The organism is Nonomuraea sp. ZG12 (genome assembly GCF_052068115.1).
Taxonomy (GTDB): Bacteria; Actinomycetota; Actinomycetes; order Streptosporangiales; family Streptosporangiaceae; genus Nonomuraea.
In genome coordinates, this window is sequence record NZ_JBQHCW010000014.1 from 110340 (window position 1) to 164306 (window position 53967).

Annotated in this window: 61 protein-coding genes (1 of these 61 cut by a window edge); 33 read left to right on the forward strand and 28 right to left on the reverse strand. The window is 67.6% G+C overall.

What is annotated here, in order from left to right:
• Positions 1 to 166: 166 nt before the first annotated feature.
• A complete protein-coding gene (locus ACTMTF_RS31260) occupies positions 167 to 1534 on the reverse strand; it encodes an FAD-dependent oxidoreductase (RefSeq protein ID WP_441113883.1) in 1368 nt (455 codons plus the stop codon).
• A 64-nt stretch (positions 1535 to 1598) separates the two neighbouring features.
• On the opposite strand from ACTMTF_RS31260, the gene ACTMTF_RS31265 reads away from it, so the two are divergent.
• From ACTMTF_RS31265 to ACTMTF_RS31275, 3 genes are all read left to right on the forward strand, one after another.
• Positions 1599 to 2201 (forward strand): TetR/AcrR family transcriptional regulator, encoded by a 603-nt coding sequence (locus ACTMTF_RS31265; protein ID WP_441113884.1) that lies wholly within the window; start codon positions 1599 to 1601, stop codon positions 2199 to 2201.
• Positions 2202 to 2237: 36 nt separating this feature from the next.
• Entirely contained in the window at positions 2238 to 3269 is a 1032-nt protein-coding gene (locus ACTMTF_RS31270) for an NAD-dependent epimerase/dehydratase family protein (protein ID WP_441113885.1), read from the forward strand.
• A 99-nt stretch (positions 3270 to 3368) separates the two neighbouring features.
• The gene (locus ACTMTF_RS31275; protein WP_441113886.1) at positions 3369 to 4034 is read left to right on the forward strand and encodes a glycosyltransferase family 2 protein; all 666 of its coding nucleotides are present in this window, start codon (positions 3369 to 3371) and stop codon (positions 4032 to 4034) included.
• Between the two features lie 112 nt (positions 4035 to 4146).
• Here the strand turns inward: ACTMTF_RS31275 and ACTMTF_RS31280 are convergent, their stop codons facing one another.
• The 8 genes from ACTMTF_RS31280 to ACTMTF_RS31315 all read right to left on the reverse strand — a co-directional run bounded on the left by ACTMTF_RS31280 (position 4147) and on the right by ACTMTF_RS31315 (position 8679).
• Complete coding sequence (locus ACTMTF_RS31280) at positions 4147 to 4359, reverse strand: hypothetical protein (protein WP_441113887.1); 213 nt, start codon at positions 4357 to 4359, stop codon at positions 4147 to 4149.
• 33 nt (positions 4360 to 4392) lie between these two features.
• A complete protein-coding gene (locus tag ACTMTF_RS31285) occupies positions 4393 to 4743 on the reverse strand; it encodes a nuclear transport factor 2 family protein (RefSeq protein ID WP_441113888.1) in 351 nt (116 codons plus the stop codon).
• A 4-nt stretch (positions 4744 to 4747) separates the two neighbouring features.
• Positions 4748 to 5041, reverse strand: coding sequence for a DUF3140 domain-containing protein (locus ACTMTF_RS31290; protein WP_397014524.1), 294 nt, complete (start codon positions 5039 to 5041; stop codon positions 4748 to 4750).
• A 53-nt stretch (positions 5042 to 5094) separates the two neighbouring features.
• The gene (locus ACTMTF_RS31295; protein ID WP_441113889.1) at positions 5095 to 5778 is read right to left on the reverse strand and encodes a response regulator; all 684 of its coding nucleotides are present in this window, start codon (positions 5776 to 5778) and stop codon (positions 5095 to 5097) included.
• Positions 5775 to 6935, reverse strand: a complete 1161-nt coding sequence (locus ACTMTF_RS31300; protein ID WP_441113890.1) for a sensor histidine kinase — start codon at positions 6933 to 6935, stop codon at positions 5775 to 5777. Before ACTMTF_RS31300 ends, ACTMTF_RS31295 begins: the two co-directional genes overlap by 4 nt.
• A 28-nt stretch (positions 6936 to 6963) precedes the next feature.
• Positions 6964 to 7539: a hypothetical protein gene (locus tag ACTMTF_RS31305; RefSeq protein ID WP_441113891.1), complete on the reverse strand. Its 576-nt coding sequence runs from the start codon at positions 7537 to 7539 to the stop codon at positions 6964 to 6966.
• 205 nt (positions 7540 to 7744) lie between these two features.
• Complete coding sequence (locus ACTMTF_RS31310) at positions 7745 to 7870, reverse strand: hypothetical protein (RefSeq protein WP_441113892.1); 126 nt, start codon at positions 7868 to 7870, stop codon at positions 7745 to 7747.
• Positions 7867 to 8679 (reverse strand): alpha/beta fold hydrolase, encoded by an 813-nt coding sequence (locus ACTMTF_RS31315; protein ID WP_441113893.1) that lies wholly within the window; start codon positions 8677 to 8679, stop codon positions 7867 to 7869. The genes ACTMTF_RS31310 and ACTMTF_RS31315 overlap by 4 nt, the downstream gene beginning before the upstream one ends.
• Before the next feature lie 119 nt (positions 8680 to 8798).
• On the opposite strand from ACTMTF_RS31315, the gene ACTMTF_RS31320 reads away from it, so the two are divergent.
• On the forward strand, positions 8799 to 9212 hold the full coding sequence (locus tag ACTMTF_RS31320) for a nuclear transport factor 2 family protein (RefSeq protein WP_397014512.1): 414 nt from the start codon (positions 8799 to 8801) through the stop codon (positions 9210 to 9212).
• 41 nt (positions 9213 to 9253) lie between these two features.
• On the opposite strand, the gene ACTMTF_RS31325 is transcribed toward ACTMTF_RS31320, so the two are convergent.
• On the reverse strand, positions 9254 to 9778 hold the full coding sequence (locus tag ACTMTF_RS31325) for a DUF488 domain-containing protein (protein ID WP_441113894.1): 525 nt from the start codon (positions 9776 to 9778) through the stop codon (positions 9254 to 9256).
• Positions 9779 to 9782: 4 nt separating this feature from the next.
• Positions 9783 to 10115 carry a cupin domain-containing protein gene (locus ACTMTF_RS31330; protein ID WP_441113895.1) on the reverse strand — a complete coding sequence of 111 codons (333 nt, stop codon included), beginning with the start codon at positions 10113 to 10115 and terminating at the stop codon, positions 9783 to 9785.
• A gap of 121 nt (positions 10116 to 10236) precedes the next feature.
• Here ACTMTF_RS31330 and ACTMTF_RS31335 point away from each other — a divergent pair, with 121 nt between their 5' ends.
• The 3 genes from ACTMTF_RS31335 (at position 10237) to ACTMTF_RS31345 (ending at position 14141) form a co-directional block, all read left to right on the forward strand.
• A complete protein-coding gene (locus ACTMTF_RS31335) occupies positions 10237 to 12381 on the forward strand; it encodes a sensor histidine kinase (protein WP_441113896.1) in 2145 nt (714 codons plus the stop codon).
• Between the two features lie 60 nt (positions 12382 to 12441).
• Positions 12442 to 13299 carry a helix-turn-helix transcriptional regulator gene (locus tag ACTMTF_RS31340; protein ID WP_441113897.1) on the forward strand — a complete coding sequence of 286 codons (858 nt, stop codon included), beginning with the start codon at positions 12442 to 12444 and terminating at the stop codon, positions 13297 to 13299.
• Positions 13300 to 13412: 113 nt separating this feature from the next.
• Positions 13413 to 14141, forward strand: coding sequence for an SDR family oxidoreductase (locus ACTMTF_RS31345; protein WP_441113898.1), 729 nt, complete (start codon positions 13413 to 13415; stop codon positions 14139 to 14141).
• Here ACTMTF_RS31345 and ACTMTF_RS31350 read toward each other — a convergent pair.
• The gene (locus tag ACTMTF_RS31350; protein ID WP_441113899.1) at positions 14138 to 14671 is read right to left on the reverse strand and encodes a hypothetical protein; all 534 of its coding nucleotides are present in this window, start codon (positions 14669 to 14671) and stop codon (positions 14138 to 14140) included. The genes ACTMTF_RS31345 and ACTMTF_RS31350 overlap by 4 nt on opposite strands.
• A 115-nt stretch (positions 14672 to 14786) precedes the next feature.
• Between ACTMTF_RS31350 and lnt the strand changes: the two genes are divergently transcribed.
• A complete protein-coding gene (gene lnt, locus ACTMTF_RS31355; protein WP_441113900.1) occupies positions 14787 to 16277 on the forward strand; it encodes an apolipoprotein N-acyltransferase in 1491 nt (496 codons plus the stop codon).
• Here the strand turns inward: lnt and ACTMTF_RS31360 are convergent.
• Both ACTMTF_RS31360 and ACTMTF_RS31365 read right to left on the reverse strand, forming a co-directional pair.
• Positions 16258 to 17034, reverse strand: coding sequence for a hypothetical protein (locus ACTMTF_RS31360; protein ID WP_441113901.1), 777 nt, complete (start codon positions 17032 to 17034; stop codon positions 16258 to 16260). The two genes, lnt and ACTMTF_RS31360, sit on opposite strands and share 20 nt — an antisense overlap.
• Before the next feature lie 3 nt (positions 17035 to 17037).
• Complete coding sequence (locus ACTMTF_RS31365; RefSeq protein WP_441113902.1) at positions 17038 to 17376, reverse strand: hypothetical protein; 339 nt, start codon at positions 17374 to 17376, stop codon at positions 17038 to 17040.
• A 110-nt stretch (positions 17377 to 17486) separates the two neighbouring features.
• Between ACTMTF_RS31365 and ACTMTF_RS31370 the strand changes: the two genes are divergently transcribed.
• The 4 genes from ACTMTF_RS31370 to ACTMTF_RS31385 all read left to right on the forward strand — a co-directional run bounded on the left by ACTMTF_RS31370 (position 17487) and on the right by ACTMTF_RS31385 (position 22046).
• Positions 17487 to 17828, forward strand: coding sequence for a CHAT domain-containing protein (locus tag ACTMTF_RS31370; RefSeq protein WP_441113992.1), 342 nt, complete (start codon positions 17487 to 17489; stop codon positions 17826 to 17828).
• Positions 17723 to 19534 carry an ABC transporter ATP-binding protein gene (locus ACTMTF_RS31375; protein WP_441113903.1) on the forward strand — a complete coding sequence of 604 codons (1812 nt, stop codon included), beginning with the start codon at positions 17723 to 17725 and terminating at the stop codon, positions 19532 to 19534. The genes ACTMTF_RS31370 and ACTMTF_RS31375 overlap by 106 nt, the downstream gene beginning before the upstream one ends.
• A complete protein-coding gene (locus ACTMTF_RS31380; RefSeq protein ID WP_441113904.1) occupies positions 19534 to 20460 on the forward strand; it encodes an ABC transporter transmembrane domain-containing protein in 927 nt (308 codons plus the stop codon). The genes ACTMTF_RS31375 and ACTMTF_RS31380 overlap by 1 nt, the downstream gene beginning before the upstream one ends.
• Positions 20461 to 20717: 257 nt before the next feature.
• Positions 20718 to 22046: an MFS transporter gene (locus tag ACTMTF_RS31385; protein ID WP_441113905.1), complete on the forward strand. Its 1329-nt coding sequence runs from the start codon at positions 20718 to 20720 to the stop codon at positions 22044 to 22046.
• A gap of 121 nt (positions 22047 to 22167) precedes the next feature.
• Here the strand turns inward: ACTMTF_RS31385 and ACTMTF_RS31390 are convergent, their stop codons facing one another.
• Both ACTMTF_RS31390 and ACTMTF_RS31395 read right to left on the reverse strand, forming a co-directional pair.
• On the reverse strand, positions 22168 to 22623 hold the full coding sequence (locus ACTMTF_RS31390; RefSeq protein WP_441113906.1) for a hypothetical protein: 456 nt from the start codon (positions 22621 to 22623) through the stop codon (positions 22168 to 22170).
• Positions 22624 to 22750: 127 nt separating this feature from the next.
• Entirely contained in the window at positions 22751 to 23059 is a 309-nt protein-coding gene (locus ACTMTF_RS31395) for a MiAMP1 family antimicrobial peptide (RefSeq protein ID WP_441113907.1), read from the reverse strand.
• A 429-nt stretch (positions 23060 to 23488) separates the two neighbouring features.
• Between ACTMTF_RS31395 and ACTMTF_RS31400 the strand changes: the two genes are divergently transcribed.
• Together ACTMTF_RS31400 and ACTMTF_RS31405 are read left to right on the forward strand one after the other, a co-directional pair.
• Positions 23489 to 25249 (forward strand): hypothetical protein, encoded by a 1761-nt coding sequence (locus tag ACTMTF_RS31400; RefSeq protein ID WP_441113908.1) that lies wholly within the window; start codon positions 23489 to 23491, stop codon positions 25247 to 25249.
• A gap of 8 nt (positions 25250 to 25257) precedes the next feature.
• A complete protein-coding gene (locus ACTMTF_RS31405) occupies positions 25258 to 25551 on the forward strand; it encodes a hypothetical protein (protein ID WP_441113909.1) in 294 nt (97 codons plus the stop codon).
• A gap of 14 nt (positions 25552 to 25565) precedes the next feature.
• Here ACTMTF_RS31405 and ACTMTF_RS31410 read toward each other — a convergent pair whose 3' ends face one another.
• The 3 genes from ACTMTF_RS31410 to ACTMTF_RS31420 all read right to left on the reverse strand — a co-directional run bounded on the left by ACTMTF_RS31410 (position 25566) and on the right by ACTMTF_RS31420 (position 27274).
• Positions 25566 to 26060 (reverse strand): hypothetical protein, encoded by a 495-nt coding sequence (locus ACTMTF_RS31410; protein ID WP_441113910.1) that lies wholly within the window; start codon positions 26058 to 26060, stop codon positions 25566 to 25568.
• A 65-nt stretch (positions 26061 to 26125) separates the two neighbouring features.
• The gene (locus tag ACTMTF_RS31415) at positions 26126 to 26875 is read right to left on the reverse strand and encodes a phosphotransferase (RefSeq protein WP_441113911.1); all 750 of its coding nucleotides are present in this window, start codon (positions 26873 to 26875) and stop codon (positions 26126 to 26128) included.
• Between the two features lie 30 nt (positions 26876 to 26905).
• Positions 26906 to 27274, reverse strand: coding sequence for a hypothetical protein (locus ACTMTF_RS31420; RefSeq protein ID WP_441113912.1), 369 nt, complete (start codon positions 27272 to 27274; stop codon positions 26906 to 26908).
• Between the two features lie 136 nt (positions 27275 to 27410).
• Here ACTMTF_RS31420 and ACTMTF_RS31425 point away from each other — a divergent pair, with 136 nt between their 5' ends.
• The 3 genes from ACTMTF_RS31425 (at position 27411) to ACTMTF_RS31435 (ending at position 29966) form a co-directional block, all read left to right on the forward strand.
• Positions 27411 to 28733 (forward strand): pentapeptide repeat-containing protein, encoded by a 1323-nt coding sequence (locus tag ACTMTF_RS31425; protein WP_441113913.1) that lies wholly within the window; start codon positions 27411 to 27413, stop codon positions 28731 to 28733.
• A 104-nt stretch (positions 28734 to 28837) separates the two neighbouring features.
• The gene (locus ACTMTF_RS31430) at positions 28838 to 29428 is read left to right on the forward strand and encodes a CGNR zinc finger domain-containing protein (protein ID WP_441113914.1); all 591 of its coding nucleotides are present in this window, start codon (positions 28838 to 28840) and stop codon (positions 29426 to 29428) included.
• A gap of 19 nt (positions 29429 to 29447) precedes the next feature.
• Positions 29448 to 29966 carry a phosphatase domain-containing protein gene (locus tag ACTMTF_RS31435; RefSeq protein WP_441113915.1) on the forward strand — a complete coding sequence of 173 codons (519 nt, stop codon included), beginning with the start codon at positions 29448 to 29450 and terminating at the stop codon, positions 29964 to 29966.
• Between the two features lie 67 nt (positions 29967 to 30033).
• On the opposite strand, the gene ACTMTF_RS31440 is transcribed toward ACTMTF_RS31435, so the two are convergent.
• Together ACTMTF_RS31440 and ACTMTF_RS31445 are read right to left on the reverse strand one after the other, a co-directional pair.
• The gene (locus ACTMTF_RS31440; protein ID WP_441113916.1) at positions 30034 to 30546 is read right to left on the reverse strand and encodes an SRPBCC family protein; all 513 of its coding nucleotides are present in this window, start codon (positions 30544 to 30546) and stop codon (positions 30034 to 30036) included.
• A gap of 108 nt (positions 30547 to 30654) precedes the next feature.
• Entirely contained in the window at positions 30655 to 31140 is a 486-nt protein-coding gene (locus tag ACTMTF_RS31445; RefSeq protein ID WP_441113917.1) for a MarR family winged helix-turn-helix transcriptional regulator, read from the reverse strand.
• A gap of 183 nt (positions 31141 to 31323) precedes the next feature.
• Here ACTMTF_RS31445 and ACTMTF_RS31450 point away from each other — a divergent pair, with 183 nt between their 5' ends.
• On the forward strand, positions 31324 to 32793 hold the full coding sequence (locus ACTMTF_RS31450) for an FAD-dependent oxidoreductase (protein ID WP_441113918.1): 1470 nt from the start codon (positions 31324 to 31326) through the stop codon (positions 32791 to 32793).
• A gap of 16 nt (positions 32794 to 32809) precedes the next feature.
• Positions 32810 to 34150, forward strand: coding sequence for an MFS transporter (locus ACTMTF_RS31455; protein WP_441113919.1), 1341 nt, complete (start codon positions 32810 to 32812; stop codon positions 34148 to 34150).
• Here the strand turns inward: ACTMTF_RS31455 and ACTMTF_RS31460 are convergent.
• Complete coding sequence (locus tag ACTMTF_RS31460; protein ID WP_441113920.1) at positions 34068 to 34433, reverse strand: MerR family transcriptional regulator; 366 nt, start codon at positions 34431 to 34433, stop codon at positions 34068 to 34070. The two genes, ACTMTF_RS31455 and ACTMTF_RS31460, sit on opposite strands and share 83 nt — an antisense overlap.
• A 78-nt stretch (positions 34434 to 34511) precedes the next feature.
• Here ACTMTF_RS31460 and ACTMTF_RS31465 point away from each other — a divergent pair, with 78 nt between their 5' ends.
• Positions 34512 to 35165 (forward strand): SDR family NAD(P)-dependent oxidoreductase, encoded by a 654-nt coding sequence (locus ACTMTF_RS31465; protein ID WP_441113921.1) that lies wholly within the window; start codon positions 34512 to 34514, stop codon positions 35163 to 35165.
• 31 nt (positions 35166 to 35196) lie between these two features.
• Here ACTMTF_RS31465 and ACTMTF_RS31470 read toward each other — a convergent pair whose 3' ends face one another.
• Positions 35197 to 35409: a hypothetical protein gene (locus tag ACTMTF_RS31470; RefSeq protein ID WP_441113922.1), complete on the reverse strand. Its 213-nt coding sequence runs from the start codon at positions 35407 to 35409 to the stop codon at positions 35197 to 35199.
• Between the two features lie 230 nt (positions 35410 to 35639).
• On the opposite strand from ACTMTF_RS31470, the gene ACTMTF_RS31475 reads away from it, so the two are divergent.
• On the forward strand, positions 35640 to 36335 hold the full coding sequence (locus ACTMTF_RS31475) for a cytidylate kinase family protein (RefSeq protein WP_441113923.1): 696 nt from the start codon (positions 35640 to 35642) through the stop codon (positions 36333 to 36335).
• Between the two features lie 51 nt (positions 36336 to 36386).
• Here the strand turns inward: ACTMTF_RS31475 and ACTMTF_RS31480 are convergent, their stop codons facing one another.
• Complete coding sequence (locus ACTMTF_RS31480) at positions 36387 to 37202, reverse strand: helix-turn-helix domain-containing protein (protein WP_441113924.1); 816 nt, start codon at positions 37200 to 37202, stop codon at positions 36387 to 36389.
• 181 nt (positions 37203 to 37383) lie between these two features.
• Here ACTMTF_RS31480 and ACTMTF_RS31485 point away from each other — a divergent pair, with 181 nt between their 5' ends.
• Entirely contained in the window at positions 37384 to 37986 is a 603-nt protein-coding gene (locus ACTMTF_RS31485) for a hypothetical protein (RefSeq protein WP_441113925.1), read from the forward strand.
• A gap of 114 nt (positions 37987 to 38100) precedes the next feature.
• On the opposite strand, the gene ACTMTF_RS31490 is transcribed toward ACTMTF_RS31485, so the two are convergent.
• Complete coding sequence (locus ACTMTF_RS31490; RefSeq protein ID WP_441113926.1) at positions 38101 to 39519, reverse strand: hypothetical protein; 1419 nt, start codon at positions 39517 to 39519, stop codon at positions 38101 to 38103.
• Between the two features lie 267 nt (positions 39520 to 39786).
• Between ACTMTF_RS31490 and ACTMTF_RS31495 the strand changes: the two genes are divergently transcribed.
• Positions 39787 to 40263 (forward strand): hypothetical protein, encoded by a 477-nt coding sequence (locus ACTMTF_RS31495; RefSeq protein ID WP_441113927.1) that lies wholly within the window; start codon positions 39787 to 39789, stop codon positions 40261 to 40263.
• Between the two features lie 61 nt (positions 40264 to 40324).
• On the opposite strand, the gene ACTMTF_RS31500 is transcribed toward ACTMTF_RS31495, so the two are convergent.
• Complete coding sequence (locus ACTMTF_RS31500) at positions 40325 to 40510, reverse strand: DUF397 domain-containing protein (RefSeq protein WP_358468154.1); 186 nt, start codon at positions 40508 to 40510, stop codon at positions 40325 to 40327.
• Positions 40511 to 40512: 2 nt separating this feature from the next.
• Positions 40513 to 41334: a helix-turn-helix domain-containing protein gene (locus ACTMTF_RS31505; protein ID WP_441113928.1), complete on the reverse strand. Its 822-nt coding sequence runs from the start codon at positions 41332 to 41334 to the stop codon at positions 40513 to 40515.
• A gap of 296 nt (positions 41335 to 41630) precedes the next feature.
• Between ACTMTF_RS31505 and ACTMTF_RS31510 the strand changes: the two genes are divergently transcribed.
• The 9 genes from ACTMTF_RS31510 to ACTMTF_RS31550 all read left to right on the forward strand — a co-directional run bounded on the left by ACTMTF_RS31510 (position 41631) and on the right by ACTMTF_RS31550 (position 51738).
• Positions 41631 to 41906: a hypothetical protein gene (locus ACTMTF_RS31510; protein WP_441113929.1), complete on the forward strand. Its 276-nt coding sequence runs from the start codon at positions 41631 to 41633 to the stop codon at positions 41904 to 41906.
• Positions 41903 to 42346 (forward strand): ATP-binding protein, encoded by a 444-nt coding sequence (locus ACTMTF_RS31515; RefSeq protein WP_441113930.1) that lies wholly within the window; start codon positions 41903 to 41905, stop codon positions 42344 to 42346. Before ACTMTF_RS31510 ends, ACTMTF_RS31515 begins: the two co-directional genes overlap by 4 nt.
• 351 nt (positions 42347 to 42697) lie before the next feature.
• The gene (locus ACTMTF_RS31520; protein WP_441113931.1) at positions 42698 to 43075 is read left to right on the forward strand and encodes a DUF6578 domain-containing protein; all 378 of its coding nucleotides are present in this window, start codon (positions 42698 to 42700) and stop codon (positions 43073 to 43075) included.
• Positions 43076 to 43274: 199 nt separating this feature from the next.
• Complete coding sequence (locus tag ACTMTF_RS31525; protein ID WP_441113932.1) at positions 43275 to 43703, forward strand: very short patch repair endonuclease; 429 nt, start codon at positions 43275 to 43277, stop codon at positions 43701 to 43703.
• Between the two features lie 620 nt (positions 43704 to 44323).
• Positions 44324 to 46891 (forward strand): Z1 domain-containing protein, encoded by a 2568-nt coding sequence (locus tag ACTMTF_RS31530; RefSeq protein ID WP_441113933.1) that lies wholly within the window; start codon positions 44324 to 44326, stop codon positions 46889 to 46891.
• Positions 46888 to 47904, forward strand: a complete 1017-nt coding sequence (locus ACTMTF_RS31535) for a PD-(D/E)XK motif protein (RefSeq protein ID WP_441113934.1) — start codon at positions 46888 to 46890, stop codon at positions 47902 to 47904. The genes ACTMTF_RS31530 and ACTMTF_RS31535 overlap by 4 nt, the downstream gene beginning before the upstream one ends.
• Positions 47901 to 49949 carry a hypothetical protein gene (locus ACTMTF_RS31540; RefSeq protein ID WP_441113935.1) on the forward strand — a complete coding sequence of 683 codons (2049 nt, stop codon included), beginning with the start codon at positions 47901 to 47903 and terminating at the stop codon, positions 49947 to 49949. The genes ACTMTF_RS31535 and ACTMTF_RS31540 overlap by 4 nt, the downstream gene beginning before the upstream one ends.
• The gene (locus ACTMTF_RS31545) at positions 49946 to 50842 is read left to right on the forward strand and encodes a hypothetical protein (RefSeq protein ID WP_441113936.1); all 897 of its coding nucleotides are present in this window, start codon (positions 49946 to 49948) and stop codon (positions 50840 to 50842) included. Before ACTMTF_RS31540 ends, ACTMTF_RS31545 begins: the two co-directional genes overlap by 4 nt.
• Entirely contained in the window at positions 50842 to 51738 is an 897-nt protein-coding gene (locus ACTMTF_RS31550) for a DUF6339 family protein (protein WP_441113937.1), read from the forward strand. The genes ACTMTF_RS31545 and ACTMTF_RS31550 overlap by 1 nt, the downstream gene beginning before the upstream one ends.
• Before the next feature lie 278 nt (positions 51739 to 52016).
• On the opposite strand, the gene ACTMTF_RS31555 is transcribed toward ACTMTF_RS31550, so the two are convergent.
• Positions 52017 to 53276, reverse strand: a complete 1260-nt coding sequence (locus ACTMTF_RS31555) for a DNA cytosine methyltransferase (RefSeq protein WP_441113938.1) — start codon at positions 53274 to 53276, stop codon at positions 52017 to 52019.
• A gap of 208 nt (positions 53277 to 53484) precedes the next feature.
• Here ACTMTF_RS31555 and ACTMTF_RS31560 point away from each other — a divergent pair, with 208 nt between their 5' ends.
• Positions 53485 to 53967, forward strand: partial view of a DNA cytosine methyltransferase gene (locus ACTMTF_RS31560; protein ID WP_441113939.1) — the beginning only. Its footprint extends 630 nt past the window's final position; only the first 483 of its 1113 coding nucleotides appear in the window; its start codon is at positions 53485 to 53487; its stop codon lies beyond the right edge, outside the window.

Here is a 53967-nt window from a genome sequence, read left to right on the forward strand (position 1 = left end):
AGATCGAACCTGGCGCACTCCATGTGTAGCAGCGGCTGGCATGCGTTGCCGCACTGCTTCTACCACAGTACGCAGCCCTTAGACCGCCTGGACCTCGTGAAGGCTTACCAGATGCTTAAAGCCTGGTTATGGCGAGGATGTCACCCGAACTCGCTCGCAGGTGGCCCTATTCGCCGGCGAACACCCTGGCCTTGAAAGCGGGGAAGCGCTGGGCCGTGCGGAGGAACGCCTTGAAGCCGGCCCGTGCCATCCGGTTGCCGCCGACGAACTGCTCGACCGCGCGCATCGAGTCCCGTACGGCCGCGAAACCGTACTCCCGCATCCGGGCCTCGTAGCCGGCGATGGCCTGGAGCGGGTCCTGGCCGTGGGCGAGGGCGCTGGTGAGGGCTTGGGTGAGGAGACGGGCGTCGCGGAGCGCGGTGTTGGCGCCGATGCCGCGCATCGGGGTCATGCTGTGGATGGCGTCGCCGAGCAGGGTGATGTTCGTGGTCTGCCAGGGCTCGACGGGGATCGAGGTACGGATCGGCAGCAGGGAGACCGTGCCCGGGTCGGAGTCGTCGACGAGTCTGCGCAGGTCGGGGTGCCAGGACTGGATCATGAGGGACACCGTGGCCTTGAGCTGCTCGCCCGACATTTCCGAAATGTCGGGCGGGAAGTGGTGGCCGGCCGCGCCGAGGGCCCACAGGACGTAGCTGCTGGTGTTGTCCATCAGCGCGCCCTCCTGCTCGGTCGCCCCGATACCGCCGAGCCCGGCAGCGGCCCCGACGCCGCAGGCGCCGGAGCCTGTGGCGGCTCCGAGGCTGCCGACGCCGCCTGTGGTGGGGCCGATGTCGCGGATGTTCGCGGTGCCCGTGGACTCACTCAGGTCGTGCGGGGCGCAGAAGAGGCCGAGGCCGCTGGGCGGGATGACCGTGTTGGGGCCGTCGACCAGCCGGGGCGACAGGAGCCCCCTGGTCTCCTCCGTGAGCGGGAACTTGCCCGCCACCGTCGTGATGCCGGTGTCGACCCGTCGGGCGTGCGGCAGATACTGCCCGCGCACCCGTGAGTTCCCGCCGTCGGCCGCGACCACGATGCCCGCCGTCTCGCTGCCGCCGTCGGCGAAGTGCAGCCTGACGCGCCCGTCCGGCAGTCGCTCGTAGCGCTCGTACGTCCTGCCGAACCGCACCACCTCGTCGAGCCCGGACAGCAGCACCTGCCTGAGCGTGATGCGGCTGGCCGAGTGGTGGCCGTCGGCCGGATCGGCGACCTCGGCGGTCTCCAGCAGCGCCAGCAGGCGCATCTTCTCGCTGAGGAAGCCGAAGTCCTGACCGCCTTGTCCGGTGGTGTCCAGGAACGCCTGCCACAGGTGTGGAGGCAGGCAGTCGTGCAGCGCCCGCGCGCCGTGGGGGTCGATGTGCACGCGGTAGCCCTGCAGCCGGTCGGCGGGGGTGCGGTCGCGCTCGTAGACGGTGACCGGAAGGCCCGCCTTGCGCAGCCCCTGAGCCAGGCAGAGACCGCCGATGCCGCCGCCGATGATCGCAATGTCGTTCGTCATGTCTTCGACTATCAACCAAACGGATGAAACTGTCAACCAAACGGATGGATGATAAAGTCCCGGCATGAGACGAGCGCCAGAGGAGAAGCAGCGCGACCCCGAGCGCACCAAGGCCCGCATCGTGCAGGCGGCGCTGGAGGAGTTCGCGGCCAAGGGCTTCGCCGGAGCCCGGGTCGGCGAGATCGCCGCCAGAGCCGGCGTCAACAAACAGCTGATCTCCTACTACTTCGGCGGCAAGGAGGGCCTCTACCAGGCGATCAACACCCGATGGCAGGGCGAGGAGAGCGCCTTCGCCGACCACGGCGCGACACTGGCGGAGCTCGTCGCCGGCTACGTACGAGCCAACTCCGAGCGCCGCGACTTCGGCAAGCTGATGCTCTGGCAGGGGCTGACCGACGACGGCCCACCGGACGAGAGCTTCGCCGAGGACATGCGCCGCGACGTCGAACAGCTCCGCCGCCGCCAGGAGGCCGGCGAGTTCCCGGCGGACCTCGACCCTGCGGCGGTGCTCGTGGCCCTGTTCGCGATGACCGCGGCCGGCATCTCCTTCCCCCAGCTCGTCAGGGCCGTCTGCGAGCGGGACCCCGCCTCACCGGAGTTCGGCGCCTACTACGCCGAGCAGGTCCAGCGGCTGGTGGCGCACCTGGGCGACGTTCCCGCTTCGTAAGATCGGCACGCGCCGGGCGGGTGTTGGATCGGCGGCATGCGTGTACTGCTCACCGGCTCAGCGGGTTTCATCGGCAGCCACATCGCCGAGGCGCTCTCCGGCACTGAGGTGCTCTCCGGCACTGAGGTGCTCTCCGATCCACCGGGCGCCGGGGCGTCCCCCGACTACGAGGTGCTCGCCGCAGACCTGGTCAGCGGCGTGGACGTACGCGACGCCGACGCCCTCGACCGGCTGCTGCCCGGCGTCGACGCCGTCGTGCACCAGGCCGCCAAGGTCGGGCTCGGCGTCGACGTGGCCGACCTGCCCGACTACACCTCCGTCAACGCCTACGGCACCGCCGTCCTGCTCGCCGCCATGGCCAGGCACCGCGTGCCCAGGCTGGTGCTCGCCTCCTCGATGGTGGTCTACGGCGAGGGCGCGTACGACTGCCTCACCCACGGGCGGGTACGGCCGGGCCCTCGGCAGGCGGACGACCTGGCCCAGGGCCTGTTCGACCCCCGCTGCCCCGCCTGCGGCAGCGTGCTGGCCCCGGCCGTCATCGCCGAGGACGCCCCCCTCGACCCCCGCAACGCCTACGCCACCACCAAGCTCGCCCAGGAACACCTGGCCGCCAACTGGGCCCGCGAGACCGGCGGCACCGCCGTGGCCCTGCGCTACCACAACGTCTACGGCCCACGCATGCCCAGGGACACGCCGTACGCCGGAGTCGCTGCGATCTTCCTGTCGGCGCTGCTGGCCGGGCGGGCGCCACGGGTCTTCGAGGACGGCGGCCAGCGCCGCGACTTCGTACACGTCCGAGACGTGGCCCACGCCAACGTCCTGGCCCTGCGGGCAGGCGTCCCCGGCGCCCTGACCCCGTACAACATCGCCAGCGGCACCCCGCACACGGTCGGCGAGCTGGCGACGGCCCTCTCCCACCAGACCGGCGGCCCCCACCCCGTCACAACGGGCGCCTACCGCCTGGGAGACGTCCGCCACATCGTCGCCTCCCCGGCCCGAGCCACCAGAGACCTGGGGTTCCGCGCCCAGATCTCCTTCACCGACGGCCTCAAGGAATTCACCGCCTAGGCGACCGCCGGCCCTCTGGAGACCGGCTCCGAGGACACGCGTCGGGCCGTCATGACTTCGTAAGACCGCTGCCAGGCGGTGGGGCCTAGCGTCTGTCGCATGATCGATGTCGTGCTGCCCTGTCTGAACGAGGCCGCCGCGCTCCCGTGGGTGCTCGAACGCATCCCGTACGGATACCGCCCCATCGTGGTCGACAACGGCTCCACCGACGGCTCGCCGGATATCGCGGCCGCGTACGGCGCGCTGGTCGTCCAGGAGCCGCAGCGTGGCTTCGGCGCGGCCTGCCACGCGGGCCTGCTGGCGGCGACGGCCGACCTCGTCTGCTTCATGGACGCCGACGCCTCCCTCGACCCCCGCCAACTGCCCCTCGTCACCGCCCCGGTCCTGGCGGGCGAGAGCGAGCTGGTCCTCGGCCGCCGTAGGGAGCTGGGCGATGGAGGCGACAGGGCGTGGCCGGTGCATGCCAGGCTGGGGAACGCGGTTCTGGCCTGGAGGCTGCGGCGGGGGGCCGGGATCCCGCTGCATGATCTGGGGCCGATGCGGGCCTGTCGCAGGGAAGCGCTGGTCGGGCTCGGGCTGGCCGACCGCCGCTTCGGGTACCCGCTGGAGATGGTGCTGCGCGCCGCCGCCGTCGGCTGGCGGGTCACCGAGGTGGAGGTGGACTACCTGCCGCGCGCCGGACGCTCCAAGGTCACCGGCACCGTCCGGGGCACCCTGCGGGCCATCTCCGACATGCGCTCCGTGCTGGCCGAACATCGGGCCTAGAACCCCGGCCTAGAACCCGGCCGCCAAAAATCCGGGTGCCCGGAATCCGGCGCAACGCGAACAGGCGGCACCGCTCGATGGCGGTGCCGCTGGGGAGTGGGCCGAACCCGGGTTAGCCCGCCGAGAGGCGGTCGAAGAGGGCCAATGCCGCTTGCCGGACGTCCGCGGGCGAGAGCCCGTCGAGCGTCTGTCTGGCCTGCGTGACGTCGCGAGTCGTAGCGAGCGTGATCGCCACGGACTTCGCCGCGGCGCGGTCGATCGATCCGGCCGGTGCGGCGTCGGCGAGCTGCTGGGCGTTCGCGGCGAGGTCGAGGTTGTCTCTCAACGGGCCTCCTCGGGTGGTGGTCGGCCTATTGCATCACCTTGCGTCATGCTCCATCCACCATTCGGTGAATTCCCGGCACCTGCCGTCGGGAACGAATCGGATCACCCACAAGTTGCTGTACGTTTTGTCCGGATATGTAGTGACGCCCTGGATGACGCTCACCTCGTCGGTGAGACACACCGGATGCCACTCGAACGTGGTCTCGCCAGGCTTGTCCTGGCGGGCGAGCCAGTTCGCGACGATCTCGTCGCGCCCGCGCGCGGGGATGCTGTACGGCTCGTTGGAGTAGATGGCGTCCTCGGTGAACAGGGCGGCGATCTCGTCCGGATCATTGGACTCCCACGCCCGGAGGTAGCCGTCGATCCACGCCTGCGGCTCGACCATGGCGCTAGGCCCGCAGCGGATCGTGACCGGCGGACATGAGCAGGTGCCGCGACTCGTCGTCCGTCTTGTCGCCCACGGTCTCCACCAGCTCGACGACCCGCCGCATCGTGTCGTAGTCGTCCTTGGTCAGGTCCACCTTGCGCTTGCCCAGGACGTGCAGCACGCCCCGGCCCAGGCTGTCGATGCCCAGGTCGGGATCGGGCGCGAAGCCGTCCTCGCCGGAGGCGTCGGCGAGCAGGTAGGCCCGCAGCTCCTCCGACGTCATGTTCACCACGCGGTGGAACTCATCCCAGAGCATGTCAATCTCAATGCCGTCCGTCATACGCCCCGGCCTACCCTCCCGGCCGCGCCTTACGCCCCCGGCACGGCCAGCCCGGATTCGTAGGCGGTGATCACCGCCTGCACCCTGTCCCGCAGCCCGAGCTTGGTGAGCAGGTTGCTGACGTGCGACTTCACGGTGTGCTCGCTGACCACCAGGGCCGCGGCGATCTCCGCGTTGGACAACCCGCGGGCGATGAGCTGGAGCGTCTCGCGCTCCCTGGCGGTCAGTACGGCCAGCGCGCCGGCCGCCTCGGCGGCGGGCCTGGCGGCCGGCCTGGACGTGAACTCGTGGATCAGCCGGGTGGTGACCGTGGGAGCCAGCAGCGACTCGCCCCCGGCGACCACCCGCACGGCGTTGACCAGGTCGTCGCGGCGCACGTCCTTGAGCAGGAACCCGCTGGCCCCGGCCCGCAGCGCGTCGTAGACGTAGTCGTCCAGGTCGAACGTGGTGAGCATGAGCACCCGGCAGGCCGATTCGGCGCACACGATCCGGGCCGCCTCGATGCCGTCCATCCTGGGCATCCGGATGTCGAGCAGCAGCACGTCGGGGGCGTGCTCGCGTACCGCCGCCACCGCCTGGACGCCGTCACCCGCCTCCGCCACCACGTCGATGTCCGGCTGTGCGTCCAGGATCATCGCGAACCCGCCTCTGACCAGCTCCTGGTCGTCGGCCACCACCACCCGGACAACCGGGGTGGACTCCGTGCCGGTCATGATCGAGCCGCCGGGAGGCGTACCGAGACCTGGAAGCCGGGGCCGTCCGGGCGGGGGCCCGCGGTCGCGGTGCCGCCACAGGCGGCGGCGCGCTCGCGGACGCCGATCAGCCCGTGCCCGCTCGACGGCAGTGCCAGGCCGGAGCCCCGCCCGTCGTCGGTGATGTCGATCATCAGCGTGTCGTCTCCCCAGGTGAGCCGGATGTCCGCATGGTGGGCGCCGGCGTGCTTGACGATGTTCGTGAGCGCTTCCTGCGTGATCCGGTAGGCGGCGACCGCGCAGTCCGGTGTCACGGGGCGAGGCTCGCCCACGGTGTGGAAGGCCACCTCCAGGCCGGTGCCCGAGACCTGGGCCGCCAGTTCGGGCAGGTCCTCGACGGTGGGCTGAGGAGCGCGGGGCGCCTCGTCCTCCTTGAGGGCGCCCAGCATGCGCCTGAGCTGGACCATCGCGTCGCGTCCGGCCCCCGCGATGGCCTCGAAGGCGGCCTCGGCCCGCTCCGGGTTGTTCCTGACGGCCACCGGCCCGGCTTCGGCCTGCACGACCATGAGGCTGACCGCGTGGGCGAGGATGTCGTGCATGTCGCGGGCGATTCTGGCCCGCTCGCGTTCCGCCGCGCGTTCGGCTTCCATCTGGCGTTCCCTTTCCAGCCGCGCGGCCCGCTCCTCCAGCGCCGCGGCGTGCGCGCGGCTGGTGGCCGCCGCCCTGCCGATGGCGTACGAGGCGACGAGCAGCACGGCGCTGCGCAGCGCTGTCTCCGACGAGCCGACGAACACCGCCATACCGGCAGCGGTCAGGACGAGGGTGATGATTCTTGTCCAGAAAGTGGAGTAGGCGGCGACGGTGTAGAAACCGACGAGCGAGCCGTACCACACGGGCTGGTCCGCCACCTGCTCGGACAGGTCGTACAGGGCGCTGATGCTGAGGCTCGACAGCAGGACGGGCACCGGGAAGCGGCGCCGCCAGATCAGCGGGAGCGACGAGGCGACCGCGACGGCATAACCCCACCAGCTGTACGGCACGCCGGTCGAGTTCTCGCTGGAGACCAGCGGCCAGAGCTGCGCGATCGTGATCAGCGCGGTGAGCGCCCCGTCCGCCACGAGCGGCGGGACCGCTCGCAGACGCCTGCGCAGTACGGCGATGAGCGGAGGATCGGGCACGATGTCCCATCCTTTCAAGTCCGCATGGTCACGCATGAGCCAGGGCGGTCTTCGTCGGCCGCGTCGCCAGCGGCAGGAACGCGATCATCGCGACCACCGCGCCGACGGGGATGAGGTCCAGCGACGCGAACGGCAGCAGGATCTGGACCAGCACGAGCACGGGCACCCAGAGCTTGACCTGGCGCTGGACGGCGAGTTGGATCACCAGGGCGAGCTGGGCGAGGTAGAAGAGGATCGGCCCGGCCTCGTAGACCAGCAGCGGCACTCCGGGCACCGCCTGCACCTGGTCGAACAGCGGCCCCATGGCCTCGTGGTCGGCGGCCATGAACCCGACCACGATGTCGATCGCGAACTGGACGAAGGCGAACGCGATCCCGGCGAGTCCCGCCGCCAGAAGGCCGGTGGCGACCCGGCCACGCCCGAGCATCCTCCACATATCCCGAAATATCACGGCGAAGAGCACCAGGGCGCCCATGAAGGCGAGATGTCCGAGCGTCCAGGCGAGCCCGGGACCCCGGCTGCCGTCGAACCCGTCGACGACGCGGAGCACTCCGTAGACCATGGCGAGCGCGGGGGCGGCGAGGTACGCGGGGCGAGTGATCATGAGCTGCTCTCCTCGGGGGTGGGGCCGGGATGACGTCCGGTGCGCGAGATCGGCTGCCCGGAGTCGACGTCCCAGCGGTTCGGCTGATGCCCCTAATCCTGCGATGATCCGCCTCGCCTGGGATCGCCGCGAGGAGCGAACCTCGGCCTCACTCCCAAGAGCGAGCACCCTCGCCCGCGAGAGCGAGTATGCGACGTGAGGGCGGTCACGCCTCGCCGTTGGTGAGGCGGGTGATGATGTCGGCGGCGACGCCCGCCCCGGCGCGGTTCTCGGCGCTCAGCGGCACCAGGAACCGGCCGCCCATGGAGGCCACCGTGGTGCGGAAGATCATTGGAAGAACTCCTTGAGGACCGGGGCCAGCGCCTGCGGCTTGACCATATGTGTCTGGCCCGGCAGGGTGCGGCGCTCGGCGCCGGGCAGGACCCGCGCCAGGTCCGTGGCGCCGTTGCGGATCCAGGCCGGGCTCTTCGCGCCGTCGGCCACCAGCGTGGGCACCTTGATCGAGTCCCACTGCCCCTCGGGCAGCGGCCTGCCACGCTCGAAGTCGGTGACGAAGGCCGCGTCGTACGGCAGCGTGCGGGCCACCTCCTTCATCCCCGACCAGCCGGGCATGAACCGCATCATGGCCACCATCGCGCCGGGCAGGTTGACCCCCTTGCGCATGAAGTAGCCGATCGCCTTGTCGGGCCGGCCCGTGGCCAGGAAGTCCTGGAGCCGCTCGGTGTAATCGGCGGGGATGGGCGGCCGGGTGTCGTCGACGATGAACGGCGGCTCGTAGACCGCCAGCCTGCTCACGGCCAGCCCACTCTCGACGGCGGCCAGGGCCAGCGCCGCGCCCGACGAGATCCCGTACAGGAGGACCGGACCGCCGGCCTCCTCGATGAGCGCGGCGAGGTCCTCGAGCTCGCGCTCGGGGGCGTACGGCGCGGTGTCGCCGCTCTCGCCCCGGCCGCGCCGGTCGTAGGTGTAGACGGTGAAATCGTCGGCCAGCTCCTGGGCCAGCGGCCTGGCGGGGCCCGAGGCCCGGTGGCACATGGCGCCGTCGACCAGGATGAGCGCCGGGCCCCGGCCGATGCGCTCGAAGGCGATCGTGGTGCCGTCGGCGGAAGTGACCGTCTGGGTGCTGTGCTTCGTCTCCATGCCCCGAAGCCTTTCACCGACAAATAAATTTGTCAATGCCTTACCTGGGAGGTAATCGCCCAGCGTCGGCCGCTTCTGACACAGTTAGGGCCATCCGCTGATCAACCGGGAGGAACACCATGTCCACGCGCGACGTCGTCCAAGAGCTGCTGCGCCGGATCGGCGAGGGCGACCCCGAGCGGATCGCCGAGATGTACGCCGAGCACGGCGACTGGAAGCTCGACTGGCCGGAGTCGGAGCACGGCCGCATGGACATCCCGTGGATCCGGCACCGCAAGACCCGCGCCGACGCCGCCGACCACTTCCGCCTGATCGCCGAGCACCATGTGCCGGAGGAGGCGGGCACCGTGGTGGAGCGCATCCTGGTGGACGGCGACGACGCCGTCGTGCTCGGCGAGATCCGGCAGACCGCGCGCTCCACCGGGCGCGCGTACCGCTCCCGCTTCGCCCTGCACCTCACGGTCGAGAACGGTCTCGTCACCCGCCACCACGTCTACGAGGACAGCCTCGCGGTCGCCCAGGCATTCGCCTGAGACAAGGGAGACACGGGGCAGGGGAGGCGCGGCGCGGGGGGCTACGTCCGGTAGTCGTACACCAGAAGACCGTCCTCGCGCAGGCGGGCGCCCGGGGTCGGCGGGTGGTCGGTGAGGCGGCCGTCGTGCGCCAGGTGCTGGACGGTCGCGTGCCTGGCCAGGACGGCGAAGTCGGCGATGAGACGCCGATGGCAACGCCACCACACCGCCTCGGCGCACATCACCGCCGTGCGCCCGGCGGCCGCCTGCGCCAGCAGCTCGTCCATGGCCGCCAGGAAGTCCGGCTCGCGGGTGTGGCCCGCGTAGCCGCGGAAGGAGGCGTTCTCCCAGAAGACGTCGGGGGAGTCCGGCGCCGGCTTGCGGAAGCCGCCGAGCCGGCCGTCCCACCGGTAGCCGAGCCCGGCGGCCGGCAGCCACTCGGCCAGCGCCTCCCGGCCGGCGTCGGGGTTGCGCCTGCTGCCGGGCGCGGTCCGTACGTCGACGACGGCCGTGACGCCGGCCTCCAGCAGGAGGGCGGCGAGGCGGTCGCGGGTGGCCGTGCCGTGCCCGAAGGTCAGCAGGGTCACCGGGTCAGGGCAGTTTGGCGACGGTGAGCAGGGCGGCGGAGTCCTCCAGGGCCTCCAGGCTGTGGCGGGCCTGCGGGATCACGATGAAGTCGCCCGTCATCCCGTCCCACGAGGTGCCGCCGCTGCGCAGGCGGACCCGTCCGTGCAGCACCAGGAGGGTGGCCTCGCCGGGGTTCTCGTGCTCGCTGAGCGATTGGCCGGTCGTCAGCGCGATGAGCGTCTGGCGCAGGGTGTGCTCGTGACCGCCGTGCAGCGTCTCCGCGCTGTGTCCGGTCGAGGCCTCGGCCGCGCGCTTGAGGTGTTCGCGGACCACGGCGTCCAATGAGGTCTTCTGCATGGCTTCGAGTCTGTCACCGAGGGCGCGGGTTCACCCCGACGGCGGCGGGGGGAGGCGATTTATTACCCCAAAGACGTCATAATCCTGTCCAACTCATGGGGGCTGGAGAGGCAGGAACACAATGGCCGAAATCGCCGGCAGTGCCACGGCAGCGGGCGGAGCCGTGGCCGCCGCCGAGAGCTCGCCGGCGCGCCTGGCGAGCGGCATCGCCCTGCTGATGGCGGTGGTGTCCCCGGCCCTTGAGGTGACGGGGATGCTGGTCTGGGCCGGCCTGCCCGACGAGTGGACGCCGCGGATGACCGTGACTCCGCAGTCGGCCGTCGCGCTGACGTTCCCGGCGGTGGGAGCGTTCCTCATCTTCCACCGGCCCCGGTTGAAGCTGGCCTGGCTGATGTGCGTGGGCGGGCTGGCGGCCGGCGTCAGCGACGTCATGGGGGCGCTGATGCTCCGGTCCGCCGCCGACGGCCACCTGGTGACGGCCGGCTGCTTACGCTTCCCGAACCTGGTCGGCTGGGCGGTGTGCGGCGTGACGCTGACGCTGCTGCTGCCGATGTACTCCCCCGACGGCCGGCTACCGTCGCCGCGCTGGCGGGTGGTCCCGATCGTCGGCGCCACCGCGCTGGCGGCCGAGATGCTGCGCAACGCCGTGCGCCCGGATCCGCCACTGGCGACCTATCCGTACCCCGCCGTCATCCCGAACCCGCTGCAGGTCCCCGCCCTCGCGCCGTTCACGTCCACCGTCTTCGTGATCACCTGGACGGTCATCTACGCCTCGATGGCGCTGGCGGCCATCTCCCTGGCCTCCCGGCTGCGGGCCGCGAGCCCGGTGGTGCGGCGGCAGATCGGGTGGCCGCTGTTCGCGTTCTCCGGCTACATCATCTGCCTGGTCGTGGCCTCGTTCGCGGACGAGCTGGTCTGGCCGGCGATCATCTGGGCCGGGCTCATCCCGATCGCGATCGCCTTCTCGGCCATGCGTTACAGGCTGTACGGGATCGACACGGTGATCAGCCGGACCTTCGTGGCCGCCGGGCTGCTGGCCGTCGTCAGCGCCGTCTACTTCGGCTTCGGCGCGGCGTCGAGCCTGTTCGTCTCCGGTTATGACCAGGTCGCCGGGCTGGCCGCCGCCCTGTTCGCCGGGGCGTTCTTCCAGCCGCTGCGGCGGATGCTGCAGCGGGCCGTCGACCGGATGCTGTACGGCAAGGTCGGCGATCCCGGCCTCCTCGCCGAGCGGCTGACGCAGGCGATCCGGCGCGGCGACCCGGCCAAGGCGCTGACGTCGGTGGTCGGCGTGTTGCGCGACGGGCTCGCAGTCGAGGGCGTCGCCGTGGTGGTGATCGACGGCGAGCCCCGCTACGTCGAGAACGGGCGGGTGGGAGAGGCACAGCGGCGGGTGCCGCTCGTCTGGCACGGGGAGCAGGTGGGCTACCTGCTCGTGGGCCTGCCGGGACCGCGCCGGTTCCCCGCCGCGCACAACGAGCGGATGCTGGCCGCCCTCACGCCGTACGTCGCGGACGTGGCTCACGCGGTACGCATGGCGGCGGACTTGCAACGTTCCAGGGAGCGCATCCTGACCACCCGTGAGGAGGAGCGGCGGCGGCTGCGCCGCGACCTGCACGACGGGCTGGGGCAGAGCCTGTCCAGCATGGCGATGATCATCAACATCGCCCGCAGCCGGTTGAAGGACTCGCCGGACTCGGCCGACACGCTGCTGTTGCAGCTGCGGTCCGGGATGGACGCCGTCGCCGGGGACATCCGCGAGCTGGTGTACGGCCTGCGACCGCCCGCCCTGGACGATCTGGGCCTGGCGCGGGCCGTACGGGACCTCGCGGGGCAGTCCTCGCCGGAGATCTCGATCGAGGTGATGGTCGAGGGCGAGCTGTCCGAGCTGCCGGCGGCGGTCGAGGTGGCCGTCTACCGGATCGTTCAGGAGGCGCTGACGAACGTGCGGCGGCACGCCGAGGCACGTACGGCCTCCGTCGTCCTGCAGCGGGAGGACTCGGTGCTGCGGGTGACGATCCGCGACGACGGCCGAGGGCTGCCGGAGGGCCACCGGGCCGGGGTCGGGCTGGGGTCCATGCGCGAGCGGGCGGCGGAACTGGGCGGCATCTGCGTCGTCAGCGGCCTGCCCGGCGCGGGCACGCAGGTGGAGGTCATGCTGCCGCTGTCGTCCAGCCGTCGCCACGCACCGAGGGAGAAGCCACCGAGGGAGAAGCCACCGAAGGAGAAGCCACCGAAGGGAGAGCCGGCGCAGGAGTGGTCAGCCTAGGAGTGACCCGGCCCCCTTCCGCGCTCCCATAAGCCGTGGACCAGGCCTAACCTGGAGCGCATGGACAGGGACAACCTGCTCGGCCAGTTCCTGAGAGCCCGCCGGGAGCTCATCAGGCCCGAAGACGTGAACCTGCCTGCCGGCAGCCGGCGACGGGTGGCGGGACTGCGGCGGGAAGAGGTCGCGATGCTGGCGGGAGTCAGCGCCGACTACTACGTACGCCTGGAGCAAGGCCGCGAGCGGCACCCGTCGGCCCAGGTGGTCGACGCGCTGGCCCGCGCGCTGGGGCTGACGGACGACGCGGTCGCGCACCTGCACCAGCTCGCGAACCCGGGCGTCCGCCGGCGCCGGGCCCCACGCCAGGAGCGGGTGAGCCCGAACCTGCTGCGCATGATGACGGGCTGGTCCCACACCCCGGCCATCGTCCTGGGCCGCAGCCTGACCGTGCTGGCGCACAACGCGCTGGGCGGCGCGCTGTACGCCGGCCACACCTACAGCGCGGACCTCGTACGGCTGGTGTTCCTCGACCCGGACGCCCGGGAGTTCTTCCCGGACTGGGAGCGGGCGGCGGTCAACACCGTCGCCGGGCTGCGGGCCGTGGCCGGGGCGGACGTCGACGATCCGGCGCTGATCGAGGTGGTCGGCGAGCTGTCGTTGCGGAGCGAGAGCTTCCGGCGGCTGTGGGCGCGGCACGACGTCCGCCACAAGACGCACGACACCAAGCGTTTCCACCACCGCCTGGTCGGCGAGCTGACCCTGCACTACGAGTCGTTCACCGTCAACGGCGCCCCCGGCCAGCAACTGGTCGTCTACCAGGCCGAGCCGGGCAGCCCGTCCGAGCAGGCCCTCGCGCTGCTGGGCAGCCTCACCGCCGAGCTCGCGCCCCCGGCCGCGGCCGAGCGGTCGACAGCCGAATAACCGCCGAACAACCACCGAGCAACCACCGCAGTCACCGAACCCGCCGAGCACGCGGGTCGATGCCGCACGCCCCGGCATGCCCCGGGGCACGAGAAACGAAACGAGACACGTACATGAGCAACTCCAAAATCATCCTGGTCACCGGCGCCAGCAGCGGCATCGGTCAGGCCACCGCGCTGCGCCTGGCCCGCGAGGGCAACCACGTGGTCATCGGCGCCCGCCGTGAGGACCGCCTGAAGGCGCTCGCGGAGGAGATCAGCCACGCGGGCGGCAGCGTCGACACGCGCCGCCTGGACGTGACCGACGGCGCGGACGTGGTCGCGTTCGCCGAGGAGACCGTGCAGCGGCACGGCCGGATCGACGTGATCGTCAACAACGCCGGCGTGATGCCGCTGTCCCGGCTGGACTCGCTGCTGATCGAGGAGTGGGACCGGATGATCGACGTCAACATCCGCGGCCTGCTGCACGGGATCGCCGCCGGGCTGCCGATCTTCCAGCGGCAGGGGGGCGGGCACTTCGTGACCGTCGCCTCCATCGGCGCCCACCAGGTGTCGCCGACCGCCGCCGTCTACTGCGCCACGAAGTACGCCGCCTGGGCGATCACCGAAGGGTTGCGGCAGGAGTCCGACCCGAGCATCCGGGTCACCACCATCTCGCCGGGCGTCGTCGAGTCCGAGCTCGCCGACACCATCACCGAGGCCGGCGCGAAGGACAGGATGCGCGTCTTCCGGGCGGAGACCATCGCGCCCGACGCCATCGCCCAGGCGATCTCGTACGCGATCGGGCAGCCGGCCGACGTGGACGTCAACGAGATCGTCGTCCGGCCTGCCCGGCAGCGTTAGAGCCAGCTGGCCCGTACGGCCACGGCGGCGCCGTCGTCCGGCGCCCTGCCGAGCTCGCCCGCCCTGACCTTGGCGAGCAGGCGCTCGACGCAGTCGATGATCTCGGGGGCGCAGGCGCGCAGCGCGTCCGCGTCCCCGGCGGCGTCCTGGCCGGTGCCCGCCTGCTCAAGCACGCCGTCCAGGTCGGACAACCGGCCTTCGAGCCACTTGAGCGGATCACTGGACAGGTCCCTGGCGAACACGCGAGGGCCGGGGTCCCATCCGGTGAAGACCGGATGATGATGGGTCCGGTCGAAGCTGCCGGGTCGTCCCTCCACGGACTCCAGCAGGTCCACCCGCCAGATCGGCCGGTCGACGTGGATCGGGCGGGCGGAATAGACGGTGCCCTTCAGCTCCCCCTGGGCGAGTTCCCGCACTTCGAGGCGGACTCCCCGTTCGGCGCCCTCTTGGCCCTTGTTCGGATTCGGGTCGCGGAAGTAGATGTCGCTCACGGCCACGCCGATGCGCTCGAAGCCGAAGACGTACAGCATGAGGAGTTCCTTCCTCTACGGGTGTTTCTCGGAGTATGAACAACTCCCCGGCCGCGTTCAATCAGGTCCCGCTCCGCCGGGGGGTCGGCCACGTGCTGCCGGGTAGCGGTCCGGTGTGCTCGCTCGATGGCCGCCGCGCGGCCTCGCTGTCGCGGCCGGGGCCTGCCTCGCGCTCGCCTTCCCTGCCGCGGGGGCGTGGTGGTGGGCGTGGGTGGGGCTGGTTCCGCTGCTGGTCCTGCTGGCCGGGGCCGGGACGTACCGCGAGGCGGCGTGGCGCGGCTGGTGCGCGGGGGTGGGCTTCTTCGTGACGCTGGTCCACTGGCTGCTCCCCTCCCTGGAGGTGTTCGCGCCGCTGGTGATGGGCGTGGTCGGCCTCCTCTGGGTGCCGTTCGGGATGGTCTCGTACGGTCTGCTCAAGTGTCCGTCGCCTGCCCGGGTGGCGGTGGCGCTGGTGGTGCTGCCGTCGGTCTGGGTGGGGGTCGAGGCGGTGCGCTCCTGGAAGCATCTGGGCGGCGCGTGGGGGCTGCTCGGGCTGAGCCAGTGGCAGGTGCGGCCGGTGCTCGCGCTCGCCGCCCTGGGCGGGGTGTGGCTGCTGAGCTTCGTGCTGGTCGCCGTCAACGTCGGGCTCGCCGCCGCGGTGCTGCCCGCCGCCGGTCGCCGCGCCCGGCTGGCCGGGGCGGGGGCGGCCGCCGCCCTGGCCGTGGCCGCCGTCAGTTTCGGGCTGGTACGGCCCGAGCCCGTGCCCGTGGGCGCCATGCGGGTCGCGGGCGTGCAGACCGGGCCGGTACCAGGGGCGGAGCAACGGATCGCGGCACATCTGCGGCTGACCCATGAGCTCGCCGGTCGCGATCCCGACGTGGTCGTGTGGGGGCAGAGCAGCGTCGGGCTCGACCCGGCCCAGCGGCCCGGCCTCGCCCCCCGGCTGCGCTCGGCCGCCGCCGCGACGGGCGGCGACCTGCTGGTCAACGTGGACGCCGCCGACCCAACCGGGCAGATAGCCAAGTCGACCTACCAGTACACGGCCGACGGCCTGGTGAACACCTACGTCAAGCAGCGCCTGGTGCCGTTCGGCGAGTACGTCCCGCTGCGGCCGCTACTGGGCCGGCTCACCGACCACACCGCGGCGGCCGCCCAGGACCGGGTCACCGGTGACCGGCTGACGATCCTGGAGGTCTCCGGCCACCGGGTCGGACCGCTCATCTCGTACGAGTCGACCTTCCCGGACATGCGGCGCGAACTCCTCCGCATGGGCGCGGACGTCACGATCGTGCAGGGCTCGCTCACCACGTTCCACGGCAGCTGGGCGCAGCCGCAGCAGGCGAGCTTCGAGGCCGTCCGGGCCGTCGAGACCGGCCGGTCAGCGGTCCTCGTGGAGCTCGACGGCACGTCGGCGGCCTTCGACGCGGGCGGTACGCGGCTGGCCTGGTTCCCGCCGGAGTACCGGGGCGGCTTCGTGGTCGACGTGCCGCTGTATCGCGGGACGACCCCGTACGTCCAGCTGGGCGACTGGGTGCCGCTGACGGCGGGCGCGATCGTGCTGGTCACCGGGCTCGCTCACGGTGTTCGCGGGTTTCGGCAGGGCACGGTCAAGAGCCCGGCCTCCTGAGCCGTCGGCGTCGTACGGGATGGTCGGGGCCGCCCTTGTGCAGGCGGGCGTTGATCTGTCCGGCCTCGTCCGCGGTGATCAGTCCGTGCGGCAGCTCCATGCCCAGCGCGAGGGCGAGCTCACCTTGGCGGATGTCCACGAGGCTCTCCACCAGGGTCGCGTAGGCGTGCGCGCACCGCCGCGCACGCGTCGCGCCGCCGATCAGCAGGCCGACGGCGATCAGCAGGCCGGGCCACCAGGCGCAGCCGGCCAGTGCGTAGAGCAACCCCCAGCCGATCATGGTCGCCGCGGTGTCCAGACCGGTCCTGGCCTGCTGCACCGGGAGACGCTGATGCTCCTCCAGGAGAGACCACAGCCGGGGCCACACCAAGGCCGCCCGCAGCCCGTGATACTCGGCCCGCACCCGCTCGTCCACCAGCGCCAGGCGGCGGCCCGGCCAGGTCACCCTGCGCCCACGCCGTTCCAGCAGCCACAGCCGCTCCATCGCGCCGACGGCCAGCCGTGCCAGGCTCGCGGCCGCGACGGCGACCAGCAGGACGACGGCGACCGTCACCACCACCGTCACCGCGTCGCCGCCGGTCCCGGCCAGGCGGGAGCGGGTCTGTTGGATGAGCATGGCGACGTCCACGGCGTGGGAGTGCCCCAGGAGGACGGCGCACCACAGAGCCGCCACGAAGCACAGGCCGGGGAGCAGGATCAGGGTCAGCCAGCGCTCCGTGACCTTCTTGCCCAGCTCGGTGAGCAGCCCGTCGATCACCGCTCAGTCCTCGGTGAAGCGCATGGGCCGCCCGCGCAGCCGGCACATGGGCGGCCGGTTGCCGTCGTCGCGGCCCGCGCGGCGACCGCACCAGCCGTCGGGGCAGGTGTAGTCACCCCGCAGCTCCTGACCGGCGACGCCGAACAGCAGGAAGGGAACCTCATCCGCGCGGTCCTCCGGGACGCCGGGATCGAGCAGCGCGAGCACCTCCACGGCGGTGCCCCCCTCGTCCAGCGCGGTCAGCATGTCCTCCAGAGCGGCGGTCCAGCCGCCCTTCTCGGCGTCCCGCCGCAACGAGGGCAGCTCCGCGCAGAGCCACGCCCGCGCCTCGCTCTCGGTCATCGACACCGTCCATCCTCGGATTTCCCAACAGCCATGGGCATCTTCCATCACAAGCCGGGATCGGCGATATACGTTCAGGCGGATCCCCCCTTCTGGAGTGCCATGGAGCCCTGGCGGCCGCCTTCCACCTGGCCGGCTACCGGCACGTCATCGGCACCCTCTGGTCGTTGAACGACGCCTCCGCCGCCAGGGTGGCCGCGGACGTGTACAGGAGGCTGGCCGAGCGCACCCCCGGTGCACATCGGGGCGTGAGCGCGCCCCCGGCGAAAAGCGTTGGGAAAGTGTCGGACCCCGGTGATAGAAAGCAGGTTCGACGCCCACCCACCCATGGCCAGGGGGCCTTGCCGTGTCCAGCACCACCTCGGAGTTCTCCGTCTCCGGTCAGCCCTATGACCGGCGCGGCCCGGTGCGGTGGCTCTGGTCGCATCTGCGCCGCCACTGGGTGCACCTGACCGGGTTCCTCGGCGGGTCACTGATCATGGTGGTGCTCAACGCCATGGTCCCCCAGCTGACCGGCCAGGCGTTCGACGCCGTGCTCGGCACCCGGGGGGAGCCGATGGACGCGCTCGGCCTGATCTCGCTGGCCCTGCTCGCGATCATGCTGGCCCGCGGCCTGTTCGACCTCGTCGCCCGGCTGTCCAGCGAGGTCCTGGCCAAGCGGCTGGAGCGGGACGCCCGCGACGAGCTCTACGTGAGCCTGCTCGGCAAGAGCCAGACCTACCACAACCGGCAGCGGGTCGGCGATCTGATGGCCCGCGCGGCCAACGACATCCGGCAGCTGTCCATCATGGTCACGCCCGGCATCGACCTGATCGTCGACTCCGGCATCCAGGGCCTGGTGCCGCTCGTCTTCATCGCCACGATCGACCCGCGGCTGCTGCTGGTGCCCGTCACCTTCGTGGTCCTGTTCGTCTTCGCCCTCTGGCACTACATGCGGCAGCTCAACCCGGTGGCCACCCGCATGCGCGAGGAGTTCGGTGACCTCAACGCGGGGCTGAGCCAGGCCGTGCGCGGCATCGAGGTCATCAAGGTGACCGCGCAGGAAGGGCAGGAGCGGGCCCTGTTCCGCACCCGTGCCCGCCGCTACCGCGACTCGTTCGTACGCAACGGCCTGGTCCAGGCCCGCTATCTGCCCACGCTGCTGTTCGCCTTCGCGATGGCCGGCGCCCTCTGGCACGCCCTCTATCTGCACGCCGCCGGCGGGATCACCATCGGCGAGCTGGTGGCGTTCATGGGGCTGATGAGCATGCTCGGCTTCCCCACCCAGATCTCCATCTTCACCTTCTCGCTGGTCCAGCTCGGCATCGTGTCCTCGCGCCGGATCCTGACCGTCCTCAACGCCGAGACGGAGCTGGAGCAGCGCCCGGACGGCCACACCGCCCGCATCACCGGAGAGATCGTCTTCGACGACGTGACCTTCGGCTACGACGACGGGGATCCGGTGCTGCGCGGGGTGACGTTCACCGTGCGGCCGGGGGAGACGGTGGCGATCGTCGGCGAGACCGGCTCCGGCAAGAGCACCCTCACCAAGCTGGTGCCGCGCATCTACGACGTCACCTCGGGCCGGATCCTCGTCGACGGGGTCGACCTGCGCGACTGGGAGCTCGACTCGCTGCGCTCCCAGATCTCCACCATCGAGCAGGACATCGTGCTCTTCTCCCGCTCGGTGGCCGAGAACATCGCCTTCAGCCTGGGGCAGCGCGCCGACCGCGAGGACGTGATCAGGGCGGCCGAGGACGCCCAGGCCGCCGAGTTCATCGCCGAGCTCGACGACGGCTACGACACCGTCATCGGCGAGCGCGGCGTGACGCTCTCCGGCGGCCAGCGTCAGCGCCTGGCCATCGCGCGGGCGCTGCTCACCGACCCGGCGATCCTCGTGCTCGACGACTCCACCAGCGCCATCGACTCCGCCACCGAGGACAAGATCCAGCAGGCGATCGGCCGCATCCTCGACGGCCGCACCACGCTCCTGATCACCCACCGGCTCTCCCAGATCCGCTGGGCGGACAAGGTCCTGCTGCTCAGACGCGGCGAGCTGGTCGACTACGGCACACACGACGAGCTGATCGAGCGCAGCGGCCTCTACCGGCGCATCTTCGCCCACTACGACGAGGTCGCCGACGCGGTCATGGCCGGCGAGCAGGAAGGGGCGCTCTGATGGGCTTCATCATGGACGGCCTCGACGCCGAGGACTACGACCGCACCTACAACGACCGTGACCTGCTGCGCCGGATCCTGTCCTACTTCCGGCCCAAGCTGGGCGCCATGCTGCTGGTGGCGGCCATGATCGTGCTGCTGTCGATGAGCCAGGCGGCCGTGCCGCTGCTGGTCAGCGAGGCCGTGGACGCGATCGAGGCAGGCACGATCACCGACGTGGGCCGGCAGCTCGCGGCCGGGCTGCTGCTCGTCGGCGGGCTGGGCTGGCTGTTCAACTTCGTACGGCAGTCCAACAGCTCCAGGGTCACCGGCGATGTGGTCCTGCGGCTGCGCGAGGACGCCTTCGACGCGGTGCTGGCCCGCGACCTGTCGTTCTACGACGAGACGCCGTCAGGCCGGATCGTCAGCCGGGTGACCTCCGACACCGACGACTTCGCCACCGTGTCCACCCTGACGATGGACCTGATCAGCCAGGTGCTGATGGTGGGGTTCGTCACGGTTCTGCTGTTCCTGCGCAGTGTCGAGCTCGCGCTGCTGACGCTGCTCGTGGTGCCCGTCGTGATGGGGCTCGCGCTGCTCTTCCGGCGCCTGGCCCGCAGCAGCACCCGCAAGGCGCAGCGCTCGCTCGGCCGGGTCAACGCCAACCTGCAGGAGACCATGGGCGGCATCGCCGTGGCCAAGAACTTCCGCCAGGAGCAGCAGGTCTACGACGAGTTCCGGCCCATCAACCAGCAGAGCTACCAGGTGACGCTCCGGCAGGGCTACGTCTTCTCCGGGATCTTCCCGGTGCTGTTCCTGGTCGCCGGGCTCGCCACGGTCGCGCTCGTCCAGCTGGGCGGCACCCGGAGGGCCACGAGGATTCGGGCGAGCGAGGTGGCTGAGACTTTGACGACACCTTCGCCGGGAACCGCATTGAGCACGCCGTGACCCACCCGCGACCGGACGGTTGGCACTGTCAGCTTGAGAATCTTGGCTGCCGTCGACAGGCGTACCGGGGAGGGCCGGGGGTCCCTGATCGTGTCGTTGTGCCATGCGCCGGATCGTCGCGTGCAATGCCCTGTCCGCTGTCCGTCGCTGGGCCAGAGCCGGCAAATAGTCAAGATTCGGGTTAATCAGCCTGATGACCCGCGATCACACCTGATATAGCGTCACGGGCAAGGCGGGGCCTACCGGAGGAGCGGTAGATGACTGATCAACGGCCCGACACGACAGGCGAGCAGAACAGACGTCAGCTGGTCCGGGCGGTGATCGCGTCCGCCGTGGGGACCTCGGTCGAATGGTACGACTTCTTCCTGTACGGCTTCGCCGCCAGCACCATCTTCGCGGAGCTGTTCTTCCCGACGAGCGACCCGACCACCGGCCTCCTGCTGGCCCTCGGCACCTACTTCGGCGGCTTCGCCGCCCGCCCGATCGGCGCGGCGATCTTCGGCCACTACGGCGACCGCATCGGCCGCAAGGCCACGCTGATCATCACCCTGCTGACCATGGGCGTCGCCACCGCACTCGTCGGCCTGGTGCCCACCTACGAGCAGATCGGGATCTGGGGCGGCATCCTGCTGACCCTCCTGCGCCTGCTCCAGGGCATCAGCGTCGGCGGCGAATGGGGCGGATCCGTCCTGCTCGCCACCGAATGGGGCAAGTCCCAGGGCGGCCGGCGCGGCTTCCTCGGCAGCTGGCCGCAGTTCGGCGTCCCCGTCGGACTCGTGCTCGGCTATGCGGCCCTGCAGGTGTTCCAGCCGCTCGACCCCTACTGGGGCTGGCGCATCCCGTTCCTGCTCAGCATCGTGATGGCCGGGGTTGGCCTCTACATCAGGCTCGGCATCCTGGAGACGCCGGTCTTCACCAAGCTCCTCGCGGAGAACAAGGTCGAGCGCGTCCCCGTGCGCGAGGTCATCGTCAGAAACTGGCGGGAGATCGTACTCAGCGCCCTGCTCCGCACCGGTCAACAGGCGCCGTTCTACATCTTCACCGTCTTCATCCTGACCTACGCCACCAGAACCCTCGGCTTCGAAGCGGGCGACGTCTACCTGTACGTCATCGTCGCCGGCGTCGTGTCGCTGTTCACCGTGCCCTTCTGGGGTTACATCTCCGACCTCGTGGGCCGCCGACGGCTCTACATCGTGGGCGCCGCGGCCATGGTGGGCTGGTCCTTCATCTACTGGCCGCTGCTGGACACCCGCGTCCCGGCGCTGGTCTTCCTCGCGATCGTGCTGGCCGCGCCCATCCACGACATCCAGTACGGCCCGCAGGCGACGTTCATCGCCGAGAGCTTCACCGGCCGGTTACGCTACAGCGGCGCCTCGCTCGGCTACCAGCTGGCCTCGGTGACGGCGGGCGGACCCGCGCCCCTGATCGCCGTCTGGCTGTACGCCACCTACCAGAGCTCGTTCGCCATCGCCGTCTACATGGCGATCTGCGGGCTCATCAGCATCGCCGCCGCCTTCGCCCTGAAGGACCGTTCGCAGAACGACTACGCGGTCGAGTACGACGAGGTACGACCCACATCCGGCTAGCGGCGGCCTGCTTTGGCCAGGGCGGCAGCCGCGCGGTTCCAACGTCGTCACCTTCAACAGCGAGTCTCAATCACGCTCTGTAGCGTCGCTCTGCGGCCACCGGTACGGTGCGCGCGTCGGTTCATGAGCGGAGCAATTCCTCCAGGTCGTCGTCGCTGTACTCCACGAACTCGGTCGTCTCGGCCATCGCTTCCTGGGCCCGAGTTAGCAGGTCTCGGTCTCGCTGCGCGTCGATCACCTTGGCGAGTCTGTGGCCGGAGTCGTCATCGCCGATCTCCCGGAGGACCACCAGGACCCGGGCGAGCGAGGTGGCTGAGACTCGGGCGACGCCTTCACCGGGAACCGAGTTGAGCACGCCGTGGCCCACCCATGACCGGACGGTGGGCACCGTCACGTTGAGCAGCCTGGCCGCTGTCGACAGGCGTACCGCGGAGGGGCGTGGACCTTGGTCGTGTCGTTGTGCCATGCGCCGGATCGCCGCGTGCAGTGCCCTGTCCGCTGTCCGTCGCTGGGCCAGGGACAGCAAATCAGCAAGATCCTCTACCACGAGTGATTCCTGCTCATCATGTACGGCCATGCCCCCACAATACCCAAGTCCTTTTCAAATCAGCCGTAAAATTGAAAGCTATGCGTGAGGTGGGCAGTGCGTAAGGCGTCCACCAAGGCTGCTGATCCGTGGACGCCCTCCACGGTCTACGCCACGGTCAGCACACGATGAAGATGCTCTTCCAGCCGACAGGGGTCCGCTGCTCCGCGTTTCGGTTGGAGGCGAGCTCGAAGTGCATCACGCCCTTCGCGTCGCGCTGGTTGTACATCCGTCCGGACTGGCCGTCGCCGTACCACTTGTAGGAGCCGTGGAACGGGATGTTGGACACCCCGCACGCGTCGATGACGACGGATCGGCCGGTGAAGCCGCGGCCTTCGTAGGCGATGTACTGCGAGGCATGGGCGACGCCGGCGGTGATCGCGATGATCCCGGCTGCGATGGCGGGGACGAGAAGGAATCTCTTCACAGTGCTCCTTGGGGAGTGATCGTGCCGTACCGGGAAGACGCCTCGGCAGCGCCTCCATCCCGCTCGTCACGGGACGAACCTAATCATGCACGCAGAGTGACCATGGTAAGCCTTACCGCAACGACAGCCTGTGGTCCCTAGGAGGTCGCCATAACTGAGGGCATCGGCCAGGATCTCTCGATGGATTCCTGCGGCGGCTGGTCCTACGCGGATGGCCGCCCTTGGCTGTCGGCACCACTATCGAGATGCCGACCGCTGGATCCGGACGACAATGCGTCAAGACGCCGGCCTTCGGCAAGAAGCACGGGTGCGCTCCCGGTCGCTACGGCCCGCCAGGCTAACACTATCTACCGATATTTCATGGCAACGGGGGAGTGACGCGGTTACCGTGGGTTTCCGCCCCGAACCCACACCTGGCTGGAGCGTGTCATGGGGGAGTTCGTCGGCATCGACCCCAGCGCGGCGGGGATGCTGATCAAGCACCTGGAGCGCGCCAAGGCCGCGCTGGGCCGTACCCGCCCGCCGCTGGAGAGCGCCATCACCGAGGCCGGCGCGGACTGGGTCGGCGGGGCGGGAACGGCGGCCATGCACAGGACCTGGGCGTTCTTCGACGACTCCCAACGCGACCTGAAATGGCGGATCGCCACCATCACCCGCATGGAGGACACCCGCCTAGACGGCAGGTTCCTCACCGGCACCCTGCCCTTCGCCAGTAGGGCCGAGGCCACGGAGAAGGGGCGCAGCGCCGGGGCCGTCCTCCTCGCCATCCTCGCGGTGCACCTCGCGGAGGGGTCGCCCGAGAGCTGGCGGAGAGTGGAGGCCGCCATGACGGCCGCGAGCCAGGGCGCGATCGATCCCGCCTATGCCCAGGCCCTGCTCACCGCTCTCGGGCCGAAGACGTACAGCCTGCTCTTCAGCCAGTGGATGGACGTCAACGTCAACGGTCCCCGCCGAGGGCTGAGCCCGGAGGAGCTGGAGCGCGCGCGTGCCTCCCTCGGCCCGCTGGCCGAGCTCTACGCGACGGCGGACACCGACGGGCGGCTCGGCGGCGACTGGGCCGACGAACTGCTGAAACACCCCGCGATGCTGTCCGCGCTGCTGGCCCTGGGAAAGCAGTCGCCGAAGTTCCATGACAGGGCGGGCCGGGAACTGCTGAGGTTGGGTACGGCGGGGCACCAGCCCTCCTCGCCGCATCTCGACTGGAACAGCTACTGGCTGGTGAAGGCCTTCGACGCCGACCCGGACGCGCTGCGGCGCCTGCTGGCGGGGGACAAGGAGGCGGCTTCGCTGCTGTTACGTCCTGGGCTGGTGAAGTTGAACGGGATGCCGGAATTCGAGGACGTGCTGGCCAGTGCGCTGGACAAGGCGCTGGGGCGGGGGGACGAGGGGGAGCGGACGCGGGCGTTGTTCAACGTGGTCAACGCGCTGGGGGCGGAGGGGTCCGACGAGGTGGGCGGGCATTTCGGCTCTCTGAAGAACTCCCCGATCAACGAGGTGCTGGCCAGGAAGGTGGTGCCGTATCTGGGGGAGCTCGGACTGGGACATGCGAAGGAGACCGCTGAGGGCGCGTTGCCCGGACAGTTCGCGCCGGCTCCACCGTGGAATGGATTGAAAGTTGACGTAGGAAGTCGGTTCATCGGCGCGGTGATGCAGGACCCGGCAGCGGTGAAGATTCTGCAGGCTGAATCCCAGAAATACGTCCAGGGCTTGGACATAGGTAAGTTCCATCCCTTCGGGGATGAGGGCGAACGCCACGAATACACGGTGCGTAGCGCGAAAGCCGGCGGGCTGGCGAGCCTGCTTCTGAGCGGTTCGACGCATGTGGAATGGAACGACGACCAGACTAACGAGTTCATCGCCGAGGTGCTGACGATGCCCGTCGGCTATGCGATCAACAAATGGTGGAATATTCGTGCTCCGGTGGTGGCGACCGGACGGGATCAAGGCGTCGACCAGGCTAAGGGCGACATCAGCGACCTGCTCCAGGACTATATGGACGGAAAGACGCCATTGACCGCGAAGGAAGTGGCGGACGCGCTGATTGACAAGCAACACGCCTGGACGCTGCGTGCGCTGGAGCAGCACGATCAAAAGGCGCTGTCCGCTTCGGATAAATTCCGCCTCCGCCTTGAGACCAGTGGCCACTTGCACGCGGCACTGCTCAAGATCCTTGAGAAGCGGGGAGGATGAGCCCGGTCATGTCCGTACAGCAGGATCTGCTGCGGGAAGCGGCCCAGAAAGAGTCCTTGGCCACGGCTTTCGATGGGTACGTCAAAGAACTCGCGGACGTCTTCAACGGCATTCCGACCACCCCTGAGCGGAGCGCCGCAGTGTGGAAGGGGCAGGCCGCTGACCGTTACACCGCGCAGGGGAGGCAACTTTACCTTGAGATCGTCAACCTCGGCGAATCCTGCGCAGCCACTGCCCGAAACCTGCGCAGGCGGGCGCAGCAACTACGGGAGGAAGCGGCGCAGGCCCGTGAAAGTCCGTAACACCTTTCTCTGCGTCATTTACCGCGTGCGTAGCATTCGGTCTTTCCGACGATCATGATGCCCGGTTCGGGGTCGGCTCGGACGGCGATCATAAAGGTCAGTCGGGTGGTCGCGTGACGTACCACGGCCACGCCCAGATGCTCATCCTCGAGATCAGATTCGTCCATGACCTCGGCATAGCCCATGAAGCGAAGTTTGCCCTTGAGCAGGGCGACTGTGGTGGCTGGAGATTGGAAATCAGGTGGGCCTGAGATATTGCCTTCGGCCCGGTAGAACCGCTGTACCTCATCAGGTGCGCAGGACGTTCGCCGATCCTGATCGGCTCGTTCGGTTGCCTTCGCTGTCCCCAACTGGGTCATATCCGAGGAAGCCAGTAGTTCGTCGCCGTCGCTGACGAGTTGCTTCGTAGCCTCATTCAGCGTTGGCCTATCGTCCGCAGAACACGCTGTGACCACGGCCAGGAAGACGAACGCGGCGGCGACGAGATGGAACCGAGTGCCAAGGTGCACGCCCCGGACGATACCCAAGCGTCACCGCCCGGTACAGGCGATATGCGAACTCCATCACGCCCGGCTCAATAAAGCTCGTCGCGATGCCGCATCACCCAAGCATGAGCACCCCTGACCTGCTCGACCGCACCAGAGGCGCGCAGCCGTACCATCGCCGGATCCCCCGCCTCGGCCGCCTGATCGATCCCCCGCCAGCAGCGGTCCTGCCACCACAACACGGTCTCGACCAACTGCGACCGGTCGACCAGCCCGTACCCGTCGCAGATCACCATGGAGCGCCGCCGCACTTCGGCCGGGTCACCGCCTGCCCACCACCCGGCGTACTGCCAGCACAACCGGGCCACATCGTGGATCCGTTCACCAGGCGACGCGAGGTCCCAGTCGATGAACGCCACCGGCCGCAACCCCTGCCCAAGGTCACGGTAGACGATGTTCCCCGGCCACAGATCGTTGTGGCAGACCGTCTCCCTCTCCCCGGCGAGAGCCGTGCCGGCGGTCAGGTCATGCAGCTCCCGGGTCAACTCACCGGCCCGCGCAAGACTGCCATCGCCGCTGACCGCCTCAGGCTGACCGGCCTCCCAGTCCCAGGCGACGTGCCCGTCCAGGAAACTCAGAACCTGCCGCCCCTGCTCGTCCACCCCCAGAAACCGGGGCGCGCCCGCCCATCCCGCCCGCTCCAGAAAGACCAGCAGCTCGCGGACGAACCCGGGGTCGCCATGACTCCCCCCACCGACCGGCCGCCGCACCGTATCCCCAACCTGGACCGCGCCGCTGACCCGGCCACCGAGCAACACCTGCTCCTCCATACCCGCCATGCCTGCCAGTCTGCCGTGCACCTCCGATGCTCAGTCGCAGGTGAACCCGTGTGGGGCGGCGCGGCAGAAGTCGTGGAACGTCTGCAACCACTCGGTGCTCGCCGCGTAGTTGAGGCCGAGATCGGTGCGGTGGAACTCGTGGGTGTCGGGTTCGGTGGTGACCGCACCGTTCATCCGGACGCGGCCCTCGCCGGGCAGGCCGGCCAGGTAGGTGCCGAGATAGTCGGCGATCCGCGCGGCCTCTTGTCCGGTGACGGAGATGTGTCCGTTGATACCGAGCAGGGCAGCCGTCTCGGCATCGAGCACACCGGCGTTCTCCAGCAGGGCCAACGTGGGACGCCAGTTCCACGCGTCCACGCCCAGCTGAGCGCCCTCGGCCGACTCCAGAGTCCAGCCCATGCCCGCCCCTCCTCCAAGGTCAAGCCGTGGACCACCTTACGGGCCACACGTGCTTCCCCACCGGCACCTGGAGTACCCGGCGGTGGGTCCGTCCAGTTGGCTGGCCACGAGCGTCCCTTTGCGCCAGGTTGGTGACATGAGACCCGCCACGATCATCGTCGCTGTGAGCGGACTGCTGCTGAGCATGGCGATCGGCTGGATACTCGGCCCGGGTGCGCCCTGGTGGCTGGCGCATGTCGACGGGGTGCGCGGGCTGCAGGGCGAGAAGCTCGCGGCGGCACTGGACGCGATCAGAGGCCGGGCACTGGCTGTCGGCACCGGGCTGGCCGCCCTGATGGCCGTGTTCTACACCGCGCGCAACGCCGACACTGCACGGCGCACCTTTCAACTCGGCGAGCGTGGCCACGACACCGACAGGTACGGCAAGGCCGCCGAACAACTCGGCCACCTTCATGCGCCGGTCCGGTTGGCAGGGCTTCACGCGCTGGAGCAACTGGCCCAGAACACGCCTGCACTCCGGCAAACGATCGTGGACGTGATCTGCGCGTATCTGCGCATGCCGTACGACGAGGCCGCACCGCGGGACCGGGACGCGAGGATCCGGGCCGCGCAACGAACGGCCCGCGCTCGCGCGCCCGTCGCGCGCCCGGCCGGTCGCGACGTGCGGGAGGAGCGGGAGGTACGCCTCACCGCGCAGCGCATCTTGGCCGACCACCTCCGTTACCGGGAGCCGCCGAAGACGCGGTGGAGGAGAGGGGCCGATTCCCATCCGCGGTTCTGGCCAGGCATCCGGCTCGACCTGACCGGTGCTGTCCTCTGTGACGCCGACTTCGTGAGCTGCCGTATGGCCGAGGCCACGTTCACCGGGGCCACCTTCATCGGTGCCGCGAGGTTCGGCGGAGTCGTCTTCACCGATACGGCCTCCTTCGGCACAGCGTCCTTCACCGGCGATGCCGAATTCGGCGAGACGAGATTTCTGGGCGCCGCGGAGTTCACCTCAACCGTCTTCGCGGGTGCCGCCAGATTCGGTGGGGCGACCTTCGAGAGGGACACCATCTTCGGGTTCGCATCCTTCGAAGGGCGGGCCGGCTTCAGTGAGGTGGTCTTCGGGGGGCATGCCTCGTTCGGCCTGGTGAGTTTCGGGGGCGATGCCAGGTTCACCGGGGCGGCCTTCCACGGAAACGCCGGATTCGCTGCGGCTAGGTTCACCGGTCTTTCCGGATTCGTGGAGGCCGTCTTCCACCAGCAGGCGATGTTCAAGGGCGCCACCTTCACCAGTGCCACCTCGTTCGACCGGGCCACGTTCGGCGGACCGGCCGATTTCGCGTACACGCATGGAGCCGAGCAGGTGCGGTTGCACGGAGCGTCCGTCGCACGACCCGCCGACACCCACAGGTGGCCGCCCGGGTGGCGACTGGAGAGCGAACCGGACGGGCACGCCGTGCTGAGCGCCCTCTGAGGCCTCCCGACGCGGTCGGTTCGGCGCACTGCGGTGAGCTGATGTGCCGACCCGATGTAAGGGTTATAGTTTCGCTTATTCGGTTACCAGGAAGCAGGTGAGGCATGCGGATCTCCATCACTGACTATGCGCTGGGGGCTGCGCTGGCCGGTGATCTGGCCAACACCTCACCCACCGTGCAGACCACGCCCGGGGACGCCTTGCCGACCCCCCAAGCGTTGACGCGGTTCCTCGCGGAGCACGGGGTACGGCTCGACGCCCTGGCGGATGGGCGGCAGCCGACCGGTGGCGACGTCCGTGAGGTGCACTTGCTGCGCCGGGAGGCCAGGGGCGTCGTGGAGACGGAGACGGAGGAGCAGGCCGTCGCGGGCGCTGCCGTGCTGGCCGGGCGAGCCGGGCTCAGCCCGGTGCTGGACCGCGATGCCGATGGGCGGTGGCAGTGGTACGTCCCGACCGCGCCGGGGGCGTCGGTGGCCGAGGAGTTGGCCGCGCTCATCGGCGTCGGGCTGCTCGGCGCCATGCGGGCCCTCGGCCACGGCCGGTTCCGCGCCTGCGCGGCCCCGGGCTGCCGAGGGGTGTTCGTCGACACCAGTCGCGGGGGGCGCCGCATCTACTGCATGCCTGACCTGTGTGGCAACCGGCTCAATGTCGCCAATCACCGCGCCCGGCAGCGACTGGGCGGCGCAGCCCAGTGAAAGACACGAGGAGAACTCGATGCAAGACCCCAGGGACAGCGCAACAAACGGCCCGATCGGCAGGCCGGTGAGCGGACCGCTGCTCGCAGGCGCTCTCCAACTCCCGGACGGCTCGTGGATCCGCGGCCGGGGCCTGCGCCATCCGCTGCCGGCGGGCCCGACGCCCGACTTCGGCCTGTACCTCGGCTCCGACCGGCTCCGCCGTCGCCACGAGGGCGAGCTGAGGTGGTCACACGCGTGGATCCAGTGGCCCGACTTCCTGCTGCCCCGCGATCATGACCTGGCCGTGCGGCAGATCCGCGCGCTGCACGAGCGGGCGCGGGCGGGCACCGCCGTGGAGGTCGCCTGCGGGGGCGGCGTCGGACGCACCGGCACGGTCGTCGCCTGCCTCGCCGTCCTGGCGGGCCTCGACCCGTCCGACGCCGTCGCCTGGACACGCGAGCACCACCACCATCGGGCCGTCGAGACCCCGTGGCAGCGCCGCTGGGTGCTGCGCTTCCCCTCGTCCCCCAGCTCGAACCCGCACGGCCACAGCTGATCCTCCATCCGGGATGCCGGCCCAGCACGTCGCGGGGTGCCGCTCCGCCGTGTCGCCGGCCTCCAGATCACTCTTCGCCCCCCGCACCCGCCCGGAAGCCCGGGGCCTCGATGCCGGCGAGCTCGCCTACCTTGTCGAGCGCCTGCCGCATGAACCCCCGCCAGACGACCTTGACGATGGGGACCAGCGCCGATGCGGCGAGCGGGTTGCGGGCGTTGAAGGTGTACGTCCACCTGACGTCGGTCGTCTTGCCCGGGCCGTCGGTGAACCACCACTGCCCACCCGCGTCCACGGTCAGCGGGCCCAGGAAGTTGCTGAACTGACTCACCCGATAGGCGAAGTATCCGGGCCGTTCGTACGCGGTGACCGTCTCGACGGCCGTGTTGCCGTCGGCGGTGTGCACCTTGCGGCTGTTCCCGACGACATCCCAGGGGCCGTTCTGCCCGCTGGTCGAGATGATCGCCGGAATCGGGCCGTACCGCAACAGGATGCGCGGCAGCTCGATGGGGATGAACCAGTCGAACAACTCGGTACGCGGAACGTTCACCCGGGTGGTCACCGTCGCCTGGATCTTGATCATGGCAGTTGGCCTTTCGGTGCGGAGTTCGTACGTCTCCGACCATGGGCCCGGTTGCGGCCGACCACCAGAGCACCCGTCAGCCTGGTATCGGCAGTCCCTCCCAGTGGGTCAGGGGTCCGTCTCCTTCGCCACGGCGGACATCGAGAGCAGGTCGTCCGCGAAGCGGCGCATCAGCCGTTCGAGCTCCAGCAGATCCCTGTCGCTCCACTGCTCGAGCACGGGGGCGCTGAGCCGCTGCCGGGCAGCGTCGAGCGCGTCGGTGACGCGGAGGCCGGCAGCGGTGATCATCGCTTCCTTGACCCGCTTGTCCGCCGGGCTCGCCCGTCGCTCGACCAGGCCGAGCTCGGCGAGCTTGGCCACCTGCCGGCTCACGGTCGTGTGGTCGCGGTCCATGCGGTCGGCGAGCTCGCCCACGCTGATCGGCCCGTACCGATGGATGCCCACGAGTAGGCGGAACAGGGCCTGGTCGAGCTCGATCCCGGCCTCGGCGATGAGCTCCTCGTCGCGGCGCGGCAGGTTGGTGAACGCGACCAGGTCGACCAGAGATTCGTGCAGGCGCCGGAGCGCGACTTGCCGGCGGTGCTTGGAGGCCATGTCGCTACGGCTGCCTTTACGTGAACGGGTGCGGACGGATCAACGCGAGGATACCGCTCGGCTCACCTCGCCGCTATGGGTTCCTCATGCATGAATTTATGACGATCCTACGTGCGGCGTTACTTGACCGTAGCCAGGATTCCGTGCAAACTACACATAATTTCCCAGCGAAGGAGACCAGCCATGTCACCCGATGTGATCATCTGTGGAGCCGGTCCGGCCGGACTGACCCTGGCCATCGACCTCGCCCGCAGGAACGTCGGCTTCCGCCTGATCGACAAGGCGCCGCACCCGTTCGTCGGCTCGCGGGGCAAGGGCATCCAGCCCCGCAGCCAGGAGGTCTTCGAGGACCTCGGCGTGATCGACCGGATCGTCGCCTCCGGCGGCGAATACCCGTTACTGCGGCTCTACACCGACGACGGCCCCGTCGACCGCTCCACGGGCGTGCTGCCGGAGCCGACACCGGACGAGCCGTACCACATCCCCCTGCTCGTCCCCCAGTTCCTCACCGAGCGCCGGCTCCGTGAGCGGCTGGCCGAGCTCGGCCACGCCCCCGAGTACGGCCACGCGCTCGTCGGCTTCGAGCAGGACGCCGACGGCGTGACCGCCACGATCGAGACCCCCGACGGCCCGCAGGGCGTGCGGGCGAGATACCTGGTCGGCGCCGACGGCGGATCGAGTTTCGTGCGCAGGACCCTCGGCATCGAGTTCCGGGGGAAGACCCTCGGCGTACGGGCGCTCGTGGCGGACGTACGGGTGGACGGCCTTTCCTGGGACTTCTGGCACCGCTGGGGCAAGGAGTTGTCGCTGTGCCCCCTGTACGGCACCGACCTGTTCCAGTTTCAGGCCGCCGTCCCCTTCGGCGTGGACGTCGACCTGTCGCCCGAGGGGCTCACCGCGCTGATCCGCGAACACACCGGCCTGGACGACATCGTGATCCGCGAGATGCCGTGGGGATCCGTCTACGAGATGAACGCCCGACTGGCCGACACCTACCAGCGCGGACGCGTGCTGCTGACCGGGGACGCGGCCCACTGCCATCCCCCGACCGGCGGGCAGGGCCTGAACACCAGCATCCAGGACGCGTACAACCTCGGCTGGAAGCTGGCCGCCGTGCTCGGCGGCGCGCCGGAGTCGTTGCTGGCGACGTACGAGGAGGAGCGCCGGCCGATCGCCGAGGCGGTCCTGGGCCTGTCGGAGCGGCTGCTCGACGCGTCCAAGAGGGGTGATGTCCGCCGTGGCCGCGAGGTGAGCCAGCTCGACCTCGGCTACCCGGACTCGTCCCTGACGGTGGGCGGTCCGCCGTGCGACAAGGGCGTCCAGGCCGGTGAGCGTGCCCCCGACGCCCCCGTGACCGGCGCGGGCGGGCTCGCGACGCGGCTGTTCAGCCTGTTCCAGGGGCCGCACTGGACCCTGCTAGGGTACGAAATCGACGAGGACGCCCTTCCGATGCTGCGCGTCGGCCTGCGCGTTCACGTCATCGGCCGGGACATCCTCGACACCGGCGGCCACGTGCGCCACGCGTACGGGATGTCGCCGGGGGACTGGGCGCTCATCCGTCCTGACGGATACATCGCGGCCGTGGGCGGCGCCACCGGGGTTCGCCACCTCCCGACCTACCTCGACGCCGTCGGCATTCGCACCCCGCGATGACAGGATTCGTCCCTCCATGATCCGTGATTTCATCACCCCGGGCGGCACGTCCGCGGCTCAGCGCCGCGTGCTGCTCGGGGCCGGCACGGGTCAGTTCGTCGAGTTCTACGACTTCGCCATCTACGGCTTCTCGGCCGTGTCCATCGCCGAGGCGTTCTTCCCCGGCCAGGACCCTGTGGCCGGCCTGCTGTCGGTCTTCGCCGCGTACGGCGTCGCGTTCGTCGCCCGTCCGCTGGGCGGGCTGTTCTTCGGCGCACTCGCCGACCGCACCGGCCGCAGGAAGGTGCTGTACGCCACGCTCATGTGCATGGGCGTGGCCACCGCGCTCATCGGCCTGCTTCCCACGCACGCCGCAGCCGGGATCATGGGGCCTGTCCTGCTCGTGGTGTGCAGACTGGCGCAGGGCTTCTCGGCCGGTGGCGAGTCGGTCAGCGCGCCGTCGTTCGTGCTCGAACACGCGCCGTACGAGCGCCGTGGCACCTGGATCGGCATCACGGTCGCCGCGACCGCCGCGGCATCCGTCATCGCGTTGGTCGTCATCATGGCCTTGTCCGGCGCGGTGTCGGACACCGCCTACGCCACCTGGGGCTGGCGCGTCCCCTTCCTGCTGGCCCTGCCGCTCTCGCTGATCGGCCTCTACATCCGCCGCCGCACCGAGGAGAGCCCGGTGTTCCAGGAGCTGCGGCGAGAGAACGCGATCGAGGCCGGCCCGGTGCGGAGCAGCCTGCGCGGCAACCGGACCCGGCTGGGCCAGATCTTCGCCGTCATGGCCCTGTCCGGCCTCGGCTTCTACATCCTCGTGGGCTACTTCGTCACCTACCTGCAGACCGTCGTCGGGCTGAGCCCGATGCGGTCGCTGGCGGCCAACGCCGTGGCGCTGCTGTCGTTCGCGGTGCTGCTGCCGATCGGCGGCCGGCTGTCCGACACGTTCGGCCGCAAGCCGATGCTGATCGCCGGCTCTGCGGCGGTCGCCGTCGTGGGGCTGCCCGCGTTCATGCTCGTGACCAGCGGCTCGTTCGGCAGCGCGGTGGTCGGGCAGCTGTTGCTGGCCGCGGCCCTGTGCGTTTACGGGGGCGGCAGCTACACCTTCTTCGTCGAGCTGCTGCCCGCCGCGACCCGCGTGACGGGCGCCGCCATCAGCTACAACGCGGCCCTGGCCGTCTTCGGCGGTACGGCGCCGTTCGTGGGCACCTGGCTGGTCGACGTCACCGGGGAGGCCGTGGCTCCCGGCTACTACCTCGTCGTCGTCGCTCTCGCAGCACTCGCGGTGGCGGCTACGACCCCGGAGACGCTGCCGCGTCGAGCATCGCATCCAGCATCCCCTGTGAGCTCTGGAGCTGCGCGATCGTCTCGGTGATGCGGACGCGTTCGCGCCGCAGGTCCTCGATGAAGGTCGGGCAGCCGGACGGCACCGACAGTTCGTCATCACCGTGGACGCAGTGCAGGACCCGGGCGATGACCGCGGTGGGGAGCCCGGCGGCGAGCATGGCGCGGATGTTGCGCACCGCCGCGACGTCCGCCTTTGTGTACTCACGGTAGCCGTTGACCAGCCGGACAGGTCTGAGCAGGCCCTGCTCCTCGTAGTAGCGCAGCAGTCGCCTGTTCACCCCAGTCTCGTGAGCCAGGTCGCCGATCCGCATACGGCTCCTTTCGCTTGACCTTCACATGGATGTGACGCCTTAACGTTCCAAGTGTCGCTGATTGCGAAAGGTGAGGAGATGTCGGTGCCGAGTGCAGTGATCATTGGTGCGGGTCCAGGGATCGGACAGGCGGTGGCTCGCTGGCTCGCCAAGGAAGGGCTATCGATCACGCTGATCGCCCGAAGCGAGCGGACGCTGCGTACCGTGGCCGAGTTGGGGGTCCCGGTTGTCAGGCTGAAGGCCGACAGCACCGACCAGGTCGCGTTGAACGCCGCACTCGACAAGGCTGCCGACGAGCACGGCGTGCCGGACGTCGTCGTGTACAACGCCGCGATCATCCAGGCCGACGCGCCGGGCGAGCTGTCGGTACGCGGTCACCTGGAGGCGTGGGCGGTGAACGTGGTCGGCGCGCTCAACGCCGCCGCCCACGTCGCGCCCACGATGGCGGCACGCGGCAACGGAACGTTCCTCATCACGGGCGGCATGCCCGAGCCCAAGCCGCGATACATGAGCCTCTCATTGGGCAAGGCAGGCGTCCGGACCCTGGTCACGCTGCTCGACCAGGAGTACGGGCCCGCCGGGGTGCACGTGGCGAGCGTCACCGTGGCCGGCCCGGTCGCCCCCGGCACCGACTTCGATCCGGATGACATCGCCGAGCACTACTGGCGGCTGCACACGCAGCCACGCCATCAGTGGGAACGGGAAGCCCTGCACGCCGGCGGCTCGCGATGACCGGCCCCGTGGCCACAGCGGCGTCAGCAGGTCATTCGCCGCGCCTGTTGGACGGGCCGCGCAGGCCGCGCACTCCGATGATCACGATGGCAAGAGCGACGATGAGCACGATGGGGCCGATGATGGCCCAGGTGGTGTCGCCACTCATCACGCTCCCGCCGACGGCGCCCAGCCCTTGAAGCGTCCATAGGCCGCCGACCGCAGCCAGGAGGACGCCGATGGCGACGAGAATCCATGCTTTCACTGCTTTTCTCATTTCCGTTGCCCGGGGACGAGCCGCTGTTGGCTCGAACCGTACTCCCGGATCCAGGGCGCAGGCGAGATCGCCGGGAAGGATGGGGCGGCAACGGTGGGCCTGATGCGGGAGCCGAGTAATGCTTGAGACCTGTCGAACGCGGCGTCCTCGTCGAACGCGAGCCGGCGACCGCAGTCTGACGTGCGGTGCTCAACAGAGACACCGTGAGAGAGGCAGCAATGGACCAAGGCACCCGCGGCGAGCTCATCAGTCGGCTGGCCGAGGCGATCAGGTCCGTCACGACCGCGCACCCGCTGCGGGTCGCCATCGACGGTCCGCCCGCCGCCGGCAAGACCACGCTGGCCGACGAGCTCGCCGTCGTCCTGCGCGCGCAGGACCGCGACGTCATCCGCGCGACCATCGACGACTTCCTCTTCCCCCGTGCACAGCGCTACCGACGCGGCCGGTACTCGGCCGAAGGCTGCTACTTCGACGCCCACGACCACGCCGCGCTGTGCCGGGTCCTGCTCGATCCGCTGGGCCCAGGCGGAGACCGAAGGTTCCAACACTCGGTCTACGACAGAGACACCGACACCCCATCGTCCCCGCCGGCCACGATCGCCCCCGCAGCCGCCGTACTGCTCTTCGACGGCGTCTTCCTCCTGCGCCCAGAACTCATTGACCGGTGGGACCTGCGCATCTTCGTGTCCGTCCCCTTCGAGCAGACGGTAGATCGCGCCCGGGACCGAGGCACAGCGCCGGCCGGATCCACCGCCGACACCGCCGAAATCGAACGGTCCTGGCGCAACCGCTATATCCCCTCCCAAAAGCTTTACTTCGCCACAGCTCGCCCAACCGACCACGCCGACATCATCGTGTACAACGATCAGCTCCAACGGCCGACCTGGGATGTCCGACCACACTCATCGATTTGACCATTGCTCGCGGGAGCCGCCGCTAGGGGTGTCCGGGCACGTACTGAAGGCTCACTTCGCCCATGTGGTCACCGCGTCCTCTATGGCCCGTTGGGACGCCGATTGAGAGTGTGCGTCCGCTCTGATGATGTTGTAGCGGACCTTGAGGCGGGCGACCGCCTCGTGATCGCTCGTGACGTCACCGACGAGCACCGAGTCCGCCGACACCACCTCGGCGCCGCCGCGCAGCCGTGCCAGCGAGAACGCGCTCATCATCCCGGCGGCGCATCCTGCGGCGACGGGCACGAGCTGGATCGTGATGCAGGGGTGCTGAGCCAGCTCCAGCAGGTGGCGAAGCTGCTGGACGAGAACCGCCGGACCGCCGACCGGGCGGTGGAGCACGCCCTCGTCGATCAGCGCCAGGAAGACGGGCGGGCTGGGGCGGTCGAAGATGTGCAGCCGCCGGGTCCGGGCTTCGACCCGCTCTTCTACCTGGTCGGCGGGGGTCATCGGGGAGAAGATGGCGCGGGCGTACTCCGGGGTCTGGAGCAGGCCCGGGATGAGCAGCGGGTCCCAGGACTGGAGGATGACGGCCTGCGGCTCGACCTCCTCCACCCAGCGGGCGAACCAGCCGAGGGCGGGGGAGTGGGAGATCTGCCGGAACAGGGTGGTGAAGTGCTGGTCCAGTTGGAAGGCATGGTCCAGGGCTTCGGCGAAGTCGAGGGTGGGGGGTCGGCGGCCTCGTTCGATGTGGCTGATCAGGGAGGGGTGGCATTGCATCCGGGTGCCCAGGGCGACCAGGGACAGGCCCGAGTTCTTGCGATGATGCTCCAGGTCGGAGGCGAATCGCACTCGGGGGGAAATCGGGTGGCTGGTGCTTTCGTTCACGCGGCTCCTTGGTCGTCGCATCCCCTGCCCTGCTCGGATTGATCACCCTCCGCGACGATACCGCTACTGGATATGACAATCAATGTCGTTCTTGTATCGTTTCTGTGGTTAAGAAAAATGCCGTGGCCTGTTGAGTTATTGGGCATGCCGATAATGCGGTTATGCGATACCGGGGAGCCGCATGATTGCGGACGAAACACCGCTGCTGCCGGACGTGGTCCGGGCTTACCCCTTCTCGTGGAGCTCCGGCTTCACCTGGCCACCGGAAGCAGAGGACCTGGCCTACGCGCGGGCTGTGCTCGAAGCGTGCCTGCCCCCGACCATCCTGGCCTCGCCCGAGCCCCCGGAGGAGCCGATCGTCTGGGATTGCGAAGACGACGAATACCCCGAGTGGACCAGGATCCGAGCCATTCTGCGCGAACGCATGCCGTACGCCCGGCACGTCACCCCCGAGCGCATGGCCGATGCCAGAGTCGAGTGCGCCCGTCAGGGCATCGACACCGTGGACTTCGAGGAGATCTGGACAAGGCGCATCCTCGCCTGGATCGCCGAGCAGACCCTGCGCTGGTGCGGCCTCATGGTCGATGACGAAAAGGCGCTCACACCCTGGCTCATGGACCTCGCGGAGTTGTACGTGCGGCGGGGGATGGCCGCCGATAAGGCCGTGTGGGCGCTTCGCTGCACCAAAGACCTACCCGAGAGCCGTGCGGCTCTGGCGCGGCTGGCGACGTACGAAGGATTGCCGGACGAGATCCGTGAGCAGATCACGTACGAGCTCCGGTGACGCTGCGCCAGTCGCCGCCAGAAGGCAGTCAGAGGTCGAAGTCGCCGCGGCCGGCGCCTTACACTCCTGGGCGGTGAAGAGCAGTGTGGGTCCGTTCGGGGCCGCGCTCGCGCGTTACCGTACGGCGCCGGACTGGGCGAGGAGGTTCTCGTACCAGGGGGCGTAGGGGTGGTTGGTCGCCGGGTGGTTGGCCAGGGGGGTCGTCGCCAGGTCCGCCCTGTCGAAGTCCCAGCCGCGTACGAGCCGCCCGGATCGCCGTGCTGACGTGATGAAGGCGGACTCGCTCGCCGGTGCGGCGTAGAACAGGGCGCCCTGCTGGAGCTCCGCGGCATCGCCCTTCTGGAACTCGGCGAAGGCGACCTGCGGGTAGCGGATGCGGTCGCCGGTGAAGCGGTCGGTGTCCACGCGCAGGGTCTGCGCCGGGGCCGGGCCGTCCGCTCCGGTCCACACCCGCACGCTCGACGTGCCGCGGGTGGAGGTGGTCTTGTCGAAGCGGGCGTCGGAGGTCTTCGCGTTCCCGCTCCACGAAACCGTCGACGCGCCGCTGTCCAGCAGGCCGTCCCACACCCAGTTCTGGCTGTTGCTCTGGCTGCGGTGGATCTCGCGCAGCCGTGTGCCGGCCGCGTCCGTGAACGCGACCGTCGGCAGGACACCGTTGTCGTACTGGCGGCTGGCGGACCAGCTGATCTCGCCGTCCGCGCCGAGACGCCCCACGCGAGACCACAGCGTGGTCGCGTTCTGGGACTGGTGAACTTCGACCACGTCGCCGTTGTCGTTCAGCGCGACAGCGGGCGTCCTGCCGTTGTCATACCTCCCATGGCGGAGCCAGGTCACCCGACCGTCGTCGTATCTGCCGGTCCAATACCAGAGCACGCCCGAGCCGGAGTCGTGCACCTCGACGATCTGCCCGTTCGCGTTGAGTACGACCGCCGGGTCGCGGCCGATGTCGCGTCTGTACTCCGTGCGGCTCTTGCCGTTGCCGGAGAGCAGAGCCAGTACGCGGCCGCGCAGTGAGTCCAGCTGCGGTGGGCTCGCCGGGTAGTCCTCGGCCCTCAGCAGCCGGGGCCCGAAGACTTCGCTGAGCTCCTGGTTGAGCGCGGCCAGGTTGCCGGCGGCGGACGACGGGTTGTCGGTCAGATCGTCCTTGAGATCGAGCATGACGACGAGCGGGGCGGCGGTCGGATGCGACTCGGACCACGTGTCGATGACGTTCAGCCAGTCGCGCAGCAGGTTCGAGGCCGGGTTTCCGGCGTGGTCCACCTGGTCACCGGGGGAGTCGTGGCCGATGGCGTAGTCGCGCGCCGTGGCGTACCCGTTGTCGTGGACGTCGAGCTCGATGAAGCGGACGCCGTGGTCGAGCTGGTAGGTGATGGAGTTTCTGGCGCCGTCGACGTTGCCGGAATAGCTGTTGTGCGTGGCGCGGAAGACGGCGGACGATAACGGCAGGTCCGTGTCGGCCTGGGCGTTCCCGCTGATCAGCAGCACGGACGCGGCTACGGCGAGCATGGACGACAGAGCTCTTGAACGGGTCATCCTCGGATCCTCGTGTGTGGGGGGTGGCGGGAACCGCTGAGCTCGTTGTCGAACGACGCCTGGACGTAAGCCATGATCCGCATGGATCGATGATCTGTCCAGCGTCGTTGGTGTGCGGCCGATCACGCATGAGCGCCCTGGTCGCGGGACCGCGTAAAAGGGCGTGGATAGAGCGTGCATTTGGTCACTGACCCACCCCATTGCCCGCCGCACTCTGAGATTCCTGCTTATCGGCATGAAACGCAGGTCAACAGAGGGAGAAACGGCATGCGATCTCACAAGCTCGTACTCGCGCTCGCACTGACCGCGAGCCTGGCCGTCCCGGCGGCTGTGTCCGCGGCCTCACCCGCCGGCGCGACGACCAGGGCCTCCACGTGCAGAGTGGAGCTGAATTTCGTCGACGCCTACGACACGGACGAGAACAACGGCGACGAGATCCGGGTCAACCTCGCCGGGTACATGTACCCCAGCGGCAACCAATACGTCCCCATGAACAACGGTGACCGCGCCTATTCCGGCAACTTCGCCAACCCGACCACCACCATCGGCACCACCGGGTCAGCGCTGTTCAGCCTGCGCGAGGTCACCCCGCCCGCCGTCGGCCAGGGCAAGGTGCTCGGCTCGGTCACCGCTTGGGGCTTCACCTGCGCCACGCTCACCACCGGACAGGTCACCGACATCCCGCAGCACATCTTCGGCAACGGCTACTGGTATTTCATGAGCCTGGTGATGACCGGCCTGTAGCTCCTCCGGCGTGTCGGCCGCTCCCAGGCAAGCTCCTATGCCTGGTCGCGGCCGTTATCGATCAGAGGTCGAACTCGCCGCGGCCGGCTCCGTGGAGGAATGCCTTCCACTCCTGAGGGGTGAAGACCAGCGCGGGTCCGTTCGGGTCTTTGCTGTCGCGTACGGCCACGATGCCGGGCAGGTTGGTCGCGACTTCAACGCACTGACCGACGTCGCCGCTGGCGGTGGCCTTGCGCCATTCCGCCATCTCTAGATTCTGCTCGCCCATTTAGTCACCGCATCCTCTATCGTCCGTTGTGAAACTGATTGGGAGTGTGCGTCCGCTCTGATGGTTTCATACCTAACCTTGAGCTGCACGACCGAATCGTAATCCCCGGTGACATGGCCGGATAGGAGCGAGTCGGTCGACACAATCTCGCCACCGTTGTGTAGGCGAGCGAGCGCGAACCCGGTCACCATCCCTACTATGCAACCGGCATCGACGGGCACGACCTGGATCGTGATTCTTGGATGGTGCGACAACTCGAGCAGGTGGCGAAGCTGATCTACCAGAATGGCCGGGCCGCCGAGAGGACGATGCAGCACATGCTCGTCGATTAGGGCCGTGTAGACGGGAGGGGTGGGACCGTCGAACATCTGCACACGCTGCGTTCGAGCCAGGACCTGCTCCTCCACCTGATCTGCGGGGGAAGTCTTGGAGAACAGAGTCCGCGCGTACTCCGGCGTCTGGAGGCAGCCTGGGATCAGCAGCGGGTCCCAGGACTGCAGGATGGCAGCCTGAGGCTCGATTTCCTCTACCCACCGCGCGAACCACCCGATAGTTGGCGAATGAGCTATTTGCCTGCATAGGCCCGCGAAATGCTCGTCCAGTTGGAAGACCCGATCCAGCGCCTCGGCGAATTCGCGTGTAGGCGTCCGCCGCCCTCTCTCGACGTGGCTGATGAGAGACGTGTGACACTGCATCCGGGTGCTCAGCGAGATCTGGGACATACCCGCATCCTTGCGATGATGTTCCAGGTCAGAGGCGAAACGGGCCCGAGGGGACATCGGGTTGCCGGTCTTATCGTTCATGCCACTCCTCGGGGGGTCGCGTCGTCGTCCGATACGGTCGACTACTCTCTGCGACCATATCGCTACTTCTCTATGACATTCAACGTAGTTATCGCGTCTTTCTTTGTCTTTTATATTTCTCCAGGTAAATGCCCCATTGGCCGAAGCAAATGCGCATGCTGATACTCCACTCAGTCGTACAAGACGAGACGCCTGTCGTGAAAGCGGCCGGATGCGTCTCCAACGAGGGAGGTCGGTGTGACGAACGTGACCTTGGTGCGGTGCTCATCGCCGGCGATGAGCCTGGCGGTGATCGCATGACCGCAGCGCCACTGTCCGATGGCCAACAGGCGTACCTCTACCTGGTGCGTCTCGCCTGGGACCTGCGCGAGCTGGGCCTTGGCTCGCTGCTCGATCTCTCCGTACGGGCGGAGCCGGCCGTGGTGATCTATCAGGCGTCCACCCGACTGAAGATCACGGTCGTCCAGCGCAAGGAGGTCTGGTTCTTCACCTGGGGCCATGGCCGCAAGCAGTCGGCCTGGGTGGGCGCCGAGGGCGTCGTCTCCCACATCGCCCGCTGGGCGACGCGATGAAAACCTCACTGACCCGCCGGACGTACACGGACCTCCCGGCCCACCCCCTCTCGGTCTCGATCGCCCGTACGTACGTCGCGCGGATCCTCGCCGACTGGGAACGCGCGGAACTGACCGACGACGCCCAGCTCGTCGCGAGCGAATTGCTGACGAACGCCATCAAGGCGACCCAGAACGCCCACAAACCCAACGACCTGACGCACGGCATGTCCGCCGGGTACGAATGCCACCCGTGGCTCGGCCTGCACCAGGTGAGCGACGACGTAGTCCTGGAGGTCTGGGACTGCAACCGCAACCCCCCGAAACTGCGTGCCCCCGAGTCATGGGAGGTCGGCGGCCGTGGCCTGCAAGTCGTCAACGACCTGGCCACGAGCTGGGGCTACCGATGGCCGAAGACCGGCGGCAAGATCGTCTGGGCCATGCTGGCCGTGTCCCGATGACCGACCCGGACATCTGGCCCTGCCCACAGCTCGCCCCGCACCCTCCCACCCGCACCGGCCGACGCATGACGAGACTCGACTGGACGGCCGAGAGACCGTACCGCGTCCGCGTCCTGGCTTACACCTGCTCGTGCCGCACGATCGTGTACGAGCTGCTCGCGTCCGGCGGTACGTACGTAATCCGCCGTTCGCACCAGGTTGCCCCTCGAAAGGAGACGTACGCCGGCCCCTGGGCCCGCTGCGAGGCGGAACGCATGTGGACCCTGATCCTCACGGGCGAGGCGATCTTATGAACAGTCGTTTCTCCACCTGGAGTTGTCATGGACCGGCCATCCTGCCAAGACTGGCGAGATGAAGTGGAACGTCTGGGTCGACGAGTGGCAGATGCAGTGTTGCGGCGATCCCTTCAGCATCGGCGCAACGGTCTCCTGGACCCTCCGCCCGGTCGACCGCGACTGGCTGACCCGAGTCCTAGGCGAGGAGACCGCCGCCACGATCGACTGGGGCGAGGATCACCACAGCGACCCGTCCGCTGACCAACTCCACGTCGAAGCCCAGGTCACCCACATCTCCGCAGTCCACGCCCAACTGGAACGCGTCCCCGACGAGAACGCATATCAGCCGGTCAACGGAGTCCTGTCCTCACAGACCTCCGCCGATGGGTGGAACCCAGATCAGGGCGACCATAAATTCATGGGGTACCTCGTGACACTGGCGGTTGACCAGTAGATCCAACCGCAACAGCGCAGGCTGGAGACGCGTGTGCGAGCTGCTCGCGTCTGGCGGTACGTACGTGATCCGCTGTACGTGCCGGGTCAGTGAGGCGAGCTTGTGGAGCAGCGGGCCGAGAGGTCGGCGTGGAGCGATCCCGGCGATCTTGTCGATCAAACGCGCATGTGCGAGATGGACTTCCCCTAACGTAGGAATTGTGAGTGTCCCGCGCCCTGTCCGAGCATCCAGTGCAGCCGTACGCAAGAGCATGCAGTCGAACAAAGGGCGTGACACGAAACCCGAGCTGGCGCTGCGCAGGGCCGTTCACGCACAAGGGCTCCGCTATCGGGTCTCCACCCGCCCTCTGCCGGCTGTACGGCGCACTGCCGATATGGTTTTCACCAGGGGGAAGGTCGCAGTGTTCCTGGATGGCTGCTTCTGGCATGGCTGTCCCGAGCATCACACCAAGTCGGCTACGAACGCTGACTACTGGGCGGAGAAGGTCAGGCGGAACCGCGAACGCGACGCGGAGACGGACGCCTTGTTCGCGGACGCCGGCTGGCTCGTCATACGCGTTTGGGAACACGAGGCACCGCAGCAGGCAGCGACGAAGATCGTGCATGAGGTCACCAAGCGCAGATCGTGAGATGTCCGCCGACCAGGTGCACTACCGCTGTCCACATGGGTGTAGATCCGGAGCGCAATCGCTGCGCAGATTCCACGAGACAAACATGCCCCTCCGCCCGTTGACCAACGGGCGGAGGCGGCGAGGCTGAGTAACAGGGCTCGCCTCGCCGCGTGTCGTCGCGCAGGTGTAACTAGGTTCTGGCGACGAACGTCCCAAAGAGTCGTTGCGTGTGGACGAGGTGCGTGACGGCCTCCTTGCCAACCGACAGAAACCAGAGTCGGATCTCACGTGCGCCGTACAGCAGGTCCGCCCCATCAGACATGCACGAGCGGTATCACGTCTGGTTCCTTCGGAACCCCTGGATACCGCCGGACCTGCTAATACCACCTTCGCGCGCCTTGTGCACAAGGCGCTCAACACGCTGTCTCGACACCTGGGCTAACGATGCCGCCTCCGTTCGTCCTCGCTGGGAGCTATGTCCTCAGCGGGCTGCCGATTGTCGGGCTCAAGTCGTATGTTGATTCTGGCTGGCCGAGCCAACCGATCACTCGGATCGTTCCAACAGCTCCACCGGCCTGAGTCGTGTCTTGCCCACCAGTCGTATACCGCTGACCCGTAGAACCCCAAGCAGGAGATTCATGAACGACGAGTTCGAAGACAATTACGGCACATTCAGGGCACTCCTCGACGCCTTCACTCCCTCTGAGGTGATCAAGAGGCTCGAGGTGATGCAGGTCGATCCTGGTGTGATCCAGCGGATCAGGGAGCGGCATGAACAGCAGACCATCGTGATCAAGGAGCTCGAAGAGCCACGATCGGTTGTCCTGGGCAACAGGTACACCTGGTATACAGGCCCGTCTCCCAAGGACAAGTGCTGGCCAGCGGTAGCCGGCCAGCTTGAAAAGGCGAGCTGGTCGGCATCTGCCATCGACAGTCTTGACACCGCCTCGACTCGCATCGTCTCGCTCTTAAGCCACCCCAAGGAGAAAAAATTCTCGACACGAGGCTTGGTGGTTGGTCACGTACAGTCCGGTAAGACGACCAACTTCACCGCGGTCATGGCCAAGGCGGCCGACCGCGGTTACAAGCTGTTCATCGTCCTAGCCGGCATCCACAACGGTTTGCGCAGACAGACCCAGGCGCGACTCGTGCAACAGCTCGTGGCGCCGAACCCCACCCGCTGGCACCAGTTGACCGACCTCAATCGGGACTTCGTGCCCACGGCCAACGCCGCATCCTTCTTTGGAGGGGGCGACAAGGCGCATGTGCTCTGTGTCGTCAAAAAGAACGCAACAGTCCTGCGCAAGTTCGCCGAGTGGCTCAAATCTGCCTCCGTCCATCTACAGGACTGCCCCGCCTTGATCGTCGATGACGAGGCCGACCAGGCAACCGTCGCCACGAAGAGGATCAACCCGAGGATCAGGGAGATCCTCGATTGCCTGCCCAAGGCGGCATATGTTGGCTATACCGCCACGCCGTTCGCTAACCTGCTCATCGATCCGAGCGCAGACGATCTCTATCCAAAGCACTTCGTGGTCTCCCTGCCCAAGCCAGAAGGGCACTTCGGTACGGAGGTGCTCTTCGGCAGATATGCCCTTGATGGGGAGAACCCAGAGGATGTCGACGACGGCTACGACATGATCCGCGAGGTTCCCGACGAGGATGTGAAATGCGTGCGTCCACTCAAGAAAGTCGACGTTGCAGGGTTCATACCCGAGATCACGGAAACTTTGAATGATGCCATCCGCTATTTTTGGATGGTCACCGCAGCCCGGCGTGTACGCGATACTGGCAACCCCCACAGCACCATGCTCATCCATACGAGTGTCAAGACCGCGGTTCACAACAGCTTCCGGATCCCTATCGAGCGCATCCGCGACCGGACGAAGGACGATCTCTCAAATCCGACCTTGCTGCGAGGGCTTCAAGACCTTTGGGACGCGGAGATGGCCAAGGTCCCGGCGGAGGACTTCGGCGAGGTCAAGGTGGAGTTCGACGATCTACTCCTCGAGTTGCCCGGAGTCCTGGACGATTGCCGAATCGTCATGGATAACTCCAGCAGTGAGGACAGACTCGACTACGAGAACGGGCCGGTAGTGGCCATCGCGGTCGGCGGCAACACTCTGTCACGGGGCCTCACCCTGGAGGGGTTGTCGGTCAGCTACTTCGTGCGTGCTGTGTCCGCGTACGACACCCTGCTGCAAATGGGTCGCTGGTTTGGATACCGCAGCGGGTACGCCGACCTGCCCCGCATCTGGATGACGGCAGAGCTCAGCGAATGGTTCCGCCATCTGGCCACGGTCGAGACCGAGATGCGCCGGGATATCGACACCTACATGATCGAAGACAAGACGCCGATGACCTTCGCGGTGCGTCTGCGAACCCATCCTGCGCTTCGGGTCACCCAGGCCGCCAAGATGAAGGACTCGGTGAAGACTGCCTCCGCCTACGGTGGTCAGCGTGTGCAGACCCGGTACTTCCGAACCGACGCTGACTGGCTAGATGCCAACCAGACAGCGGCGAAACGACTCGTAGGCCAGGCCGTGCAGCATGCAGCCAGGCGCGAGGAGCGCCCTGCGGATGGGCGATACATCTTCCGCGACGTACCGTACGATCTGGTGGTCGATTTCTTGAGGAGGTACCGTTTTCACGAGAAGTCCCAGGAATGCGATGCGAAAATGCTCATCGGCTACATAGAGAAGAGGGTTCGCAGTGCGGGATCCCTCCGGCGGTGGAACGTCGCGATCGTGGGAAACCCGATGAGAAACGAGGATGAGGGGTTCGAGTTCGCTCCCGGCGTGACGGTCCAACGCATTGTTCGTGCACGGCTGGACACCTCGGAGTCAGGCTTCGCCGACATCAAGACGCTGATGAGCCGTCGGGACGCCGCCGTCGATCTGGACGGCGACACCGGAAGCCTTACCGAGCAGGAGATTAAGACCGAACGGCAGAGGCAGCTTCCCGACAGAGGACTCCTTGTGCTTTATCCCATCGACAAAGTGTCCTCACCACCTCCGAGGGAGAAGCAGCGCCGCCTGTCGATCGACGCCGACGAGCACGTGATCGGTGTCGGCCTGGTCTTTCCTCAGCCGCGCGGTGAGGACAGCGCCATTGAGTGGATTTCCGCTGACCTTTCTGGAGTAGATGTCGATGCCGACATCGAAGAGGTGGACTTCAGTCCGATCGACGCAGAGGACATCGCATGAACGACGGCGTTCGAGATCTCATCGATGGGCACTGGAAACAACTGGAGTCCCAGAAAGTATCCGGGGAGCGCCAAGTACGCCTGTCCGAACTCCCCGTCGACACCGACGAAGGGCGATTAGCCGCTGCTGTCGATCATGAGGGGTACCGCCACATACTGGTTCCAATAGCTTCGCATCAGAGCGTGCGACGAAGTCTCAATGGGCCAGTCCTCGTGTTACGGAAGCGCCCCCTCGAGGGGATGGACAGCTATCAGGTGTACGCAGATCTGGGGTGTTTGCGCCCAGATCTTCACGATCTATTCACCATGCTGTGCGCGGATGTATTGAGGACGATTGGCGGTCTACCACATAGCCCGCTGAAAGCCCTTTACCGGGTACTGGACCGGTGGAAGGAGCTTTTTCGAGTGCAGGGCGCTCCGCTCGGCACGGAGCAATTAGCTGGGCTTTTCGGTGAGCTGACTGTGCTCACGCGGTTATTGGAAATAGACAGCAGCGCCCATCGATTGTGGCGGGGCCCCCGCGGCCATCACCATGACTTCTCCGCCCTGTACGACGCTGTCGAGGTCAAAGCATCGATCGGTGGCGAAGACCGTCGCGTACGCATCCACGGTCTTGAACAACTCCAGCCGCCAGTAGATGGATCTTTACAACTTGCTTGGTATGACCTGAGGCGGACGTCCGAGCAGGGTGAGGGTCTCCTGGAGTTGATCGAGCGGGCACTGCGACTCTGTGATGACGAAAGTGCCCTATTGGGCCTGCTCGCAGCCATTGGCTTCCGGTCGTTCGACGCCGCCTTCTACCAGGATGTCCGTTTCCTCATCATTGAGGAGCGATGGTACGAAGTAGATGCCTCGTTTCCCAAGCTCATTAGTAACGATCTTGCAAAGGCGGGCATCCCGATCTCCGTGACGGACGTCAACTACACGATCGACTTGTCCACCGAACCTCCGTCCCTTCTGGAGCCGACCCGAGTGAGCGAACACCTGTCCAGCATGATCCGGGAGGCCACATGACGACGATGTCCTGGTTCTCCCAGCCGTTCCGGCCCGAGGGCGCGAGCCTGGCCGAGGGAATACGTAACCAGCTTGGTCGGCCGGAACTGGACTTGCTGACAATCCTGGTCCGGGAATCGGCACAAAACAGCTGGGATGCACGCTTGCGCAACCACGCCCAGCCAGTTGACTACTCCATCGAGATGTGGACCGTGGGAGCGGCCCACGCCGTAACGTGGCGCAGGCTGCTGTCGCGGAACCTTCCCCTTAATGATCACCTTCCGCTCCGTCAGTCACTGCAGAACTCGACGATCCGTGTGATGGCGATCTCCGATCGAGGCACCAGCGGTCTCGGCGGCCCCACTCGTGCGGACGAGGCTGTGACGAAGGAACACGACTTCGTCTCCTTTGTGCGCAACATCGGAGAGCCACGTGACACTGAACTCGGCGGAGGCACTTATGGCTTCGGTAAGGGCATCTTCTATCTGATCTCCAAGCCCGGGACAATCCTGCTACACACCCGCTGCATTGTGAACGGCGCATACGAGACCAGGCTGATGGGGTGTGCTCTCTGGAAGAGCTATGTGGCCAGCGAATCCGGGGGAGCCAAGCGTTACACCGGCCGACATTGGTGGGGCGACGTCACTGCGGATGTAGTCGAGCCGCTCGTTGGCGACGAGGCGGAAACTGTGGCACGGCAACTAGGTCTGCGTCCTTTCAAGGACGAGGAGACCGGCACGACCGTCGTCATCATAGACCCCAACTTGGAGGGGCGACAGTCGGCCGAGGTGGCCGAGTACCTGGCAGAAACCATCACATGGAACCTGTGGCCGAAAATGCTGGAAACCGCCGAAGGGCAGCCCAAGATGCGCTTCGGCGTGGTCTGCGATGGCGTCGACCATCCTGTCCCCGATCCACGAGAGATGCGCCCCCTGAACCTGTTCGTCGCCGCATACGAGGCCATGAACGGCCTCGAAGGCAAGGTGTTGGAGTGCTACAAGCCCAAGAAGCGTCTGGGGCGATTCGGGTTGGTAAAACGCACCGCACCCGTATTGGAGGCAAGCGATGCGTCGAGGATGGTGGACATCGAAAGTGTGGTCCACCACGTATGTCTGATGCGTCCAGCAGAGCTCGTGGTCACATACTGGCCTGGGCCGAAATCTCCGAGTGAATACCAGCACTACGCCGGTGTTTTCCGTGCTGACGTAGACCTCGATGAGATCTACGCAAAAGCGGAGCCTCCGACACATGATGCGTGGAATCCGCAGTCTCTTGAATATCCCGAGAGTACCTATATCAAAACCACATTCCGCCGTATCGACGACGAGCTGGTCAAATTGTTCGGCGTTGGCGGCGGCGCGCGGGGTGGCTCCGCCAATGTCGCTTTGGGAGCGGCCAGTACCATATTCGCTTCGCTAGTCGGTGGTGCGTGGGGAACGGGCGGTGCCACCGATTACGGCAAGCCGGCCAGTACTGAGACGTCCTCTCAGGCTCCTAGCCCGGCTCTTCCCGATGAGGAAACGGTCTCTCCTTCCGGTGGCTTCGAAGCCTCTGACGGTCCGAGTGCCGACGGCCCTTGGACTGGCACGACAGTCCCTCCTAATGCTTCTGGCTCCACTCCTGCGGGTGACCCCGAGGCACCCGATCGAACGGAAACGACGGGTGGGTCCACCTCATCCGGCACAGACACGGGATGGACGAGCGGGGGGAATCCGGTCAGACCCCCTCGACGTCGACCGCGTGTCGAGTATATCGGCGACCCCTATCTCGCTGAATGGTCCGATGCCTCCGTAGTGATTCAGGAGTTCCGCCTGCCAGTACCGGGTACTCAACGTGTGCGCATCGACCTGTCGGTGGCGTTGACCGGTGCAAGTGGACGTGAAACTGACCCCCCTCTGCGAGCCGATATGCCTATCTTGATCGGCTTGGAGGGCGCGGATGGCACTCTGGCCCCCTCTCCGGTCGTCGAAGGCGGCGATGGCACGACCTGGCGAGCGATCATACGTCCCGCGCCCGACACGATGACCGAGATCGATATCGCCGCCGAAGCGGTGTCCCCGTCATGAGCCGCCGCGCACTGCCCTACCGTCGTCCATCCGAGGATGTCGTACGGGCCGAACCGTGGCTGCTGATGACCGACGACGGCGATCTTCCGCTGCCCGAGTCGCTGCCCGACTGGGACTACCAGATGGACGTGCGACTCCGTCGCAAGGTGCATGTCGACCCTGATCGCGCCAGGTCCGAAGCAGGTCTGCCGCCGGAGGTCGCTCTCACCTTGGCGGCGATTTGGACGGCCACGGGATCGAATCTGCGCGGCCCTGGCCACCGCACAAGGATCAAGGGCTCCGATTCCGGCCAGATCGAGATCATTACACACCTTCGTGGGTCGGACCTCGGCGGAATTCTCGTCCTGGACACAGCTCTGGTGTTGTCGGAAGCGTTCACCAGCGGCGAATCCTCGGTGCCGCGCCGCGCGGGCTCGGTACTTTGGAGCGACCGCCGATCGCTACGACTACAGGGTGACGCTCCGCAGTTCCCCATGGCGGTGATCGACTTCGCCAAGACCTCGTTTCCTGATGGTGCCGCCTGGCATCTTCAGATCGGCGGCAATTTGCACGGGGCCACCATGGGATCGCTACTGCTGCTAGTGAATGAGAAGAACACCATCACAGCGACGGCGTTCCGGAACGCGTCGAAGCCGCGCCCCATAGACAGGGTTGTCTTGTCATCCGTCTACGCTGACGTCGCCCGCATTATGATCGAACACTCTCTGCGCCACGATGACTTCAAGGAAGAGGCGGTCTTCTCAGACGACTCTCTGGGTTTCACATTGTTGTCACTGTTCCACCAATTGTTTCCCGGCTCATCGATCAACGACGTCAGACTCAGGGCCGATCGCTCACCCAGCCTCTTCTCTTCGGATCTTCAGGCTGCCGTCAAGATTTTCGGGGAGGTGTGATGGGGATCCTTTATCCACGGCTTCTCATCGGCCAGGCCAGGCCAATGCACGAGGAATACCGGAAGCTACGGGTCGACGCACTCACTCACCAGGCAGCCACCAGTCATGACTCCGCCGTATATGTGGCTACGGGTGGTGATCGAGTTTCAGAAGCCAAGCTACGTGATCTCCGCCAATTGGCGGTAGATTTAGCCAAAGAGTCGGGCTTCCCCAACGAGGCCAATCGCGACCTTCGCGCTGCCTTCGACCTGCGGATTGGCGCCGCTCTGCACTCGGAGATGGGACTCGTCCCGGCAGAGGCTGCTTCTGGAGACGTGTGGGCCTTCTTCGCGCTGGTGCTACTACCCGATGTCGCCTATTGGCGGTATCCCGTTCCGCCGGGCGATCGAGTCCTTGGTACCGATCTCACACGACATGTCTTTGGACGCATGTGGTGGCGGGCTCAACTCGTGCACTCCTCTGAGGACTCCGATCCCTACGTGGCACTAAAGATCTTAGGCGAAGGCGCCTTCGACCAGATCTACGCGCGTCGCAGAGCGCTTGGCAACAGTCCACACCTGGTCAAGGCCATACTGCGGCTTTGGAGCGGGCTTGACCTGACGGGGTTCGTCGAACGGGATGTCCTGCAGGACTTCCTCAAACGACTGCTCCGCCTCACCCCATTCGTCCTTTTCGAATCTCTCAGCGATCAAGCGCTCGACACCGAACTTCGCACCGCCGCGAGGGAGACCGTTGCCGCATTCCTCAGCGCGACGACGCTGACTGCCCGGCAACAGCAGTCCAGGATCGAGGCCGTCTTTGCTGGCACATCAGGTGGGGGCACAGGTGCCACGTCGCAGGTGTCGGCAGCGCTCGCTCTCAATGAGGCCTCTCCTGCGCCCATCTTTTCGGCTTAGCCAAGCGAGCCCTGTGGGTGAATCGACGTCGGAGAGCGCGGAAAGCGCGGCTTATCGGAGTGCAGCTGAAGTGGCGCGAGTTCCGTAGAGCCGGCTTGTTTCACTTTTATGCCAGTGGAAGTTCGGGTAGAACATCCCGTAGTCGATCGGAGTGTGCATCTTTGAGGCGCTGTAGTGTCGTTTCCGGTCGTCAATTACGGATTGGATGAGTTGATCGATTGATCACCCTATCGTTTGGCTAGCGTTTCCACTGAGAGGGCGAAGCAGGCGCCTCTGAATTAGCTGGTTCGGTTTGTCTCGTGGTGGAGATTTCGATGGCGGGTGTGGTCGGCTTTCCCGCGGAAAGCTTTGATGGTGCCGAGTCTGTAGGCTATCGGGCTGCCACTTCTGAGTTCGATGTGAAAGTCGCGGCTGAGCAGCTCAATTCGATACTCCAGTTCATGAGGCTTCATGGGAAATTTGAGCGCTCGGGCAATCTCGTCGAGACTTATGAAGTCCCCTCGCTCTCGAAGGGCGCGGTAGATGGGGTCGTGTTCCACTTCCTGGTAGCGTTCTGTTGGAATAGTTGATTTGTTGAGCGCGTCGGCGATCGCCAGGCCGAGAGCTTTGGCAACCGGGGGAGGGAAAGCATTTCCTATTTGCCGATAGCGGGCAGTCTTCTTGCCGCTGAATTCCCAGCGGAACTCCTCGTCATCCCATCCCTGCAAGCGGGCCACCATGTCGCAGGTCAATTTGGGGCCGACTTCGAAGATTTCGTCGGGAAAGGGAGCTGTATCGGCCACGCTCCACCCATTAACGCCCATCGCCGCCCACTTGGCTTTGGCTCGGGTCGGCCCTAGGTCCGCACCGCCATGCTTCTTTGATCCTCCGACGATAGTCGGGGCGATACTCGTGATCCTCCTCGCCCATGCTTCGGCCCCTTCCCAGCCGTTAGCGGACATCAAAGGAAGAAGGGCTTGCCCGACGGTAGGAGGGTTACCGACAGGTGTAGGCCAATGGAAGTATGCGAGGTCATCTGGCTGCATCGCGATGAGTATCAACCTGGGCCGAAGTTGAGGGACGCTGTGATCGCATGCGTTCACGAGTCGCCACTCTGCTGCGTATCCGAACTCACGCAAGCGATCCAAGACATGCTGTCGATAGCCGGCGAACCTCGGTTGATTCAGACCGCGAACGTTCTCCAGTAAGAGGGCGCGAGGCCTGATGATCCCAACTTGCTCGATCGCCCAGGCGAAAAGGTCGCGCTCATCGGTCGCTCCGAGCTGCTGACCCGCGGTCGTGAACGGCGGGCACGGCACCCCGCCGGCCAAGAGGTCAACGCCCTCCGCGTAGTCACTGGGAGCCCAAACGTTTCTATCTGCGACGTCCCCCTGTGTGACCCTCCACGCTGGCCGGTTCCATCGGAGCGTCGTGACCGCGTCGTCGTCCAGCTCTATCAATAGATCATGCTCGAAACCTGCACGCTCAAGGCCGAGTGCCTGTCCACCAGCGCCGGCGCAGATCTCAACGACTTTCAACGTCCCCTTGGTGTCGCCCACACGCCCTCCTCTGCCGTGAGCTAGGAGGATAGCGATCCGATCCGACAAAATTGGAGCATTACGCCCTTGCCTGGGTTCGGCTGTTTCGACGAAGATCTTCCGGTGTCTGAATGATCAGTCTTCGGCTCCGTACGGCATCGCTCCGCCCCGGGATGGCCACCATGATCAGGGAGTAGGCTTGCCGCCATCACGGCTGGCTCATAGGTAGATGATCGTCACAGCTGTCCCCCACCTTCCACTTCGACCAGCAGGAGAGTACGTGCAGACGCGGCCGAGACGCCCTCCGAAGATCGTGGATCTGTTCGCCGGTCCTGGAGGGTTGGACGTAGCCGCACGGTGGCTCGGTGTGCCGGTGGTCGGTATCGAACTTGACAAGAGCGCATGCGAGACACGTTGCGCCGCAGGGCTCGATACACGACGTGATGACGTGCGTAACTTCAAGCCCTCAAACTTCAGTGATGCGACGGTCCTGGCGGGCGGACCTCCTTGCCAGACGTACACCGTGGCGGGTTCGGGCGTGGGACGCCGCGCGTTGGACGACGTCCTCGACTTCGCCGAGCGTATGGCGCGTCGCTTGGACGTCACCAATGACCTCGAAAAGCTGACGGCCGATCACGATGGCGACGATCGCACGGGCCTGGTCCTGCAGCCGCTGAAGTGGGCACTCCAGGCGATAGATGACGGTAACCCT

Excerpts from the sequence above, each read along its gene's own strand:
- ACTMTF_RS31405 (WP_441113909.1), top strand. The coding sequence starts at position 25,258 with ATGTCCGTACAGCAGGATCTGCTGCGGGAAGCGGCCCAGAAAGAGTCC.
- ACTMTF_RS31465 (WP_441113921.1), top strand. The coding sequence starts at position 34,512 with ATGTCGGTGCCGAGTGCAGTGATCATTGGTGCGGGTCCAGGGATCGGA.
- ACTMTF_RS31305 (WP_441113891.1), bottom strand. The coding sequence starts at position 7,539 with ATGATCACTCGCCCCGCGTACCTCGCCGCCCCCGCGCTCGCCATGGTC.
- ACTMTF_RS31540 (WP_441113935.1), top strand. The coding sequence starts at position 47,901 with ATGACGACGATGTCCTGGTTCTCCCAGCCGTTCCGGCCCGAGGGCGCG.
- ACTMTF_RS31310 (WP_441113892.1), bottom strand. The coding sequence starts at position 7,870 with ATGATCTTCCGCACCACGGTGGCCTCCATGGGCGGCCGGTTCCTGGTG.
- ACTMTF_RS31315 (WP_441113893.1), bottom strand. The coding sequence starts at position 8,679 with ATGGAGACGAAGCACAGCACCCAGACGGTCACTTCCGCCGACGGCACC.
- ACTMTF_RS31425 (WP_441113913.1), top strand. The coding sequence starts at position 27,411 with ATGAGACCCGCCACGATCATCGTCGCTGTGAGCGGACTGCTGCTGAGC.
- ACTMTF_RS31485 (WP_441113925.1), top strand. The coding sequence starts at position 37,384 with ATGATTGCGGACGAAACACCGCTGCTGCCGGACGTGGTCCGGGCTTAC.
- ACTMTF_RS31510 (WP_441113929.1), top strand. The coding sequence starts at position 41,631 with ATGACCGCAGCGCCACTGTCCGATGGCCAACAGGCGTACCTCTACCTG.
- ACTMTF_RS31350 (WP_441113899.1), bottom strand. The coding sequence starts at position 14,671 with ATGCTGTACGTCTTCGGCTTCGAGCGCATCGGCGTGGCCGTGAGCGAC.
- ACTMTF_RS31455 (WP_441113919.1), top strand. The coding sequence starts at position 32,810 with ATGATCCGTGATTTCATCACCCCGGGCGGCACGTCCGCGGCTCAGCGC.
- ACTMTF_RS31520 (WP_441113931.1), top strand. The coding sequence starts at position 42,698 with ATGAAGTGGAACGTCTGGGTCGACGAGTGGCAGATGCAGTGTTGCGGC.
- ACTMTF_RS31490 (WP_441113926.1), bottom strand. The coding sequence starts at position 39,519 with ATGACCCGTTCAAGAGCTCTGTCGTCCATGCTCGCCGTAGCCGCGTCC.
- ACTMTF_RS31275 (WP_441113886.1), top strand. The coding sequence starts at position 3,369 with ATGATCGATGTCGTGCTGCCCTGTCTGAACGAGGCCGCCGCGCTCCCG.
- ACTMTF_RS31290 (WP_397014524.1), bottom strand. The coding sequence starts at position 5,041 with ATGCTCTGGGATGAGTTCCACCGCGTGGTGAACATGACGTCGGAGGAG.
- ACTMTF_RS31440 (WP_441113916.1), bottom strand. The coding sequence starts at position 30,546 with ATGATCAAGATCCAGGCGACGGTGACCACCCGGGTGAACGTTCCGCGT.
- ACTMTF_RS31435 (WP_441113915.1), top strand. The coding sequence starts at position 29,448 with ATGCAAGACCCCAGGGACAGCGCAACAAACGGCCCGATCGGCAGGCCG.
- ACTMTF_RS31505 (WP_441113928.1), bottom strand. The coding sequence starts at position 41,334 with ATGAACGATAAGACCGGCAACCCGATGTCCCCTCGGGCCCGTTTCGCC.
- ACTMTF_RS31390 (WP_441113906.1), bottom strand. The coding sequence starts at position 22,623 with ATGGCCGTACATGATGAGCAGGAATCACTCGTGGTAGAGGATCTTGCT.
- ACTMTF_RS31530 (WP_441113933.1), top strand. The coding sequence starts at position 44,324 with ATGAACGACGAGTTCGAAGACAATTACGGCACATTCAGGGCACTCCTC.
- ACTMTF_RS31450 (WP_441113918.1), top strand. The coding sequence starts at position 31,324 with ATGTCACCCGATGTGATCATCTGTGGAGCCGGTCCGGCCGGACTGACC.
- ACTMTF_RS31495 (WP_441113927.1), top strand. The coding sequence starts at position 39,787 with ATGCGATCTCACAAGCTCGTACTCGCGCTCGCACTGACCGCGAGCCTG.
- ACTMTF_RS31500 (WP_358468154.1), bottom strand. The coding sequence starts at position 40,510 with ATGGCGGAATGGCGCAAGGCCACCGCCAGCGGCGACGTCGGTCAGTGC.
- ACTMTF_RS31345 (WP_441113898.1), top strand. The coding sequence starts at position 13,413 with ATGAGCAACTCCAAAATCATCCTGGTCACCGGCGCCAGCAGCGGCATC.
- ACTMTF_RS31550 (WP_441113937.1), top strand. The coding sequence starts at position 50,842 with ATGGGGATCCTTTATCCACGGCTTCTCATCGGCCAGGCCAGGCCAATG.
- ACTMTF_RS31420 (WP_441113912.1), bottom strand. The coding sequence starts at position 27,274 with ATGGGCTGGACTCTGGAGTCGGCCGAGGGCGCTCAGCTGGGCGTGGAC.
- ACTMTF_RS31260 (WP_441113883.1), bottom strand. The coding sequence starts at position 1,534 with ATGACGAACGACATTGCGATCATCGGCGGCGGCATCGGCGGTCTCTGC.
- ACTMTF_RS31285 (WP_441113888.1), bottom strand. The coding sequence starts at position 4,743 with ATGGTCGAGCCGCAGGCGTGGATCGACGGCTACCTCCGGGCGTGGGAG.
- ACTMTF_RS31515 (WP_441113930.1), top strand. The coding sequence starts at position 41,903 with ATGAAAACCTCACTGACCCGCCGGACGTACACGGACCTCCCGGCCCAC.
- ACTMTF_RS31380 (WP_441113904.1), top strand. The coding sequence starts at position 19,534 with ATGGGCTTCATCATGGACGGCCTCGACGCCGAGGACTACGACCGCACC.
- ACTMTF_RS31340 (WP_441113897.1), top strand. The coding sequence starts at position 12,442 with ATGGACAGGGACAACCTGCTCGGCCAGTTCCTGAGAGCCCGCCGGGAG.
- ACTMTF_RS31265 (WP_441113884.1), top strand. The coding sequence starts at position 1,599 with ATGAGACGAGCGCCAGAGGAGAAGCAGCGCGACCCCGAGCGCACCAAG.
- ACTMTF_RS31460 (WP_441113920.1), bottom strand. The coding sequence starts at position 34,433 with ATGCGGATCGGCGACCTGGCTCACGAGACTGGGGTGAACAGGCGACTG.
- ACTMTF_RS31295 (WP_441113889.1), bottom strand. The coding sequence starts at position 5,778 with ATGACCGGCACGGAGTCCACCCCGGTTGTCCGGGTGGTGGTGGCCGAC.
- ACTMTF_RS31430 (WP_441113914.1), top strand. The coding sequence starts at position 28,838 with ATGCGGATCTCCATCACTGACTATGCGCTGGGGGCTGCGCTGGCCGGT.
- ACTMTF_RS31330 (WP_441113895.1), bottom strand. The coding sequence starts at position 10,115 with ATGCAGAAGACCTCATTGGACGCCGTGGTCCGCGAACACCTCAAGCGC.
- ACTMTF_RS31415 (WP_441113911.1), bottom strand. The coding sequence starts at position 26,875 with ATGGCGGGTATGGAGGAGCAGGTGTTGCTCGGTGGCCGGGTCAGCGGC.
- ACTMTF_RS31400 (WP_441113908.1), top strand. The coding sequence starts at position 23,489 with ATGGGGGAGTTCGTCGGCATCGACCCCAGCGCGGCGGGGATGCTGATC.
- ACTMTF_RS31335 (WP_441113896.1), top strand. The coding sequence starts at position 10,237 with ATGGCCGAAATCGCCGGCAGTGCCACGGCAGCGGGCGGAGCCGTGGCC.
- ACTMTF_RS31535 (WP_441113934.1), top strand. The coding sequence starts at position 46,888 with ATGAACGACGGCGTTCGAGATCTCATCGATGGGCACTGGAAACAACTG.
- ACTMTF_RS31365 (WP_441113902.1), bottom strand. The coding sequence starts at position 17,376 with ATGACCGAGAGCGAGGCGCGGGCGTGGCTCTGCGCGGAGCTGCCCTCG.
- ACTMTF_RS31320 (WP_397014512.1), top strand. The coding sequence starts at position 8,799 with ATGTCCACGCGCGACGTCGTCCAAGAGCTGCTGCGCCGGATCGGCGAG.
- ACTMTF_RS31545 (WP_441113936.1), top strand. The coding sequence starts at position 49,946 with ATGAGCCGCCGCGCACTGCCCTACCGTCGTCCATCCGAGGATGTCGTA.
- ACTMTF_RS31445 (WP_441113917.1), bottom strand. The coding sequence starts at position 31,140 with ATGGCCTCCAAGCACCGCCGGCAAGTCGCGCTCCGGCGCCTGCACGAA.
- ACTMTF_RS31385 (WP_441113905.1), top strand. The coding sequence starts at position 20,718 with ATGACTGATCAACGGCCCGACACGACAGGCGAGCAGAACAGACGTCAG.
- ACTMTF_RS31270 (WP_441113885.1), top strand. The coding sequence starts at position 2,238 with ATGCGTGTACTGCTCACCGGCTCAGCGGGTTTCATCGGCAGCCACATC.
- ACTMTF_RS31475 (WP_441113923.1), top strand. The coding sequence starts at position 35,640 with ATGGACCAAGGCACCCGCGGCGAGCTCATCAGTCGGCTGGCCGAGGCG.